This is a genomic window from Methylobacterium sp. WCS2018Hpa-22 (assembly GCF_031843785.1).
Lineage (GTDB): Bacteria > Pseudomonadota > Alphaproteobacteria > Rhizobiales > Beijerinckiaceae > Methylobacterium.
Map to the genome: position 1 here is coordinate 281573 of NZ_JAVTJA010000002.1, position 56524 is coordinate 338096.

At 66.3% G+C, this 56524-nt stretch carries 51 protein-coding genes and 1 tRNA gene (1 of these 52 only partly in view); 21 read left to right on the top strand and 31 right to left on the bottom strand.

Features of this window, described 5'->3' with window-relative positions:
- Positions 1-15: 15 nt before the first annotated feature.
- Positions 16-291 (bottom strand): hypothetical protein, encoded by a 276-nt coding sequence (locus RQI43_RS03800; RefSeq protein ID WP_056431754.1) that lies wholly within the window; start codon positions 289-291, stop codon positions 16-18.
- Between the two features lie 196 nt (positions 292-487).
- Positions 488-751 (bottom strand): hypothetical protein, encoded by a 264-nt coding sequence (locus RQI43_RS03805; protein WP_311274259.1) that lies wholly within the window; start codon positions 749-751, stop codon positions 488-490.
- Between the two features lie 223 nt (positions 752-974).
- Between RQI43_RS03805 and argB the strand changes: the two genes are divergently transcribed.
- Positions 975-1886 (top strand): acetylglutamate kinase, encoded by a 912-nt coding sequence (argB, locus tag RQI43_RS03810; RefSeq protein ID WP_056431748.1) that lies wholly within the window; start codon positions 975-977, stop codon positions 1884-1886.
- A 75-nt stretch (positions 1887-1961) separates the two neighbouring features.
- Here argB and RQI43_RS03815 read toward each other — a convergent pair whose 3' ends face one another.
- The 4 genes from RQI43_RS03815 to RQI43_RS03830 all read right to left on the bottom strand — a co-directional run bounded on the left by RQI43_RS03815 (position 1962) and on the right by RQI43_RS03830 (position 4474).
- Complete coding sequence (locus RQI43_RS03815; protein ID WP_311274260.1) at positions 1962-2558, bottom strand: hypothetical protein; 597 nt, start codon at positions 2556-2558, stop codon at positions 1962-1964.
- Positions 2559-2985: 427 nt separating this feature from the next.
- Positions 2986-3060, bottom strand: a tRNA-Thr gene (locus RQI43_RS03820).
- Positions 3061-3120: 60 nt separating this feature from the next.
- The gene (locus RQI43_RS03825; protein ID WP_056423671.1) at positions 3121-3609 is read right to left on the bottom strand and encodes an NUDIX hydrolase; all 489 of its coding nucleotides are present in this window, start codon (positions 3607-3609) and stop codon (positions 3121-3123) included.
- A gap of 397 nt (positions 3610-4006) precedes the next feature.
- Positions 4007-4474, bottom strand: a complete 468-nt coding sequence (locus RQI43_RS03830; protein ID WP_056423669.1) for a MarR family winged helix-turn-helix transcriptional regulator — start codon at positions 4472-4474, stop codon at positions 4007-4009.
- A gap of 351 nt (positions 4475-4825) precedes the next feature.
- On the opposite strand from RQI43_RS03830, the gene RQI43_RS03835 reads away from it, so the two are divergent.
- Positions 4826-5971 carry a type II asparaginase gene (locus RQI43_RS03835; RefSeq protein WP_311274261.1) on the top strand — a complete coding sequence of 382 codons (1146 nt, stop codon included), beginning with the start codon at positions 4826-4828 and terminating at the stop codon, positions 5969-5971.
- Between the two features lie 23 nt (positions 5972-5994).
- On the opposite strand, the gene RQI43_RS03840 is transcribed toward RQI43_RS03835, so the two are convergent.
- On the bottom strand, positions 5995-6915 hold the full coding sequence (locus RQI43_RS03840) for a bestrophin family protein (RefSeq protein ID WP_311274262.1): 921 nt from the start codon (positions 6913-6915) through the stop codon (positions 5995-5997).
- A gap of 512 nt (positions 6916-7427) precedes the next feature.
- Between RQI43_RS03840 and RQI43_RS03845 the strand changes: the two genes are divergently transcribed.
- Both RQI43_RS03845 and RQI43_RS03850 read left to right on the top strand, forming a co-directional pair.
- Entirely contained in the window at positions 7428-9404 is a 1977-nt protein-coding gene (locus RQI43_RS03845) for an acyl CoA:acetate/3-ketoacid CoA transferase (protein ID WP_056161468.1), read from the top strand.
- A 200-nt stretch (positions 9405-9604) separates the two neighbouring features.
- Positions 9605-10591, top strand: a complete 987-nt coding sequence (locus tag RQI43_RS03850) for a M10 family metallopeptidase C-terminal domain-containing protein (protein WP_311274263.1) — start codon at positions 9605-9607, stop codon at positions 10589-10591.
- A 13-nt stretch (positions 10592-10604) separates the two neighbouring features.
- Here the strand turns inward: RQI43_RS03850 and RQI43_RS03855 are convergent, their stop codons facing one another.
- Complete coding sequence (locus tag RQI43_RS03855; protein WP_207410063.1) at positions 10605-11921, bottom strand: UDP-glucose/GDP-mannose dehydrogenase family protein; 1317 nt, start codon at positions 11919-11921, stop codon at positions 10605-10607.
- Between the two features lie 307 nt (positions 11922-12228).
- Here RQI43_RS03855 and RQI43_RS03860 point away from each other — a divergent pair, with 307 nt between their 5' ends.
- The 4 genes from RQI43_RS03860 (at position 12229) to RQI43_RS03875 (ending at position 15522) form a co-directional block, all read left to right on the top strand.
- Positions 12229-13326 (top strand): iron ABC transporter substrate-binding protein, encoded by a 1098-nt coding sequence (locus RQI43_RS03860; RefSeq protein WP_405030546.1) that lies wholly within the window; start codon positions 12229-12231, stop codon positions 13324-13326.
- On the top strand, positions 13323-14363 hold the full coding sequence (locus RQI43_RS03865) for an iron ABC transporter permease (protein WP_311274264.1): 1041 nt from the start codon (positions 13323-13325) through the stop codon (positions 14361-14363). Before RQI43_RS03860 ends, RQI43_RS03865 begins: the two co-directional genes overlap by 4 nt.
- The gene (locus tag RQI43_RS03870; protein WP_056423658.1) at positions 14360-15133 is read left to right on the top strand and encodes an ABC transporter ATP-binding protein; all 774 of its coding nucleotides are present in this window, start codon (positions 14360-14362) and stop codon (positions 15131-15133) included. The genes RQI43_RS03865 and RQI43_RS03870 overlap by 4 nt, the downstream gene beginning before the upstream one ends.
- A gap of 68 nt (positions 15134-15201) precedes the next feature.
- On the top strand, positions 15202-15522 hold the full coding sequence (locus tag RQI43_RS03875; protein ID WP_056423656.1) for a hypothetical protein: 321 nt from the start codon (positions 15202-15204) through the stop codon (positions 15520-15522).
- Between the two features lie 99 nt (positions 15523-15621).
- On the opposite strand, the gene RQI43_RS03880 is transcribed toward RQI43_RS03875, so the two are convergent.
- From RQI43_RS03880 to RQI43_RS03895, 4 genes are all read right to left on the bottom strand, one after another.
- Positions 15622-16797, bottom strand: a complete 1176-nt coding sequence (locus RQI43_RS03880; protein WP_056423654.1) for an MFS transporter — start codon at positions 16795-16797, stop codon at positions 15622-15624.
- Positions 16798-16900: 103 nt separating this feature from the next.
- Entirely contained in the window at positions 16901-17146 is a 246-nt protein-coding gene (locus tag RQI43_RS03885; protein WP_056423652.1) for an ADP-ribosylglycohydrolase family protein, read from the bottom strand.
- Between the two features lie 36 nt (positions 17147-17182).
- On the bottom strand, positions 17183-19150 hold the full coding sequence (locus RQI43_RS03890) for an ABC transporter ATP-binding protein/permease (RefSeq protein ID WP_056423650.1): 1968 nt from the start codon (positions 19148-19150) through the stop codon (positions 17183-17185).
- 129 nt (positions 19151-19279) lie between these two features.
- Positions 19280-20974, bottom strand: coding sequence for a LysM peptidoglycan-binding domain-containing protein (locus tag RQI43_RS03895; RefSeq protein WP_056423649.1), 1695 nt, complete (start codon positions 20972-20974; stop codon positions 19280-19282).
- Positions 20975-21188: 214 nt separating this feature from the next.
- Between RQI43_RS03895 and RQI43_RS03900 the strand changes: the two genes are divergently transcribed.
- Positions 21189-21785 carry a TIGR00730 family Rossman fold protein gene (locus tag RQI43_RS03900; RefSeq protein ID WP_056423647.1) on the top strand — a complete coding sequence of 199 codons (597 nt, stop codon included), beginning with the start codon at positions 21189-21191 and terminating at the stop codon, positions 21783-21785.
- A gap of 57 nt (positions 21786-21842) precedes the next feature.
- Here RQI43_RS03900 and RQI43_RS03905 read toward each other — a convergent pair whose 3' ends face one another.
- The 5 genes from RQI43_RS03905 to dctP all read right to left on the bottom strand — a co-directional run bounded on the left by RQI43_RS03905 (position 21843) and on the right by dctP (position 25578).
- On the bottom strand, positions 21843-22160 hold the full coding sequence (locus tag RQI43_RS03905) for a BrnA antitoxin family protein (RefSeq protein ID WP_311274265.1): 318 nt from the start codon (positions 22158-22160) through the stop codon (positions 21843-21845).
- A complete protein-coding gene (locus tag RQI43_RS03910; RefSeq protein WP_311274266.1) occupies positions 22132-22434 on the bottom strand; it encodes a BrnT family toxin in 303 nt (100 codons plus the stop codon). The genes RQI43_RS03905 and RQI43_RS03910 overlap by 29 nt, the downstream gene beginning before the upstream one ends.
- A 134-nt stretch (positions 22435-22568) precedes the next feature.
- Positions 22569-23921, bottom strand: coding sequence for a TRAP transporter large permease (locus tag RQI43_RS03915; RefSeq protein ID WP_311274267.1), 1353 nt, complete (start codon positions 23919-23921; stop codon positions 22569-22571).
- Positions 23918-24562, bottom strand: coding sequence for a TRAP transporter small permease (locus tag RQI43_RS03920; RefSeq protein WP_311274268.1), 645 nt, complete (start codon positions 24560-24562; stop codon positions 23918-23920). The genes RQI43_RS03915 and RQI43_RS03920 overlap by 4 nt, the downstream gene beginning before the upstream one ends.
- On the bottom strand, positions 24559-25578 hold the full coding sequence (gene dctP, locus RQI43_RS03925; RefSeq protein ID WP_311274269.1) for a TRAP transporter substrate-binding protein DctP: 1020 nt from the start codon (positions 25576-25578) through the stop codon (positions 24559-24561). Before dctP ends, RQI43_RS03920 begins: the two co-directional genes overlap by 4 nt.
- A gap of 166 nt (positions 25579-25744) precedes the next feature.
- Here dctP and RQI43_RS03930 point away from each other — a divergent pair, with 166 nt between their 5' ends.
- Entirely contained in the window at positions 25745-26401 is a 657-nt protein-coding gene (locus RQI43_RS03930) for a GntR family transcriptional regulator (RefSeq protein ID WP_056423636.1), read from the top strand.
- Between the two features lie 128 nt (positions 26402-26529).
- Positions 26530-28206 carry a methyl-accepting chemotaxis protein gene (locus tag RQI43_RS03935; RefSeq protein ID WP_311274270.1) on the top strand — a complete coding sequence of 559 codons (1677 nt, stop codon included), beginning with the start codon at positions 26530-26532 and terminating at the stop codon, positions 28204-28206.
- Positions 28207-28310: 104 nt separating this feature from the next.
- Here the strand turns inward: RQI43_RS03935 and RQI43_RS03940 are convergent, their stop codons facing one another.
- The 3 genes from RQI43_RS03940 to RQI43_RS03950 form a co-directional block, all read right to left on the bottom strand.
- Positions 28311-28985: a GntR family transcriptional regulator gene (locus RQI43_RS03940; RefSeq protein ID WP_056423634.1), complete on the bottom strand. Its 675-nt coding sequence runs from the start codon at positions 28983-28985 to the stop codon at positions 28311-28313.
- A 143-nt stretch (positions 28986-29128) separates the two neighbouring features.
- A complete protein-coding gene (gene zwf / locus RQI43_RS03945; RefSeq protein ID WP_311274271.1) occupies positions 29129-30607 on the bottom strand; it encodes a glucose-6-phosphate dehydrogenase in 1479 nt (492 codons plus the stop codon).
- Between the two features lie 168 nt (positions 30608-30775).
- Positions 30776-31606: an SDR family NAD(P)-dependent oxidoreductase gene (locus RQI43_RS03950; RefSeq protein ID WP_207410033.1), complete on the bottom strand. Its 831-nt coding sequence runs from the start codon at positions 31604-31606 to the stop codon at positions 30776-30778.
- Positions 31607-31750: 144 nt separating this feature from the next.
- Here RQI43_RS03950 and RQI43_RS03955 point away from each other — a divergent pair, with 144 nt between their 5' ends.
- The gene (locus tag RQI43_RS03955; protein ID WP_311274272.1) at positions 31751-33277 is read left to right on the top strand and encodes a L,D-transpeptidase family protein; all 1527 of its coding nucleotides are present in this window, start codon (positions 31751-31753) and stop codon (positions 33275-33277) included.
- Positions 33278-33282: 5 nt separating this feature from the next.
- On the opposite strand, the gene RQI43_RS03960 is transcribed toward RQI43_RS03955, so the two are convergent.
- The 3 genes from RQI43_RS03960 to RQI43_RS03970 all read right to left on the bottom strand — a co-directional run bounded on the left by RQI43_RS03960 (position 33283) and on the right by RQI43_RS03970 (position 35451).
- Complete coding sequence (locus RQI43_RS03960) at positions 33283-33657, bottom strand: VOC family protein (protein WP_311274273.1); 375 nt, start codon at positions 33655-33657, stop codon at positions 33283-33285.
- 206 nt (positions 33658-33863) lie between these two features.
- The gene (locus RQI43_RS03965; protein ID WP_018045358.1) at positions 33864-34226 is read right to left on the bottom strand and encodes a hypothetical protein; all 363 of its coding nucleotides are present in this window, start codon (positions 34224-34226) and stop codon (positions 33864-33866) included.
- Positions 34227-34398: 172 nt separating this feature from the next.
- Complete coding sequence (locus RQI43_RS03970; protein WP_311274274.1) at positions 34399-35451, bottom strand: alpha/beta hydrolase; 1053 nt, start codon at positions 35449-35451, stop codon at positions 34399-34401.
- Positions 35452-35668: 217 nt separating this feature from the next.
- On the opposite strand from RQI43_RS03970, the gene meaB reads away from it, so the two are divergent.
- The 3 genes from meaB to RQI43_RS03985 all read left to right on the top strand — a co-directional run bounded on the left by meaB (position 35669) and on the right by RQI43_RS03985 (position 37762).
- Positions 35669-36661, top strand: coding sequence for a methylmalonyl Co-A mutase-associated GTPase MeaB (gene meaB / locus RQI43_RS03975; protein WP_311274275.1), 993 nt, complete (start codon positions 35669-35671; stop codon positions 36659-36661).
- Entirely contained in the window at positions 36658-37290 is a 633-nt protein-coding gene (locus RQI43_RS03980; protein WP_311274276.1) for a peptidase C15, read from the top strand. Before meaB ends, RQI43_RS03980 begins: the two co-directional genes overlap by 4 nt.
- 127 nt (positions 37291-37417) lie before the next feature.
- On the top strand, positions 37418-37762 hold the full coding sequence (locus tag RQI43_RS03985; RefSeq protein ID WP_056423612.1) for a CsbD family protein: 345 nt from the start codon (positions 37418-37420) through the stop codon (positions 37760-37762).
- Between the two features lie 64 nt (positions 37763-37826).
- Here RQI43_RS03985 and RQI43_RS03990 read toward each other — a convergent pair whose 3' ends face one another.
- From RQI43_RS03990 to RQI43_RS04000, 3 genes are read right to left on the bottom strand one after another with little or no spacing between them, the layout of a single operon-like run.
- On the bottom strand, positions 37827-38612 hold the full coding sequence (locus tag RQI43_RS03990) for a 3-hydroxybutyrate dehydrogenase (protein WP_311274277.1): 786 nt from the start codon (positions 38610-38612) through the stop codon (positions 37827-37829).
- Positions 38613-38638: 26 nt separating this feature from the next.
- Positions 38639-39382 (bottom strand): acetoacetate decarboxylase, encoded by a 744-nt coding sequence (locus RQI43_RS03995; protein ID WP_056423609.1) that lies wholly within the window; start codon positions 39380-39382, stop codon positions 38639-38641.
- Between the two features lie 38 nt (positions 39383-39420).
- Complete coding sequence (locus RQI43_RS04000; protein ID WP_405030547.1) at positions 39421-40557, bottom strand: patatin-like phospholipase family protein; 1137 nt, start codon at positions 40555-40557, stop codon at positions 39421-39423.
- 261 nt (positions 40558-40818) lie between these two features.
- Between RQI43_RS04000 and RQI43_RS04005 the strand changes: the two genes are divergently transcribed.
- On the top strand, positions 40819-41781 hold the full coding sequence (locus RQI43_RS04005) for an acetyl-CoA carboxylase carboxyltransferase subunit alpha (protein ID WP_311274279.1): 963 nt from the start codon (positions 40819-40821) through the stop codon (positions 41779-41781).
- 357 nt (positions 41782-42138) lie between these two features.
- Positions 42139-43719 carry a L,D-transpeptidase family protein gene (locus tag RQI43_RS04010; protein WP_405030548.1) on the top strand — a complete coding sequence of 527 codons (1581 nt, stop codon included), beginning with the start codon at positions 42139-42141 and terminating at the stop codon, positions 43717-43719.
- 78 nt (positions 43720-43797) lie between these two features.
- On the opposite strand, the gene RQI43_RS04015 is transcribed toward RQI43_RS04010, so the two are convergent.
- The 3 genes from RQI43_RS04015 to RQI43_RS04025 form a co-directional block, all read right to left on the bottom strand.
- Entirely contained in the window at positions 43798-44043 is a 246-nt protein-coding gene (locus RQI43_RS04015) for a hypothetical protein (RefSeq protein ID WP_056423601.1), read from the bottom strand.
- A 148-nt stretch (positions 44044-44191) separates the two neighbouring features.
- On the bottom strand, positions 44192-44908 hold the full coding sequence (locus RQI43_RS04020; RefSeq protein ID WP_056423599.1) for a PhoH family protein: 717 nt from the start codon (positions 44906-44908) through the stop codon (positions 44192-44194).
- Between the two features lie 444 nt (positions 44909-45352).
- Entirely contained in the window at positions 45353-47758 is a 2406-nt protein-coding gene (locus tag RQI43_RS04025) for an ATP-dependent helicase (RefSeq protein ID WP_056423597.1), read from the bottom strand.
- A 143-nt stretch (positions 47759-47901) separates the two neighbouring features.
- Between RQI43_RS04025 and RQI43_RS04030 the strand changes: the two genes are divergently transcribed.
- Both RQI43_RS04030 and RQI43_RS04035 read left to right on the top strand, forming a co-directional pair.
- Entirely contained in the window at positions 47902-48144 is a 243-nt protein-coding gene (locus RQI43_RS04030) for a hypothetical protein (RefSeq protein ID WP_056423595.1), read from the top strand.
- 187 nt (positions 48145-48331) lie between these two features.
- On the top strand, positions 48332-51904 hold the full coding sequence (locus RQI43_RS04035; RefSeq protein ID WP_311274280.1) for an AsmA family protein: 3573 nt from the start codon (positions 48332-48334) through the stop codon (positions 51902-51904).
- Positions 51905-51932: 28 nt separating this feature from the next.
- Here RQI43_RS04035 and RQI43_RS04040 read toward each other — a convergent pair whose 3' ends face one another.
- Both RQI43_RS04040 and RQI43_RS04045 read right to left on the bottom strand, forming a co-directional pair.
- A complete protein-coding gene (locus RQI43_RS04040; RefSeq protein ID WP_311274281.1) occupies positions 51933-52718 on the bottom strand; it encodes a hypothetical protein in 786 nt (261 codons plus the stop codon).
- Entirely contained in the window at positions 52715-54883 is a 2169-nt protein-coding gene (locus RQI43_RS04045) for a S9 family peptidase (protein WP_311274282.1), read from the bottom strand. The genes RQI43_RS04040 and RQI43_RS04045 overlap by 4 nt, the downstream gene beginning before the upstream one ends.
- A 503-nt stretch (positions 54884-55386) precedes the next feature.
- Here RQI43_RS04045 and RQI43_RS04050 point away from each other — a divergent pair.
- Positions 55387-55821: a MucR family transcriptional regulator gene (locus tag RQI43_RS04050; protein WP_056423588.1), complete on the top strand. Its 435-nt coding sequence runs from the start codon at positions 55387-55389 to the stop codon at positions 55819-55821.
- A gap of 177 nt (positions 55822-55998) precedes the next feature.
- Positions 55999-56524 carry the 5' portion of a DUF6456 domain-containing protein gene (locus RQI43_RS04055; protein WP_311274283.1) on the top strand. The gene runs 329 nt beyond the window's last position, so the window shows 526 of its 855 coding nt (coding positions 1-526); it begins with the start codon at positions 55999-56001; its stop codon lies beyond the right edge, outside the window.

Sequence of the window (56524 nt, forward strand, 5' to 3'; positions counted from 1 at the left end):
CGCCGCTGGGCAAGGTCAGATCGGGTGGCGCGGGACGAGCACGATGGCTGCGGCGTAGCCCGCCCGGCGCAGGCCGCGAAGATCGGCATGGCGCCGCTCGCAGGTCACCCTGACGTAGCGCTTCTCACCCTCCTCACTCCAGGTGGAAGCAGCCATGGTCTGGCCGTGGATCATGCATTCCATCGGCGTGTGCGCAGGTGACACGATGATGTCGAGGGCGGTGGTGCGGGAGCAATCCTGCGCCGCGATCATGCTGGAGCAAACGAGGGCGACGGCTAACAATTCTGACATGACGGACCCCTTTTTCGGTTCGGCGAATAAGGTCCGCGGTGTTGCTCAGGCGTCGAGCGGCCGCGTGATTGTTGCCTGAGCGTTCCTCGTCGTTTTTCATTGGACTTGGTCTAGCATGACAGATGCCAAACCTGTCGCAAGGTGGCCTCGGCCCCGGCCGAACATGGCTCTCATGCACGGCGCGAAGACTTCGGCTTCATGCGCGAAGCGATACATTGTCGGCCCGCGATCGGCGGGTGACGAGGCGGTCCTCGTTACGAGGCACGAGCCAGGTCGGCTCGGGCTCGGCGCGGGGCAGGATGCTGGCGACGGCATCGAGATCGACGACGTAGCTGTCGGTCAGTCTGCGCCAGACTTCTGCGGGAGAGGCGGTGTCCTTCCCGATCTGGGCGAGGGCGGCAGTCAGATTCCGAAGGCCGGTGAGGGTCGGACGGGCGTCGGTGGTATCCGCGGCAAGCATCGGAGGGAGCGTCCTGTGCAATCTTCCAAAGGATCACAGGACAGGGTTAACGCAGGGTTATGCCTCCCTGGTGCTGGCCGTTCTCACCACCGATCCACCTTTCACGACGGGACCATTTTTCCGAGCTTTGGCGGCTATGGCGCTTCGCAGTGCGACATCGCTGCGCTAGAAGCGCGTCGTCGCGCATCCCGATCCGGCGCCGTAGCGAGGACAGTGCCTCACGATGAAAGAATCTCTGGCAAAAGACGCCCTCCCGAACGTGCATGTGCGCGCGGAAGTTCTGGTCCAGGCCCTGCCCCACATGCAGCGCTACGATCAGGAGATCGTCGTCATCAAGTATGGCGGCCACGCCATGGGCGACCGCGCCGCGGCGGAAGATTTCGCCGAGGATATCGTGCTCCTCGAGCAATCCGGCCTGAAGCCCATCGTGGTTCATGGCGGCGGCCCGCAGATCGGGCGCATGCTCGGCCGGCTCGGCATCGAGTCGGAGTTCCGCGGAGGCCTGCGCGTCACCGACGAGGCGACCGTCGAGGTGGTCGAGATGGTGCTCGCCGGCTCGATCAACAAACAGATCGTCGGCTGGATCTCGGCCGAGGGCGGTCGCGCCATCGGCCTCTGCGGCAAAGACGGCAACATGGTCCGCGCCCGCAAGGCGACGCGCACCGTGATCGACCCGGAGAGCCAGACCGAGAAGGAGATCGATCTCGGCCTCGTGGGCGAGCCGGAGCATGTGGAACGCGGCGTCCTCGACGCGGTGTTGAAGGCGGAACTAATCCCGGTCCTCGCCCCGGTCGCCTTCGGCGCCGACGGCCAGACCTACAACGTCAATGCCGATACGTTCGCCGGGGCCATCGCCGGAGCCCTGCGGGCCAAGCGCCTGCTGCTCCTCACCGACGTGCCGGGAGTGCTCGACAAGGACAAGAAGCTCCTCACCGACCTCACCCTGGAGGATTGCCGCCGCCTCATCGCCGACGGCACCATCACGGGCGGGATGATCCCGAAGATCGAGACCTGTATCTACGCGCTGGAACAGGGCGTCGAGGCGGTCGTGATCCTCGACGGCAAGGTGAGCCATGCCGTGCTGCTCGAACTCTTCACCGACCACGGCGCCGGTACGCTGATCCGCCGGGCCTGAGCACAAAGCCCCGGGACGTAACCCCTACGTCCCGGGGCGCGGCATCCTCGCGGCCGCCGGGTCCTCAGAACGTCATCATTCCTCGGCCTTGCCGGGATCCGGCACACCGGCCCTGGCCCAGAACGCGGCCGTCGCCTTACGATAAGCCTTGGTGAGGGCAGGCCCTTCTACGCCCGCCGGACCAATCTCGTCCCAGATCTGCTGGCACAAGGTGGCCTGGACCGTGAAGCGGCTGGGATCCTCGGTCTTCGAGGCAGCGATCAACGCGCCGACGATCTTGCGCATGCGTTCGGCATTCTGAGCGAAGACTTCCTCGCCTTCAGCCACGCGGCGGCTCGCTGTTTCGGCCTTCGCAGCGCGACGTTCGGCGGAAACCGTATCCTTCGTCACATCCGCCTCGTTGGGCCGGTACGCAGCCTCAACCTCCTTGAGAGCGGCGCGGCCACGCAGGATCATAGGCTTGGCATCGGCCCGACCCCGGCAAGAGGCGCGCAGTTCGACCAGGAGACGCTTGGCCATGCCCACCATCTTGCGCGACGGTGGGGACGCGGAGGCTGCAACGGCTGCCCTTTCCAAGGCGGCGATGATCGAATCCGCGTCGGCCGGGGGCCGCTCGCTGGCAACGTCGGCGCCGGAAATCGCCAGTGCCTTATGGTCCGGCTCAAAGCTCACAATGAAACCCTCGCGATCGATCTAGGGCGCCGTGCGTGCAACCGTTCGCACCGCCGCTTCCATGTCCGAAGCCGCCCTGTCGAGAAACCCGCGGCACCGCCGCGCACCACATTCAGCCTTCACTCAAGCAGCCTGGCTGCCGCAACGGGGCGTAGCCCTATCCCCTGGGCCGCGACAGCGTCAAGGCAGCGCCAAGAGTGGTCGGACCGGCCTGCCTTTTTCAAACATGCCCCTCGCTGAGGCGTGACCAAAGGCGAAGATGCGAATGCTGCCGTCTCCGGCACCGCGCTATGCACGGTCACGTGAAGGCTGTTGGAAGACGTGAATCGGTAGGTAGAAATGAAGCTGTCGCGCCCGAAAGTCGTTCAACCAGCAACGAAGCCTAGTCGCGGGAGACGCAGCACGAACGCTGGGTTTTTCGGGAAAATGGTGCTGCTGGACAGGATTGAACTGTCGACCTCCTCATTACCAATGAGGTGCTCTACCACTGAGCTACAGCAGCCGATCGTCGCGACGCGTCGGCGACGAGCGGGGAGTTAGCGGATCGAAGGCGGCTTGGCAATCACTTCTCGCCGCCTTTGATCGTTGCTGGTGAAACAAGCAACCCTGTGTCCCTTTTGCACGCCGCGCGAATGATGCCGGCGAGGCCGGATTCGGCGACAGCCTCGGCCGCGTCGGAGGGTGTGAACCAGCGATCCTCGCGCTCACCCCGTTCCGGCCAGTGCTTCAGCTGCTTGCGGACCTCCAAAGGGAAGACCTTCACTTGGCAGAGTACGAAATCACGGCTCTTGAGCCGCTTCTCATAGAGGTAGAAACCGAGCGGCCTCTTGCCGATCTCGCCTAGAAGCCCGGCCTCCTCATAGGCCTCGCGCGCAGCGGCCTCGTAGGGCTTGCGCCCCTTCATCGGCCAGCCCTTCGGGATCACCCAGCGGCGGCTCTCACGTGAGGTGATCAGGAGAATCTTGAACCCACCATCCGACAGGCGCCGGAACGGCAAGGCGCCGACCTGACGCCGGGGCTCCGTCTCACTCTCCACCAGGGCTGAACTCATGGAAGGGGAACGCCGCGATGCCGCGTGGGTTCGATGGATCCGCGCGTGATCGGTTCGAGTTCAGCGGCCCGCCGCTTCCCTGCCTCGACGATAAAATTCGGAACTTTCGACAACCAGGTCATCGAGCACCCCTGCCCTGTGGCGTGAGGACCGGCACGCGGGAACGGGCAGGCGGAGAGAAAGGGAAGACCCGATGCGCTGCATGGCACGATGCCGGACGTGGCCGGCCTTTAACGGCAAATGAACGCTTACCTCAAGGTAAAACTTATCCGGCAAACCATATCGATAGCATAGGATAATAAGATGATATCGGAACGGAGCGTACAGCGCGATTGTGACAGTGCGACCACGACGGGCGGTCGACCGAACGGCGTCTCGGCCATGCCGGAGACGGCCTTCAGCCGGCGACGCTGAGGTTCTCGATCAGGGCATTCAGGTCGGCCCGCATAGCCTGCACCTCCGGCTCTGACATGTTGAGCTGGCACATCACCGATTCCCGCACGAGCCGTGCCTCGGCCCGCAGGTCGCGCCCCTGCTGGGTCAGTTGGATCTCGACTTCGCGCTCATCGCTCTGTCGCCGGTGACGGATCAGGAAACCTGCGGTTTCGAGCCGCTTGAGAACGGGCGTCAAGGTTCCGGAATCGAGACGCAGCCGGCGACCGATATCCGACACCGTGACGCCGTCGGTCTCCCAGAGGACGAGGAGGACCAGATATTGCGGGTAGGTCAGCCCCATCCGCTCCAGCATCGGGCGGTAGGACCGGGTGATCCGGTGAGCGGCAGCGTAGAGGGCGTAACAGAGCTGATTATCGAGCAGCAAAGGGTCCGTCGTGGAGCCTGTATGCTCCTCCGGAGCGTCGACCATATACACCACGCGATCTATCCCCGGATCAGGCCGGCGCGATGCCCAAGCGGCGTCATCGGTTCCTCGCGCTTGGGTCTCGTACGTCGTACCGGGCCGTGACAGCCCACAACACGAAAGTCTCGCCATTTCATTCCGATTGCAAGCATTTACCCGATCGGTGAAGCGGACCCATGCTTCGATCGCGGCAGGCGGATGCGCCGGATCGGCCGAGCCGGGCAGCAGGATCGCCCCTCCAGTTACGATGTCGAAGGAATGACGCCGGAACAGCCTGTGACCGCCGCCTTTTTGGCCTGGGCGTGAGCGGGGGGAGCGGCCACAATGCCGTCTTCCAGCCTGTGACAGGATACCACGATGCAGCTTGTTCCTCCCGCTTACCGGCCCACCGGTCGTCCGATCGCCTTCGCCCTGGCTCTGAGCGTCGGATTGTCCCTCGCGCCGCTCCCAGCCATCGCTCTCGAAGGCCCGGCACCGGCCAAACCCGGTGAAGCGGCGGCCCCGGCCACGACGACAAAGCCCCGCGTGGTCATCGTCGCCACGGGCGGCACGATCGCGGGCGCGGGTGCGGATGCCGCCAACAGCGCCACCTATCAGGCGGCGAAGGTTCCGGTGGATAAGCTCATCGCCGCCGTGCCGGCCATCGCACAGGTGGCTGAGGTACGCGGCGAGCAGGCGTTCCAGATCGCCTCGGAGAGCTTCACCAACGCACAGTTGATTCAACTCGCCAAGCAGGTCTCCGCCTTGGTCAAGCGCGACGACGTGGATGGAGTGGTCATCACCCACGGTACCGACACCGTGGAGGAGACGGCCTATTTCCTCAACCTCGTGGTGAAGACCGACAAGCCCATCGTCATGGTCGCCTCCATGCGGCCCTCCACGGCGATCTCGGCCGATGGCGCCCTCAACCTTCTCGATGCCGTAGTGGTGGCTGGCGCGAAGGATGCCCGCGCCAAGGGCGTGCTCCTCACGATGAACGACGAGATCCAGGCCGGACGCGACACCACCAAGCGCGTCAACATCAAGCCCTCGGCTTTCTTCAGCCAGTGGGGACCCCTCGGCATGGTGGTGGAGGGCAAGACCTATTGGTTCCGCGCGCCGGTGAAGCGCCACGGCACCACTTCCGAGTTCGACATCGATTCCATCGATACCCTGCCGGACGTCGCCATCGTCTACGGCTCGGGCAACATGCACCCCGAGCCCTACACCTCCGCCGTCACAACGGGCGCGAAGGCCATCATCCATGCGGGCACCGGCAACGGCTCGGTGGCTGGCTACCTCGTCGATACCCTGAAGGACATCCGCTCCAAGGGCGTGCAAATCATCCGTTCGTCCCGCGTCGGCGACGGCTTCGTCCTGCGCAATGCCGAACAGCCGGACGACAAGTACGATTGGGTCGTCGCCCACGACCTCAACCCGCAGAAGGCCAAGATCCTCGCCGCCGTGGCCCTGACGAAGACGCAGGACACCAAGGAGCTTCAGCGGATCTTCTGGGAGTACTGAGCCCCCACCGCTCGCGCCACGCCTCAGCGCAGGAGGAAGCCCTCCGGCGCGAGAGGCGGCGGCGCGGGCTCCCCCGATGCGTCGAGGACGATCCCCTCCACGACGCGGACCAGTGCGTCGAGGGGGAGATCGTTGGGCTCGGTGCCGAACGGGTCCTCCAACTCGTCTCCGAGGGCATCGAGGCCGAAGAACGTATAGGCGACGAGTGCCGTCACGAGCGGCGTCACCCAGCCCAGCGTGCCCGCCAGACCGAAGGGCAGGAGCAGGCAGTAGATCCAGGCCGTCCGGTAGAGAAGCAGGGTATAGGCGAAGGGCAGCGGGGTGCCCTGGATGCGCTCGCACACGATCTGGACCTGGCCGAGGGCCGCGATCTTCTGCTCGAGGAAGCCGAACTGGATGTCGGTCAGAGCACCGGCCCGCTGTGTTCGTCCGAGATCGGCCGTGAGGTGCACGAGCACGGCGTCGGCGATGCTCGGGCGGTCGCGAAGGGGCGCGGCCTCCGCCTCGGACAGCCAGGGGGTTGCGGCCGCCACCTCGTCCTCGCGCCGCATTTGCGCGTGGAGGGCCTTGGCAAAGCCCATCACGCGTTTCAGTGCGCGGCTTCGCAACGCGTCGTGCCGCTCCTCGGGCAGGAGCGCCGTCAGGAGCCGGGCGAACGCCCTCGCTTCGAGGATCAGCGTTCCCCAGGCTTTGCGCGCCTCCCACCAGCGGTCGTAGCAGGCGCCGTTGCGGAAGCTCAGGAAGATCGAGAGAGCCAGCCCGACCAGGGTGAAAGGCCCGATCCCCGCGCTCATCGGGAAAGGATGGGGCCAAGCCCGCTCGACAGCCACGACGACGATGGCCGCCACGGTGATGAAACTCACCTTCAGCGCGACCCGCGGCAGGATCGAGCCCTGGAGCGTGAAAAGCACCGCCATGAGATTGGGACGCGAACGGACGATCATCGACGACTTATGGTTTCGTTGGGGGGATCACCGGTCGAGGCCAAGGACCGGCATCCCCGAGCCTGCGTCACCTAGCGGCTCCCGGCAAGGCAAGCTCTCGTGACGAACGCGGACCAGCGACCAACCGCCCCAACGTCGTGCGTTCGAATGAGAGACACGAGGTTGGGACCGACAACGGTGGAACGAATCGCCACCAAAATTCGAAATGTTGAATACTTTCGACCTTCTCGCACCGCACAAGTGTTCAGCCAATGATGGCGAGCCCTAAGGATTAGACGCAATCCTCGCTGATCACTGGAAATGCCGGCAGTCCGGACATGAAAACTCGGGCTAACGCTGCACTGCAACAAGACGCGAACGCCGCGACTGGCGCTAGACCGGACCCTTGCGAAAACTGGACCGTATCTTTACGCTGCCTGCGCCAAACAAGACTTCCTCATCCACGGCATTATGCAAAATATCACTTGCGTTAGGGCCGGGATGCGGGAGGCGCTCTGAGGATAGACCGGTCGATGAAGAAAAATAAGGTGATCACGGCCGAGGAGGCGATCGCCCTCATCCGGCATGACGACGTCGTCACCACGACGGGGTTCGTCCAGAGCTGCATCCCGGAGGCGCTCCATGCCGCTCTGGAGAAGCGCTTCGTCGACACGGGCGCCCCGCGCGGCCTGACCCTGATCATGACCGCCGGCGCCGGCGACAGCAAAGGCCTCGGCACCGGCCGCCTCCACCACGAGGGCCTGCTGAAGCGTGTCATCGCCGCAAATTTCGGCCGCATGCCGAAAGTGGCCAAGGCCGCCCAGGACAACAAGATCGTCGGCTACAACCTGCCCCAGGGCGTGATCTCGCAGCTCTACCGCGCCTGCGCCGCCGGCCAGCCCGGCCTCTTCTCCAAGGTCGGCCTGCATACCTATGTCGATCCGCGCCATGGCGGCGCCCGCGTGAACGAGGTGACGACGGACGAGATCGTCAAGCTCGTGGAGGTCGATGGCGAGGAATGGCTGTTCTACACCGCCACCAAGATCGACGTCGCCTTCATCCGCGGCACCTCGGCGGACCCGGCCGGCAACATCTCCTTCGAGAAGGAGGCTCTCACCCTCGACTGCCTGGCCCAGGCCATGGCCGCGCGAAACAATGGCGGCATCGTCATCGCGCAGGTGGAGCGCATCGTCGATGACGGCTTCCTGTTGCCCAAGGACGTGCGGGTGCCGGGCATCCTCGTCGATTGCGTGGTGCTGGCCGAGCCCGAGATGCACCGCATGAATTACGGCGTGCAGCACGACGCGGCGCTGGCCGGCCAGATCCGCGTGCCGGTGAGCGGCATGAAGAAGATGAAGCTCGACGCCCGCAAGATCATCGCCCGCCGCGCGGCTTTCGAATTGCCGCCGAACGGCGTGGTCAATCTCGGCGTCGGCGCTCCCGAGGGGATCTCGGCGGTGGCCAACGAGGAGAAGGTGACGCCCTACATCACCCTCACCACAGAGGCCGGGGCCGTGGGCGGCGTGCTCGCTTCCGGGTCGAGCTTCGGCGCGGCGACGAATGCCGATTGCGTCATCGACCAGAACCAGATGTTCGACTTCTACGATGGCGGCGGCCTCGACATGACCTGCCTCGGCATGGCCGAGTGCGACCAGCACGGCAACGTCAACACCAGTGCGTTCGGCGGCAAGCTCAACGGCTGCGGCGGCTTCATCAACATCAGCCAGAACGCGCGGAGCGTCGTCTTCGCCGGCACCTTCACCGTGGGCGGCCTGGAGACCACGATCGAAGACGGCAAGCTCAAGATCGTCACCGAGGGACGCTCGCAGAAATTCCTGCCGCAGGTGGAGCAGATCACCTTCAGCGGTCCCTATGCGCAGAAGCGTTCGCAGCCGGTGATCTACGTCACCGAGCGTTGTGTCTTCCAGCTCACCGACGAAGGGCTCGAACTCATCGAGGTGGCACCGGGCATCGATATCGAGCGCGATATCCTGCCCCATATGGGCTTCACGCCGATCATCAAGCACCCGGCGCAGATGGATGCGCGACTGTTCCGGGACGAGCCGATGGAACTGCTCTCGGATCTCCTCAACCTCAACCTGCCGGAACGGGTCAGCTACGACGCCGAGCGCAACATCCTCTTCCTCAACCTCGAAGGCTGGCACGCCCGCATCAAGAGCGACATCGACGACCTGCGCAAGGTCCTGGTCGATGCCTGCAAGAAGGCCGGCCAACGGGTCAACTCGGTGGTCAACCATGACGGGTTTCGCATCAACGAGAACCTGTACGACGATTACGCAAGCATGATCCAATACCTGTCGGCGAACTACTATCTCACCACCACGCGCTACGCGACGAGCGCCTTCCTGCGTCTCAAGATGGAAGAAGCGCTCAACAATCGCGGCCTCGCCCCGCATGTCTTCGAGCGTAAGGAAGACGCCCACGCCTTCCTCGACGGCATGGACCGCAAGGTGCGGCGCGCCTCTACGGCCATCGACGCGGCGGCGTGAGAAATGCCGCCTCCGGGTAAGGCTCGGAGGCGGCGTGCCGCTCGGGATGAAGTGCAGCGTCATGCTGCGGCGACCGACCGCTCCGCCCACAGGGCGGATGCTCGGCCTTAAGCCTTTCTCAGGTTTCGGTTGCAATCACATCATCGACACCGCCCGCTCCCCTCGGGGAACGGGCGGGCGAGGTGATGGAGAACGCGTCCGTGGTTACGATCAAATCCTCGCTGCCCTTGGATGCGCATACGATCGACATTTATTCGTATGACGAGCAGGTCAGCTATTCCCATCAGGTCGAGACGGGTTTTCGCGCCTCGCTGAGCGAGGACATCTTCTTCGACATCGTCGGCTCCGGGTTCTCCTACGAGGCCGGCCCCTACCCCGTCACGGGCGTGACTAATGGCGTCACCCTGTTCTACGGCGCCAGTACCCTCCTGGAGATCCAGGGGCTCGCCATCACGGCTGATCAGGCTCTCATCTATCGCGAGCAGGATGCCGGGACCGTTCGAGCCGCGATTCTGTCGGGCGACGACACCCTCACCGGATCGAAATACGCCGATCTCCTCGATGGCTATGCCGGGGCGGATTCGATGACCGGTGGCGGTGGCGACGACGTCTACATCGTCGACAATATCGGCGACCGGGTGTTCGAGCGTCCGATGGCGGGCACCGACCGCGTCGAGGCCTCCATTTCGTTCTCCCTCGGTAAGCAGTTCATCGAGAACCTGACCCTGACGGGGAACGCGGCCATCAACGGCACCGGCAACACGCTCGACAACGTGCTTCTCGGCAACGATGCGGCGAACAAGCTGAAGGGCGGGGGCGGCAGCGACATCCTCGTGGGCGGCGTGGGGAAGGATACGCTCACGGGCGGCGTCGGCAACGACACCTTCGCCTTCCGGGCCATCTCGGACAGCCTTGCCGGCAAAACTTACGACACGATCACGGATTTTGCTTTGGGCCAGGACCGGATCGACCTCTCGGCGATCCAGGCGGTGACCGGTGCCGAGGGCGACCAGGGCTTCACCTTCATCGGCGATGCCGCCCTCGCCCAAGCCGGCGACCTGCATATGCGGGTGTCCGGAAGCTCCACGTTCCTCGAAGGCGATGTCGACGGGAATGGACGGGCCGATTTCCAGATCCTGTTGAAGGCCATCGTCGGCGGCCTTCAGGCGAGCGACTTCATCCTCTGATCCCGCGGGCGGTTCACGCCTCCGGCGTCGGCACGCCGATGCCGACATAGTGGAAGCCGTGGCGGGCCACGTCCTCGCCCCGGTAGACGTTGCGCAGGTCCACTACCACCCGGGCGGCCATGCTGTCGGCGAGCAGCGCCCAATCGAGGGCGCGGAAGGCGTTCCACTCGGTGACGATGACGAGGGCGTCCGCCCCTTCGGCACAGGAGTAGGGGTCGTCCGCATAGGCGATGTCGGGCATCAGGTGCTTCGCGCCCTCCATCCCCTCCGGGTCGTGCGCGCGGATGCGGGCGCCGGCATCCTGCAGGCCGGCGACGATGGACAGGGACGGCGCGTCGCGCATGTCGTCGGTATTCGGTTTGAAGGTGAGGCCGAGGAGCGCGATGGTCTTGCCCCTCACCGAGCCGCCGCAGGCGGTGACGATCTTGCGCGCCATCGCCCGCTTGCGCTGGTCGTTGACGGCGACCACCGCTTCGACGAGCCGGATCGGCGTGCCGCAATCCTGCGCCGTCTTCACCAGCGCCAGGGTATCCTTGGGGAAGCACGAGCCGCCATAGCCCGGCCCCGCATGCAGGAATTTCGAGCCGATGCGATTGTCGAGGCCGATGCCGCGCGCGACCTCCTGGACGTTGGCGCCGACCTGCTCGCAGAGATCGGCGATCTCGTTGATGAACGTGATCTTGGTGGCGAGGAACGCGTTGGCGGCGTATTTCGTCAGTTCCGCCGTGCGGCGGCCCGTGACGAGGATCGGCGCCTGGTTGAGATAGAGCGGGCGGTAGACCTCGTTCATGACGCTGGCCGCGCGGGCATCGTCCGCCCCGATGACGATGCGGTCCGGCCGTTTGAAATCGCCGATCGCCGCGCCTTCGCGCAGGAATTCGGGGTTCGACACCACGGCGAAATCGGCATCGGGCCGCGCCTCGCGGATGATGCGCTCGACCTCGTCTCCGGTGCCGACGGGAACCGTGGATTTGGTCACCACCACGGTATAGCCGGTGAGCGCGGCGGCGATGTCACGGGCCGCCGCATAGACGTAGGAGAGATCGGCGAAGCCGTCGCCCCGCCGGGACGGCGTGCCCACCGCGATGAACACCGTGTCGGCGGCGGCGACCGCGCTCGTCAGGTCGGTGGCGAAGGTCAGCCGGTTCTGGCGGACATTGTCGGCCACCAGCGTATTGAGGCCCGGTTCGAAGATCGGGATACGCCCCTGCTCGAGCGCCTCGATCTTGGCCGGATCGTTGTCGACGCAACAGACCGTGTGGCCGAAATCGGCGAAGCACGCACCGGAGACCAGGCCGACATACCCCGCGCCGATCATCGCGATCTTCATCAGGCTCTCTCCTCGGCCGCCTCGATCGGGCGTCTCGACCAACCGTCTCTCGCCGCCGGCGGTGACAGATCCATGACGGATCGGGCGCTTGCCACCCTCGGCCCCACCGGACCGGGAGGATAGCGGACCATCACGTCGGCAGGTCTCGCTGCCTTCACCTCCGCCGGGCGGATCGATGGACCGGGGCTGTATAGCAGCCCCTCGCGGATGACAAACGAGAGGCCGGTTCGGTCACTCCGGGTCTCGGGGCGATCCCGGCGCGTGCGTCGCGGAGCGCAGCGTCCGCCGCCATGATACGATATCGGCCATGATCCTTCGCTTCATCCCGCCGGCCGCCGGCCGCAGACAGGTTTCGTCCCGCGCGACGCAGGTGCTCGCAGCCGCCGCGATGGCTCTGATGGGCCTCGTCTTCACCGTAGAGGCAGGCGCTGCCCGCCCCTTCGTCGATGCGGCCGGGCGCAAAGTGGAGGTGCCAGAGCGCGCGCGCCGCATCCTCGCCGCCGGTCCGCCGGCCTCGGTCCTGCTCTACACACTGGCGCCCGAGACCATGATCGGCTGGGTCCGCGCCCCCTCCCCCGACGAGGCCGCCTTCCTGTCACCTGACACGCGTGGCCTGCCCGCTTATGGCCGGCTCACCGGCCGGGGCAATACCGCCAATGTCGAGGCCGTGCTCACTCTGAAGCCGGACCTCATCATCGACGTGGGCAGCACGGCATCGACCTATGCGTCCCTCGCCGACCGGGTGCAGGCGCAGACGGGCATCCCCTACATTCTCCTCGACGGCGGCATCGACCGGACGGGCGAGACCTATGCCAAGCTCGGCGATCTGGTGGGAGTGCAAGAGCGGGCCAGGGATCTCGCCGCCCATGCGGAGGCGATGATCGCCGAGGTGAAGGACCGGATCACCTCGATCCCTGCCGACAGGCGACCGCGCGTCTACTACGCTCGTGGGCCACGCGGATTGGAGACGGGGGTTTCGGGCTCGATCAATACCGAGCTCCTCGACCTGGCCGGCGCTTGCAATGTCGCGGAGGGCGGGGGCGCCACGGGGCTCACCACGATCTCGCCGGAACAGGTCCTGGCCTGGGACCCCGACGCCATCGTCACCCTCGACCCGGCTTTCCACCGGACCATATCCACCGATCCGCTCTGGAGCACGCTACGGGCCGTTCGCGCCGGCCGGGTCTACCAGACGCCGCGCCTGCCCTTCGGCTGGTTCGACTCGCCGCCGGGAATCAACCGCCTGATCGGCCTGCGCTGGCTCGCGGGACGGCTGTATCCCGACCTCTTCCCCGAGCCGATGGAGAGCATCACGCGCGATTTCTACACGCGCTTCTACCACGTGGACCTCGACGCGGCGCAGCTGGAAACCCTACTGAAGGATGCAGGGGCGGCCCGCCCGTGACAGCCTCCTCCCTGGCAGCCCGGCCCGCCTTGCGCTTCGCGGTGGCGGGCGTACTCCCGCTCATCGCGCTGGTGATGCTGGTCCTGGTGTCGCTGGCGACGGGCAAGTACTCCGTGCCCGTCGCCGATGTAGCGCGCATCCTCTGGGCGAAACTGCTCGGGCTGACCTCTTCCATCGATCCGACCGCGCAGATCGTCGTGCTGCAGGTGCGCCTGCCGCGCGTGGCGGCGAGCCTCGTCGTCGGCGCTGCCCTCGCTGCGGCGGGCTCGACCTACCAGGGCCTGTTTCGCAATCCCCTGGTCTCGCCCGATATCCTCGGCGTCTCGGCGGGGGCGAGCCTCGGTGCCGTACTCGGTATCTTCCTCTCGCTCCCCGTGGGTGCGATCCAGCTCCTCGCCTTCGCCGGGGGATTGCTCGCCGTGGGCGCGGTCTATGCGGTGGGCCTCGCGGTGCGGCGGCACGATCCGGTGCTCACCCTGGTGCTGGCCGGCGTCGCCATCGGAGCGGTGCTGGGCTCCGCGATCTCGCTGCTCAAGGTGCTGGCCGACCCCTATAACCAGCTGCCCGCCATCACCTACTGGCTGCTCGGCAGCCTCGCCTCCGTCAGCCTCGGCGATGTCGGAGCGATCCTGCCGGCCATGGTGCTCGGCCTGCTGCCGCTCGTCCTGTTCGCCTGGCGGATGAACCTGATGAGTCTCGGCGAGGAGGAGGCCCGTGCGCTGGGCGTGGAGACACGTTTGCTGCGGCCGTTGTTCATCGCCGCCGCGACGCTGGTGACCGCCGCCGCCGTCTCGGTCACCGGCGTGATCGGCTGGATCGGCCTCATCATCCCGCATGTGGCGCGGCTGATCGTCGGCCCGGATTTCCGCCGCCTGCTGCTGGCCTCCCTTCTGATGGGGGCGGGCTATCTCCTCGCGGTGGATCTCGTCGCCCGCACCGTCGCGCCCATCGAGGTGCCGCTGGGCATCCTCACCGCGCTCATCGGCGCACCGTTCTTCCTCTGGCTCCTGGCCACCGCGAAGGGGGGCTGGGCTTGAGCCTGGAGGTCCAGAACCTCGCTTTCGGCTACGGCGCCAAGCCCCTCGGCGAGGGCATCGACTTCACCTTAAAGGCGGGCGAGGTGCTTGGCCTTCTGGGCCCGAATGGCGGCGGCAAGACTACCCTCTTCAAGACCCTCCTCGGCCTGCTTCCGGCCCAGGCGGGGCGAATCCTCCTCGACGGCGAAGATGTGGCGACGTGGTCGCGGGCGCGGTTCGCGCGGAGCGTCGCCTACGTTCCGCAGGCTCATGCCGCCTTCTTCCCCTTCAGGGTTCAGGACGTGGTGCTGATGGGGCGGGCGAGCCGCCTCGGTGCCTTCGCGGCGCCCGGCAAAGCGGACGCGGCGATCGCCCTCGAGGCCCTGGCAACCCTCGGTATCCGGCATCTGTCCGAGCGGCGTTACACGGAGATCAGCGGTGGCGAGCGCCAACTCGTCCTCATTGCCAGGGCTCTCGCCGGGGAGCCGCGCTTCCTCGTCATGGACGAGCCAACCGCGAGCCTGGATTTCGGCAACCAGGCCCGCGTCCTCGACCAAGTGCGGCGCCTCAAGGAACGCGGCATGGGCGTCGTTCTCTCGACGCACGACCCCGACCACGCCTTCCTCTGCGATCGGGTGGCGCTCCTGCACGAGGGCCGGCTCCTGGCGCTCGGCAGACCGGAGGAAGCCGTCACGCCGGAGACCCTGCGCCTCCTCTACGGAGTCGACGTCGCCATCGTGCCCCTGCCGGGCGGCGGGCGCTTCATCTGCACGGCGATCCTGCCCCGCTGACGCGGCACACCTGTGGCCACCCGCGCGTTGCCCTGCCGACCTGCCGCGATGATGGGACGGGATGCCCGATGCCAGTGCTGGAGACCCCCGACGGCCGCTACATCGTCGTCAAGGGACGGCTCTGGCGGCGTACCAATCCGAACTTGAGCGAAGAGAAGCGGGAGCATCTCGTCAAGGCACTGATGGATGCGCGGCGGGCGGTGAAGGAGGCCAAGCGCTCGGGCGACGAGGCCGCTATGAAGCGCGCCCGCGCGGCGGTCGACGCCGCCAAGCACGGCCTCGGCGAGCGCGGCCCCGTCTGGTGGACGGACGGCACGCCCGACCAGAACCGCCGCATGGTCACGAACACGACCTATGCCGAGTGGTATGCGGGGCTGGAGGCGGCATAGCGGAACCATCGCGTCATCCCACGATCGCTTCCGTCTGCATCGCCGATGGGAACACGAGATCCCGATTTGCGCGAGCCGGCGATGTCGGGAAGCGGAGCTTCAGCGCGCGAGAAGCTTTGCGCTGAAGCTGCCGACACTCAGGATCACGAGGGCGCAGAGCGCGAGGGCGGTGAACTGGCCGAGGCCCTGAAGCGCCGAGCCGAGGATCGCGACTCCCAAAGCCTGGCCACAGAAGAACGAGAAGGCGTGGAGCGAAACCGCCGAGGCGCGGGCCGTCGGTGCCACCTCGGTGACCTGCACCTGAAAGGTGTTGTGGAGCATGTAGAAGCCGAGGCCCAACGCCACCAGGGCCGCGCAATCCACCTGCCAGCTTGCCGCGCTGCCGATGACCAGAAGGGCGCCGGCGCAGATTACGCCTCCGCCGATCAGCATCCGCCGCATCCCGAGGAGGCGCAGGAGCACGGCGACGAAGGCCGAGTAGAGCAAACCACCGGCGGCGAAGCCCGCCAGTGCCAGCCCGGCCTCGCGGGGGCCGCCCTCCCCGCGCGCCTCGATCAACGGCGCGAGATGGGGAAAGATGCCGAAGACTGCGATGGCCTCCACGAAGACGGCGATGAACAGGACCCGCGCACGGGGGATCGCGACGATGGTGCGGTAGCGGGCCACCGCTTCGCCCAGCGCGAAGCGTTTGGGTGCCGCGCCGGCCGCCCATTCGAAGCCGAGGATCGCAGCCGCACAGCCGAGGGCCGCCACCGCCGCCGTGATGGCGAAGACGCCCTTCCAACCGACATCGGCCTCGATGAGACCGGCGAAGGTCGAGCCGGACAATTGGCCGAGGATGACAGCGACGAGGAACCGGCCAATGGCGACCTGTCGGCGCTCCAGCGGGATACGGTCGCCCATGAGGGCGAGCGCCAGGGGAATGACGCCGCCCGCCGCCGCGCCCGCCAGGATGCGGAGCCCGAACAGCACGGTGAGATCGGCCGAGACCGCGCATCCGGCAAGCGCCAGGGTGAGGATGCCGAGACAGACCGCGATGACCCGTTCCTTGCCCAACGAATCCCCGACCGGCCCGAGGATCGGCTGGATCAGCGCATAGGGCAGCGCGAAGGCCGTCGAGAGAAGTGCCACCGTATGCGGATCGCTCTGCAGATCGCGGGCGAGCACGCCGACGAGGGGCTCGATGGCCCGTCCGGCAAAGGTGCTGGCGAAGCCGGCGAAAGCCAGGATCACGATCAGGCGCGTGGTCGAGAAGGCCGTTGGCGCTACGGTCATACACACCCTCGAAACGGGGACGATCCGGCCGACCCTCGCACGAGCGTCCGCACGGGTGTTTTCCATACGCGGATCATGACGGCAACGCGCGATGCGCCCGGTATCAGGCTTTCGCCGCCAAGGCATCGGCGAGATCGACGATCCGCTCGCGCCAGGCGAGGGGCCGGAGCCAGCGTTCGGGGATCGCCGAGGCGCCGTAGAGGGCGCCTGCGAGCTGGCCGGTGACGGCACCGACCGTATCGGCGTCCTCGCCAAGATTGACGGTCAGGATCAGCACGTCCTCGAAGGTCTCGGTGCTGCCGACCGACCGGAGCGCCGCCTCCAGCGTGTGGAACACGTAGCCGGACACGACGACAGATGATTACGTACCGCCCGTTGCGATACGTTATTCGGCGGGCATCGGCTCGGGTACGACGGGCCTTTTCGGTTGAGGGGCCACACGCTCCACCGAGGGCAGGACCTCGTCATCGACCCGCTCCTCCTCGGCGCGCTTGAGGATCTCTCGGGCCTCGTCGGCTTCGCGCTGGCGGCTCCAGAGGGAAGCGTAGACCCCGCCGAGATCGAGCAGGGTCGGGTGGTCGCCGCGCTCGACGATGACGCCCCGGTCGAGAACGATGATTTCGTCGGCATTCACCACCGTCGACAGGCGGTGGGCGATGACCAGGGTGGTCCGACCGCGGCTGACCTTGTCGAGGGCGTCTTGGATCTCGCGCTCGGTGAAGGAATCGAGGGCCGAGGTCGCCTCGTCGAGGACGAGGATCGGCGGGCCCTTCAGGATCGTACGGGCGATGGCGACGCGCTGTTTCTCGCCGCCCGAGAGCTTCAGGCCGCGCTCGCCCACCGGCGTGTCGTAGCCTTCCGGCAAAGCGGAGACGAACCGGTCGATCTGGGCGAGGCGGGCGGCCTCGCGCACCGCCTCGTCGCTCGCATCCCACTGGCCGTAGCGGATGTTGTAGCCGATCGTGTCGTTGAACAGCACGGTGTCCTGCGGGACCATGCCGATGGCGGCCCGCAGGCTGCCCTGCTCGACGGAGGCAATGTCCTGGCCGTCGATGAGGATGCGGCCGGATTGCGGCTCGTAGAACCGGAACAGTAGGCGCGACAGGGTCGATTTACCCGCCCCCGACGGGCCGACGATGGCAATCGTACGCCCGGCCGGCACCTCGAAGCTGACGCCGCGCAGGATCGGCCGTGCCGGATCGTAGGCGAAGCGCACGTCCTCGAACCGGACCACACCGGCCGAGACCGCAAGAGGTTTGGCGCCGGGCCTGTCGGCGATTTCCGGGTTGCGATGCAGGATCCGGAACATGTCGTCGATGTCGATCAACGCCTGTTTGATCTCGCGGTAGATCATGCCCATGAAGTTGAGCGGCATGGAGAGCTGGATCAGCATGGTATTCACGAGGACGAAGCCGCCGAGCGTGGTTCGCCCGGCCATGATGTCCCGCGCGGCGAGCCACATCACCACCGTCATGCCGATGGTGAAGATCAAAGCCTGACCGGCATTGAGCACGGCGAGCGAAACGTAGGTCTGGGTCGACGCTGTCTCGTATTTGGCCATGGAGCTATCGTAGCGTTCAGCCTCGCGGCGTTCGGCACCGAAATACTTCACGGTCTCGAAATTGAGCAGCGAATCGACCGCCTTGGTGTTCGCGTCGGTATCCGAGTTGTTCATCCGCCGGCGGATCTCGATCCGCCATTGCGTCGCCTTCCAGGTGAAGGCGAGATAGGCGGCCACCATGACGAAGACGACGAACGAGTAGAGCCAGTCGAACTCGTAGGCGAGGACGCCGATCACCAGCACGAACTCGACGATGGTGGGAACCAGCGTCAGCACCATCAGGCGCGAAAGCTCTTCGATGCCGCCGCGGCCGCGTTCGAGCACGCGGGTGAGGCCCCCGGTCTTACGCTCCAGATGGAAGCGCAGGGAGAGCCGGTGCATATGCTCGAAAGTCTGGAGCGCGAGGCGACGCACCGCATGCATCGCCACCTTGGCGAAGAGCCCGTCGCGCACCTGGGTGAGCAAGGCCATGATCACGCGTGACAGGCCGTAGAGCCCGATCATCAGCATCGGCGCCGCGAACAGGCCCGTGGGGAGCGTGGCGCCGAGGCCGTCCTTGTCCCCCACCGCCGCCACGAGGGCGTCGGTCGCCCATTTGAAGGTGAAGGGCGTCAGCATCGTCACGAATTTCGCGACGAGGAGGAGGCCAAAGGCGAGGAAGACACGCCGCTGCAGGTCCGGCCGGGTATGGGGCCAGAGGTAAGGCCACAGGCGCCGATACGTGGCGAACAGGCCGGGACGCTCGGGCGGCGGCGTGCCGCCGTTCGCCACGGCAGTGGGATCGGTGGTCATTCAGACAGACTCGGGAGGATGAACCGGGAGTGGACGAACTCAGCCCCCGATATAGTCTCTCGAACCGTTCCAGACAGGCACCCGGCGGCGCAGGGCCGGGCTGCAGACTGCGCGGTACCGCGCCTCGTCTCAGCTACGACGCTTGTCCTCAGGCAGAGTCGACGCGCTCTCGGACGGCACGACGAAGATCTGGCCGGGATAGATCAGATCGGGATTACGGATCTGCGGCTGGTTGGCGTCGAAGATCACCGTGTATCGGGTCCCTCTTCCATAGACGCGCCGACTGATCTGCCAGAGGCTGTCGCCGCGCGTGATCCGAGCCGTGTTGATCTCCGGCACGAACACATTCTGCGGCGCGGCCGAGGGCTGGCTCGCCGGGGCCTGAGCAGATGTCGCGCCAGCCTCGCCGGTGGTGGGTCCCGGCTGCGACCGGCCGATCGTCATCGGAGACGCAGGCGCGCTCGGCGTGGCATCCTGCGGCGCCCCCTGAGCCAGACGCTCGGACGGGGATGGAAGGGTCCCGTATCCCTGGGCTCCGGCGAACTTGGCATGCGTCCTCGCCGCCAGCGCCGCGCTTGGCAAGGGCTTGTTCGGAAGAGCGGGTGGCGTCAGGGCCGCCACGCCGTTGGCCGGCGCCTCCTGCCCGATGCCGAGAGCGGGCTTTGCCGCGTTCGGCATGGCGAAGCCGACCTCGGACCGGTTCTTCACCTTGCCGGAGACCGGATCGACCTGATCGATGCGGATCCGGTAATCCCCGGGGGCGACGCCGCGCCCGATCGTGAACGAGACACGTCCGTCGGCGCCGACACTGCCGGGGGCGATCAGCGTGTCGTTGATGTAGAGGCGCACGGTGGCACCGGCCGGCGCTTGTCCGGTCACGAAAAGGCGGCCGCCCTCCTCCGCATCGACGCTGACGACCTTGACCGGCACGGCATCCGGCTTGGCCGTTTCAGGCCTGGCATCTTCAGGCTTGCCAGCGTCAGGCTTGCCACTATCAGACTTGTCACTCCCAGACTTGGCGCTGTCGGTTCGGCCCGCGAGAGCCTTGCCGACGCTCCCCTTTGCGGCATCGGCGGAAGCCCGGCCCGCAGCGCCGGCCGGGGCCGGATCGGTGTCCTTCCGTACATTCCGCGCCACCTTGGCCGAAGCCGCATCCGTCGGACGATCCGGCTGCGACAGGACGACGGTAGGTTTGTCGGGCGAAGTCAGAGCGATGAGCGGTTTGGTGGTGCGGTCGGCGGACACCACAACCATGACGGTTTCCCGCGCCTGACGACCTTGTCCGTCGGCCCCGATGGAACTCAGTGTGATCTCGCTGCTACCGGCGGGGAGCGCAGGCGGGACGATGGCAAACTGGCCGGACGGGTCGATGAGCGCACGGGCAATCGGATGGTTGTCGCGTAGCATCTCGACCGTAGTGTTGGGCGTTCCGCGACCGGCGATCACGGTCTCGCCTGTCGGCTCGACGCGAATGATATCGAAGGTCGGGGCCTGCGCCTGGTCCTGCGCGGCGGATGGATTGCCCGTCTGTCCGGTGGCGCCCCGCCCCCCCGACGGCGACTTTCCCGGCGTCGTCGAAGCCCCCTCCTCGCGGCGCACGGGCGGCGTCACCGGCGAGCCGGCGGCCGCGGGCGATTCGGCCGCTCGCGATTCCGGCGTGCTGGTCTCATTCGACCGGGGCAGCGCCGCCGCAGCCACGGGCTGCTTGTCGCCCTGAACGCGCTTGACCATCTCGCCCGCGCCGAACAGCACGACGACCAGGGCGAATCCGGCCAGCAGGCCGCCGCCCGCGAGAATCAGGCCTCGCCGCCATTCCGCCGTCATGGCACCGCTCTCCTCAAATCCATCGACTTTGCGGCAGATAACATCGCCGGGTTTCGACTCTGGCTGTCGACAAAGCGTCGATTGATGGCGACATACTAGCCGACATGATCTCAACACCAAATCGCGCTTCCCCCCGAAAGGCGGGATCATTCACGAAATCAGCAGTTTGGCCCCTGGGCGGTGCCTGTCTGCCCCTCACCGTGGGAGGCTCGGCATGGCCGCGGTGAAGAATGTCTGCGTCTATTGCGGCTCGGGCTTCGGCGGCGATCCGGCCTTCGCCGAGGCCGCGGCGACGCTTGGCCGCGCCCTGGCGGATGCCGGGCTCGGCCTCGTCTATGGCGGCGGCAATGTCGGGCTGATGGGCACAGTCGCGCAGGCAGTGCTCGATGCCGGCGGCCATGTCACCGGCATCATCCCCGACTTCCTGAAATCGCGCGAGCGGATGCTCGACGACATCCAGGAGACGATCGTCGTCGGCGACATGCATACCCGCAAGCGCCTGATGTTCGAGCGGTCGGACGCCTTCGTGGCGCTGCCGGGCGGCATCGGAACCCTCGAGGAACTCGTGGAACAGCTGACCTGGGCGCAGCTCGGCCGGCACAAGAAGCCGATCCTGCTGCTCTCGATCGCCGATTTCTGGACACCCCTGCTGACGCTCCTCGACCATATGCGCGACCAGGGCTTCATCCGCGAGGGGCTGGAGCTGAACTACCTCGTGGCTAAAGACGCCGCCGAGGTCATCGGCCTGCTGCGCACCGAATCGACGGAGACCTCGCCGGAGGCGGAGGCTTTCGTGACCGAGCGGTTCTGACGGCTGAGCCACGCAGGTCGGGGGCCTTGATCCAAATCGGCATTTCGGCTCGAGGTTCTAATCCTTGGCGGCTTCGCGCAGCATCGCCTGTCGCAGGATCGCATTGAGCTTGGTCTGATAGCCGCGGCCGCCGGCTTTCAGCCAAGCCAGGACGTCGGCGTCGACCCGTGTGGTGAGCTGCATTTTGACCGGTCGGTAGAACGGGTTGCGGACGGCACCCGCGAAGAAGGTCTCCGTGAGCGGTGGGATATCAGACCGGTCGATATCGTCATCCGGCAAGGCGGCCAGCGCTTCGATTTCGGCTCTCTCCGCAGCGGTGAGAGCCGGCGGATGATGAGGATCGAATTCATATCCAACGTGATCGTTCTTGCTCATAGAACCTCCGTTCCCGTCGATCCGCCACCCGGGCCGAGATGATCCGGATTGTCTCCGAACCGTCCTCCTCGTCCGTGACGGTGTGTGCGACCGCCAGAACCAGCAATCCGTCGACGAGACCGACCGTCAACCAGCGGCGCTCGCCGCCTTCGATCCGATCCTGCTCCATGAGCGCGTATGGATCGGCGAAGACGCGCGTGGCGATCGCGAAGGTGACGCGGTGCTTTCTGAGATTGCTCGCGGCTTTGACCGGGTCCCAGATGAAACGCAGCATCACCGCCTCGGTGTAACGACACTATTGTAATTACATCGAGGCGTCAGGTCGAGATGAACCAGCCTGTTCCGGACGCCGAAAGGCGGTCCGGACTGTTAGGGTCCGAACCGCCCGTCGCCGACCGCTCTGAATTCCTACCGCGTCGTCGGCAACAGCCAGTTCGGGAGCCACATGGCGATGCCGGGGACGAGGCAGAGAATCAGGATCGCCACGCCCATCAGGATCACGAAGGGCAGCGTGCCCCAGATGATGTCCTTCAGCGGGATGTCGGGGGCAATGTTCTTGATGACGAAGATGTTGAGGCCCACCGGCGGGTGGATCAGCCCCATCTCCATGGTGATGGTCATCACCACGCCGAACCAGACGAGGTCGAACCCGGCGGCCTTCAGCGGCGGCAGGATGATCGGCGCGGTCATCAGGATGATCGAGACCGGCGGCAGGAAGAAGCCGAGCAGGATCACGAGGCCGAGGATCGTCACCAACAGCACCCATTTGGACAGCTGCATCGCCACGATGGCGGCCGCCGCCGATTGGGAGATGTGCAGGTAGCTCATCACGTAGGCGTAGAGGAGCGACATGCCGATGATGAGCATCAGCATGGTCGATTCCCGCAGGGTCGCGGCGAGGATCGGATTCACGTCTTTCGGGCGCCAGACGCCGTAGATGATGGCGATGAGCCCAAGGGCCAGCAGGCCACCGAGGCCCGCCGTCTCGGAGGGCGTGGCATAGCCGCCATAGAGCGCCACCATCACGCCGGTGAGCAGGATCACGAAGGGCAGCACGCGCGGCAGCGTCGAGAAGCGCTGGCGCATGCTGTAGGTGTCCTCGGCCAGGATGGCCGAGGCGGTGCCGTGACGCTCATAGGCGTCTTTCGCAGCGGCGTATTCCGAGCGGAAGCGATAGACCGACCAGGCTGCGAACAGCCCGACCAGGAGCATGCCCGGCCCGATGCCGGCGAGGAACAGGCGTCCGAGCGACTGCTCGGCGGCTACAGCGTAGAGGATCATGGTGATGGAGGGCGGCAGCAGGATGCCGAGGGTACCGCCCGCCGCGATGATCCCGGCGGCGAAGCCCGGCGAGTAGCCGCGCTTCCTCATCTCCGGGATGCCCGCCGAGCCGATGGCCGAGCAGGTGGCGGGCGAGGATCCCGCCATGGCGGCGAAGAGCGCGCAGGCGAAGACGTTGGCGATGCCGAGGCCGCCCGGAATCTTGTGCATCCAGGCATGCATGGCCGAGTAGAGGTCCTGACCCGCCCGGCTACGGCCGATGGCTGCGCCTTTCAGGATGAAGAGCGGGATCGACAGGAGGGTGATGGAGGCCATCTCCTCGTAGACGTTCTGCGCCACCGTATCGAGGGAGGCCCCGGGCATGAAGAAGAACATGAACGCCAGCGCCACGAAGCCGAGCGCGAAGGCGATGGGAATGCCGGCGAGCATCGCGCTGAGCGTGGCGCCCGCATAGAGGAAGCCGATGGCCGCGACGCTCATGGGTGGGTACCCGTCTTGAGGGAAGGTGCATTGAGATCGGCGCCGAGGCCGACCTTCGGATTGGCCCAGCCGGCCGCGCGCGGGCCGTAGGTCAGCGCCTCGATGATCTGCAATAGGAATTGCAGGCCGAGGAAAGTCATCCCCACCGCCATCAGCGCGTAGGGGATCCACAGGGGCGGGCCCCAGGAGGATTGCGAAACCTGGCCGTCCACCCAGGCCTCGTGCAGCAGGGTCCAGCTCTTCCAGGCGAAGAACGTGACGAACACGATGCTGATGATGTCGGCCATCAACAGGCGGGCGCGGTTCACACGGGGCGAGAGCAGGCCGCTCAGGGCCTCGATTGCAACGTGGCCGCGCTTGGCCTGCACGGCGGCGGCGGAGAAGAAGGTGGCCCCCACGATGAGGAACACCGCCATCTCGTCCTGCCAGTCGGTGGGCTCGTGCAGGGCGTAGCGCACGACCACGCTGTAGCTGAGCACGAGGCAGGCACAGACCAGGGCAATGCCGCCGAGCAGCATGATCACCCGGTTGATCGCCTTCATGCCCCGGTCGAGATGCCCGAGCACACCGGGAATCCGGGGTTCGGGCGCGGCGATAGCGGTCTCTGAAGCGGCCGAGGCCGCGTCGAAAGCGTGGCTCACGAGACCTGCTCCGCCAGCTTGAGGAGCTCGGCGCAGCTCGCGGACTTGCCCGCGAAGTCCTTCCAGGCGGTCTCGCGGGCGATGTCGCGCCATTGGCCCAGCGTCTTCTCGTCGAGGTTCTGAACCTTGGCCCCGGCCTTGGTAAAAATCTCCTCGACCTTGGTGTCGTCCGCCTTGGCGCCGGCCTGCCCGAAGGGTTCGAGTTCGGCTCCGATCGCCATGATGAGGTCCTGCTGGTCCTTGGGCAGGCGGTCGAACGCGATCTTCGACATCATGATCGGCTCGAGCATGAACCAGTAGGAGCGCTCGCGACCCGAGGTGAGAGACTTCGACAGTTCCTCCAGGCGGAACGAGATCAGGCTGGTGGAGGAGGTGATGACCGCATCGCAGGCGCCGGTCTGCATGGCGGCGTAGGATTCGCTCGACGGGATCGACAGGGTGGCCGCACCGGCCTGTTTCATCATCAGGTCCATCTCACGCGAGCCGCCGCGCACCTTGAGGCCCTTGGCATCCGCGGGCGCGTAGAGGGGACGCTCGCGGCTGGCGACGCCGCCCGATTGCCAGACCCACGACACGAGGAGGATGCCCTTCGAATCGAGGATCTCGGTGATCTTCCGGCCGACCGGCGCCTTCTTCCAGGCGATGGCCTGCTCGTAGGAACTCACCAGCGCCGGCATCAGGCCGATATTCATCTCGGCCACCTCGCCGCCCGCGTAAGGTGACGGGTAGAGCGACAGGTCGAGCGCGCCTTTGCGCATGGCACCGAACTGGGCGTTCGTCTTCATCAGGGACGAGCCCGGATAGACCTGCACCTCCAGCGCGCCCTTCGACCGCTCGGCCAGCATGGCGGCGAACTTCCGGCACATGCGATCGCGGAAATCGCCCTCATCGATCGTGCCGCCAGGGAACTGGTGGGAGAGCTTCAGTGTGGTGGCCGCCTGTGCCTTCAACCCCAGCGATAGGATGGTGGGGGCGGCGAGGCCGGATGCGACGAGGGCGCGGCGTGTCAACGTCATGGCGTCTCTCCCATGCGAACCTTTGCGGTCTCGCTGTATTGCGGCGCAACATTTATACTGCAACGCCCATTCGATATACCAGCGAACTATGTCTTGTATATTTTGTCAACGCCCATGAATAATAGAGAATGCGAATTTCGATTGGAAACACAAGGGTGGAATCGCTATGAGCCGATCGCTCAGCCTCCGGCAGACGATCGAGACGGAGATCGTGGATGGCCGGTTGGCCCTCGGCTCCCGCCTCGATGAGACCGAGCTTGCCGAGCGCTTCGGAGTCTCGCGCACGCCGATCCGTGAGGCTCTGCTGCAACTCGCGATGACCGGCCTCGTGGAGATCAAGCCGCGCCGGGGTGCCATCGTGAGCGCCCCCGATCCTGAGTTGCTCATCGCCATGTTCGAGACGATGGCAGAAATCGAGGCCTCATGCGGCCGGCTCGCCGCGCGCCGGCTGATTCCGGCCGACGAGAAGGCCCTGAAACAGGCTCTCGCAGCCTGTGCCGTAGCGGCGGCGGATGGCGATCCCGAGACCTACTACCAAGAGAACTACGTCTTCCATACGGTGATTTATCGGGCCTGCCGCAACGACTTCCTGTGCGAGCAGGCGCGGCTCCTGCACCGGCGCCTGACCCCGTTCCGCCGGATGCAGTTGCGAGCGCGCCACAGGCTCGGGCAATCCCTCGCCGAGCACGAAGCTATCGTCGCCGCCATCGTCGCCGGCGACGAGATCGCAGCGGCGGACCGACTGCGTGCCCACGTCATCGTACAGGGGGACCGCTTTTCCGATCTGGTGGTCAATCTGCGCTCGATCAACAACGCAGCGTGAGATCGGCCTGATGACAACAGTCGATGTCTCTGATGAGGCTTTCGGGCGGGGGCAAAATAATCATTAGGGATTGCCCCCCATGGTTACGGCGCTCTTGCACAGACTCGCTCGTTACCCTGGACCGTTTCATGCGCCCCTCCATCAAGACAACGCTCATCGGCCTCTTCACCGCGCTCGCCATCATTACGACGGTGCAGGGTGTGGTTGCCTTGCGGAAGCTCGACGCCATCGGTGGCCGTATCGAATTGCTGGCCTCGAACGCGCTCCCCTCCGTCGATGCGGCCCATAGCCTGAGCGCGCTGGTCATGCGGACCCGCCTTTGGCAGTTCCGGTATCTGATGGCGGATGACGAGGCCGAGCGTGCCCTGAGCATCAAGAACGTCGGCGACATGATTCAAAACGCCGAGAAGGGCAGAGCAGCCTATCTTCCCCTCATCAGCTCGCCCTCGGAACAGGCGTTGTTCGAGGACTTCTCCGCCAAATGGCAGGTCCTGCAGAAGGGTTGGAACGCCCTGCTCGAGATCGATACCAGCCAGCGCGCGTCGCTGACCGAGCGCTTTCGCGGCCCGATGAATGCCGAGTACCTCGCCGCGACCGCCGCCGCGCGCAAGCTCGTAGAGCTCAATGGGCAGGCCGGGACCACCGCGAGCGTGGCGGCGCGCGAAGAACAGGCCGAGGCGGTCCTCACCACACGGACGATGCTCGCCATTTCCGTCGCCATGGCGCTGGCCGCCATGGCGTTCGCTCTCCTCGGCGTGTCACGTCCCATCGAGCGGATCACGGCGGCGATGCGCCGGCTGGCCTCCGGCGAGACCGATGTGGCGATCCCCGGTATCGGGCGGACCGACGAGATCGGCGCGATGGCCGGTACCCTCGACACGTTCCGGGACAATCTGGTGCGGACCCGTATCCTGGAAGCCGAAACCGCGCAGGCCCGTGCCGATTCAGAGACCCAGCGCAAGATCGCCGCCCTCGCATTGGCCGATGGTTTCGAGAATGCGGTCGGCGATATCCTGACCCGCGTCTCGGCGGCGGCGACCCAGTTGCGCGCGACCTCACAGAGCATGTCGGGCACGGCGACGCAGACCGCGCAGCAATCGGTCTCCGTGGCGGCAGCGGCGGAGCAGGCGGGCACCAACGTCACCATGGTGGCGGCGGCGGCCGAGGAGCTCGGCTCGTCCGTCATGGAGATCGGCCGTCAGGTCGATGGCTCCACTAGCTTGGCTCACCGTGCGGTGGAGGATGCGACGCGGACAGGTGCGCAGATGAAGGATCTGAGCGATGCGGCCGCAAAGATCGGCGACGTCGTCGCTATGATCGCCACCATCGCGGGCCAGACCAACCTCCTCGCGTTGAACGCCACCATCGAGGCCGCGCGGGCCGGTGAGGCGGGCCGGGGCTTCGCCGTCGTGGCGGCGGAGGTCAAGGAACTCGCCAACCAGACCGCGCGGGCGACAGACGAGATCGGCAGCCAGATCAGCCGGATCCAGGGCTCCACCGGTCAAGCCGTCACGGCCATCGAGACCATCACGGCCCGCATCCGCGAGATCAGCACCGTTGCGACGTCGATCGCCGCGGCAGTCGAGGAGCAGGGTGCGGCGACGCAGGAAATCGTACGCAACATCAACCAGGCCGCGGAGGGGACCGGCGAGGTGACGACCACCATCGCGAGCGTGGCGGGCGCCGCCGAGGAGACGGGCGCCGCGGCCTCTCAGGTCCTGGCTTCGGCCTCCGAGCTCTCACGCGAATCGGAGCATCTCAACGCGGAAGTGGCTCAGTTCCTCGCAACGATCCGCGCCGCCTGATCAGCACCGCCCAACGTCGTCACGCCACGGCGTCCCGGGGTCCGGATAGCGGAGCTTCGGGATTGCCGATCACGGAATGCCGGGGTGATACCAAGTCCCGGTCTTCACTCACCGGCGCCGAAATTCTCGGCGATGACCGGGGTCTTCGAGCGGATATGGTCGCGCATGACCGTGGCCAGCGCCTCGCCATCACGGGCGTGGAGCAGCGCGATCATCCGCTCATGCTCGGAGACGGCCCGGCTCCACTGCTCGGCGGTCTGGTGGACAGCGTAGCGCGATCGCTGAATGCGGCCGGACAGGCTCGCATAGATGGTGCCCAGCACCGAGTTGCGGCTGGCCGCCATGATCGCCTCGTGGATCGCGCGGTTGAGCCGGAAATACGTGGCTTCCTCGCCGTCCTTCCAGGCCTTGACCATGTCGTGATGGTCCTGCTCGATGGCGGCGATCTCGTCGTCGCCGATCGTGCGGCAGGCGAGATCGGCAGCCGTCGCCTCGAGTCCGGCGATGACCTCGATCATCTCCTCGATCTCGGCCTGAGACAGGCTGGCCACCCGGGCACCCCGGTTCGGCAGCAATTCGAGCAGCCCCTCGGTGGCGAGGATCTTGATCGCTTCGCGAAGCGGTGTGCGCGAGATGCCGAACCGCTCGGTAAGCTCGCTTTCATTCACCCGCGCGCGCGGTTCGAGCTCTCCCGACTGAATCAGATCCCGCATCCGGTCCACGACTTCGTCATGGAGGTAGCGACGATTGATCCCGATCGCCGAGTCGAGCTTTTCCATGGGGGCGTAGGTCTTGATGTTGGAGGGGCGATACTCTCCAGACGTGTAGGCGTCGGGCAACGGCCTGTCGAGGGAGTGCCCGATTAGTTGTTTTTATTAGCCTCACACAAATAACTTCTCTCCTGTGTGCAGCACCCCTCCGGTCAGTGCACCTCCTCGTGCCAGGTCCGTCCATCCCGCTCGATCAGCGCGATGGCAGCGGTTGGCCCCCAGCTGCCGGCCGGATAGGCGCGGGGCGGCTCGGGCCGGTCCGCCCAGGCCTTCAGCAGCGAATCGGCCCAGGCCCAGGCCACCTCCACCTCGTCGCGGCGCATGAACAGGGTGGCGTTGCCGCGCACCACGTCCATCAAGAGGCGCTCGTAGGCATCGGGATAGCGCTGCTTGAAGGTCTCTTCGAACGAGATGTCGAGATTGGTGGGGCGCAGCCGCATGCCGCCCGGACCGGGGTCCTTCGTCATCACTTCCAGCTTGATCCCCTCCTCCGGCTGAAGCCGGATGACGAGACGGTTGGGCTCGCGCCCGAAGGATTCGGCCGGGAAGATCGAGAAGGGAGAGGCGCGGAACTGCACCACGATTTCGGAGAGCTTCTGGGGTAGGCGCTTGCCCGTGCGGATGTAGAACGGCACGCCGGCCCAGCGCCAGGACTGCACCTCCAGCTTCAGAGCGACGAAGGTCTCCGTGCGGCTCTCCGTCTCGCCGCCGAGATCGGCGCGGTAACCCTGGACCGGCTTGCCGTCAACGGCGCCGGCCGCGTACTGGCCGCGCACGGTGACGGACTGGACATCGTGGGGCGTGATCGGCTTCAGCGCACGCAGCACTTTCAGCTTCTCGTCCCGTACCGAATTGGCATCGAGTGTGAGCGGGCTCTCCATCGCCATCAGGCAGAGGAGCTGCAGCAGGTGGTTCTGCACCATGTCGCGCAACGCGCCCGACGTGTCGTAATAGCCGGCCCGGCCCTCGACACCCACCGTCTCGCCCACCGTGATCTGCACGTGATCGATGACGTCCGCCGTCCAGAGACGCTCGAAAATCGTGTTGGCGAAGCGCAGGGCGAGCAGGTTCTGCACCGTCTCCTTGCCGAGGTAATGATCGATGCGGAAGATCTGCTCTTCGGGGAAGACCTCGCCGACCGCGTCGTTGATCGCGCGGGCGGACTTCAGATCCTTGCCGATCGGCTTTTCCAGCACGACCCGCGATTTCTCGCCGATGAGCCCGTGGACCGACAGGTTACGGCAGATGGAGCCGTAGAGGTCGGGCGAAGTGGCGAGATAATAGGGCCGGACCTGGTCCGGCCGCTCCGCGAGCTTGGCGGAGAGATCCTCCCAGCCGTCGTCGCCGGCCCCGTCCACGGCCACGTAATCGAGGTGATCGAGGAAGGCGCCGAGCTTGTCCTCGACGAGATCTCGGGCCGGGACGAAGCGCTTGAGCGCATCGCGTGCGCGCTCGCGAAAGGCATCGGCGCTCATCTCCGAGCGCGATGCGCCGATGATGCGGCTTGTGCCGGGGATCTGGCCGTCCTTGTAGCGGTAGTACAGGGCCGGCAACAGCTTGCGCGTGGTCAGATCGCCGGTGGCGCCGAACACGACGCAATCGAAGGAAGCGACTGGGATGATGGTGGCCAAAGGGCGGCTCCCGTTCTGATATCCCCGATGACGGGGCTGTTGCCGTGGATCGCGTTCGTGAGGACCGACATCCGTCCCGTACCATGCAAGGCACCCGCCATAGCCGGGACCAAGCGCACGCCCAAGCTTCAACAGGCCAATCGGCCGATAAAAGGGCCGAGCCCTCGCTCAGCCCATATGGCGCTTGAAGGCATCCGCGTAATCGGGGTGCCAGCGCGAGAGCGCGGGCCGGTTCTCGATCACGTCGCCCGCCGTCCAGGCGATGCGGCGTTCATCCTGGGCGCGGGTGGTCTCGTTGTCGGGGCAGAGGATGTAGAAGTCCCCCTGCCCCATCGCTTCGACCATGAACTCCACCGTCTGCTCCGGTGTCCAGGCGGCGTCGGGCTTCTCGGCCACGCCCCGCGCCCTGGTGAGGCCGGTATAGACGAAGCCCGGAATGAGGAGATGCACGCTGACCTTGGACCCGTCGCGCCCGCGCAGGTCGTGAGCCAGGGCCTCGGTGACCACTTTCACGCCCGCCTTCGAGACATTGTAGGGCGTGTTGCCCGGCGGCGTGGTGATCCCCTGTTTCGAGCCGGTGACGATGATCGCGCCGGGTGCGCTCGCCTCGGCCATGGCGGGCGCGAAGGCCTGGATACCGTTGACGACGCCCCAGAGGTTGGTGTCGAGGATGCGCCGCCACGTCGCCTCGTCCGAGAAGAGGCGGCCGCCCGCTTCGATGCCGGCATTGAGCATGACGATGGCGGGTGGCCCGCCCGCCGCCTCGCGCAAGGCCTCCACGTCCTCGCGCCGGCCGACATCGGTGGGGCACGCCAGAACTTGCGCGCCCGTCGCCGCAATCTCCGCACGCGCCGTCTCCAGCGTCTCGCCGGGCAGGTCGGCGAGGACGATCCTCATGCCCGAGGCGGCGAACCGCTTGGCGGCGGCGAGGCCGATGCCGCTCGCGGCCCCCGTCACGACGGCTGTGCCGCCACTCCGGATCGCGGGATGATGAATCATGGCCTGACCTCCTCGACGTTTCGGATTGGCCTGGAGGTAGGGCGAGGCGTCCCGATTTGTCAGGGCCTGCGGATCGGAATGGGTGGGAACTTGGTAACCATCCGGCCCGCATGATCCCGACCTCTCTGCTCACGAGGGTTGCCTGTGTCGTCGCGTTGCGTCGTGTTCCCGTCGATCCTGCGTGCCGGCCTGTCGCCGCTCGCGCTGATGCTGTGCCTCACAGGAGTTCGAGCCGAACCGGCTCCATCCCTTCCGGAGGCCACGCCCGCCACCGCTAAGCCTGCTCCCAGGGCCGAGCCCAGCCCGAAAACCGACGCGGCCCCGAAATCCGCACAAACATCGGGGAACGCAGCCCCCCAATCCGCCCCGCTGGCTCAGGGAGCGGAGCCGGCTCCGGCGGCGCCGAAGAAATCCCGGGAACTCCCTCCCCTCGTGGTGGCGCGGGTCTCTGACGATCCGGTGCCGACGCTTGCCCCCTCGACCTTCCTCGATACGTTCCGCATGGCGGAGCGCTACCAGGCCATCGTCGATGCCGGCGGCTGGGGTACGCTGCCCGCCGACCTGACGATCAAGCCGGGTGCCCGCGACCCGAACATCCCTGCACTCCGACAGCACCTCGTCCTCACCGGGGACCTGCCGGCCGGCGTGCCGAGTTCGGACCTACTCGACCCCGTCCTCGTTTCGGCGGTGAAGGCGTTCCAGGCCCGCCATGGTCTGCCCGAGACCGGCATGATCGGCCGCCAGACGGTGACCGCCCTCAACGTGCCGGCGGCGACCCGCCAGCGCCAGCTCTCGGCCTCGGCCGCGCGGCAAATCGGCTCCAACTTTCCCTATGGCGACCGTTACGTGGTGGTGAACATTCCCTCCGCCGCCGTGGAGGCGGTGGAGAACGGCGTCGTCGTGCGCCGCTACGTGGCCGTGGTCGGCAAGCCCGACAAGGCGACGCCGAGGATCGAGGCGCGCATCACCGACGTGAACCTCAACCCGACCTGGACCCTGCCGATTTCCATCATCAAGAAGGAGATCATCCCCAAGATGCGGAAGGATCCGGGCTATCTCGCCCGCGAGCGGATCCGCATCCTCGGCCCTGGCGGCGTTGAGGTCGATCCGACGACGATCGACTGGGCGGGCGAGAAGGCGGCGAATTACACGCTTCGCCAGGATTCGGGCCTCGATAATTCCCTCGGTCAGGTCCGCATCGACATGCCGAACAAGCAGGCGGTCTACATGCACGACACGCCGTCGAAATCGCTGTTCGCACGAGAGGTGCGGTTCCACTCGCATGGCTGCGTGCGGGTGGCTCAGGTGAAGGAACTGGCGGGCTGGCTGCTGGAGGGTACGCCCGGCCCCAACGGCCCCGGCTCGACATGGGGCCCGATGGAGATCGAGGCCAACATCGCCACCAACGAGCGGGTCGACATCAAGCTGCCGAAACAGATCCCGGTGACCTTCGTGTATCTCACCGGCTACGCCACGCCGGATGGTCGCGCCCATTTCCGCGACGACATCTACGGCATCGATTCGCCGGCGGTACCGATGCGGGATGCGGTCATCACGGGCTCCATCACGCCGAAGAAGACGGCGCCGGTGGCACCCGCCAAGGCCATGGGCGACGCGCCGGTCCCGCCCGGCAGGATACCCACCCAGGCGGCGCGACCGGCCGCGAACTGACCGGATCAGCCGCGCTGCAGCAGCTCGATCCGAACCCCGTCCGGCCCATCGAGGAAAGCGGTGCGAAGCCCGGGGCGGACATCGGTGATGTCGATGACGAAGGCGACGCCGCGCCGCTTCAGATCGGCGACCGTGCCGTCGAGGTCGTCGACCGCCAAGCCGATATGCTCGATGCCCCGGTTAGGCGGCGTGGCAGAAGGGCCGGCTTCGGGTGCATGCTCGATGAAGAGGGTGAGCCCACCGAGGTCGAGGACGACGCGGGTCACGGTGGTGGCGCCGTCACGGGTGAGCTCGCGGGCGCCGAAGGTCTCCACGTAGAAACCGGCGGCCGACACCGCGTCCTGACTGCGAAGATGGAGGTGTTCGAAGCGGAAAGTCATGCGGTCCTCGCTCTGTGCCGAGACTCGTGGCAGGCATCGCGCCCACACCGTGTTCGAGACCTTGCCCGATCCCAGCCGATGCCCCAGCGGCTCAGGGATAGCTCGCAGAAGCCACCGTCAACGGCTGGCAGGGGAGATCGCGATACAAGGCCCCGCCCGTGTCCGGGCGAGGCGGTCGGCGTGAGATGATCCTGCGGGATCAGGCCTTAGGAATCGAGGCCGGCATCCTCGTCGATATCCACGAGGAACACGATATCGGCGTCGTCTTCGCCGTCCTCGTCTTCGTCCTCATCGGGCTCTTCGGCGCTCTTGGCATGACGCATGTCGGGCTCGAACGGAGCGTCTTCCTCCGAATCGTCCTCGGCCAGAGCATCCTCGAAGATTTCGATCTCGTCCTCGGTGGCGGGACGGATCTTGAGCTCGGAGGTGCCGTTCCACAGCACCTTGCCGTCGCTCTTCATCGCCTGGATGTCTTCCTTGAAGCCGTCGCAGGTGAACAGGTCGCGAGCGGTTTCCTCGGTCCCGTTGATGACCGCGATGGCCACGCCATCGATATCGAGAGTGAACATCGCACAATCCTCGTTCTGGGCGCGCCGGAAGGCGGCCGCGTCGGTGTGGGAATCGTCAGCCCGACAGCCGCTCGTGTAGGGGCGAACGGGGCCGAGGCCAAGACCTCAAGCCAAGACCTCACACCAAGACCTCACACCAAGACCTCTCGCGTTGTCCGGGGCGGTGCTGCGCTCAGGCTCCACCGGCCGCCCGGCCGATCGCGCGCTTGACCACGCCCTGCACCTCGGGATTCGACAGGAACAAGTCGTGGTTGATGAGGCTGCCGCCGTAATCGGACGCATCCGCCACCCTCACGCCCAGGGCCTCCAGCCGCTCGCGGTCGGCCGCGCCCGCACGGACGACGCCGCCCGCGATGGCACCGGAGAGTTCCAGTGCGCGGTCGTTGGTCGAAGAGATCACCGTGATCTTCGAGACGTCCGGCCCCATTCGCTCCACCGCGCCGGTGAACAGGTCGATGTCGATATCGGGCGCCGCGAGGACGATGGCACCGATCCGCGCCATCGCCGCCTCGCCGGCCTCGGCACGCAGCATACGGATGGTCTCCAGGGTCAGGAGAGTTCCCATGGAATGGGCAACGATGTTGATGCGCCCGCCGCTCGGCGAACTCGCCAGCGACTTCAGCAGGTCCTCGAACGCGTCGCGTGACCACAGCGCGCTCTCGCGGTCGTAGCCGTAATCGAAGGTGGCGGCCGCCGACGGCCAGGTGAACAGGCCCGATGCGCCCCTGAAATGTATGCCGTCGGAGAGCCGGGCTGCGCTGACCGCCGCCGAGGCGAAGCTCTCTCGGTAGCCGTGGACATAAATCAGCACGTCGCGCCCGAAGGCCGCCTGGGTGAAAGCCGCCGCCGCGCCCGCCCCAGTCTCCACCTGCGGCACGGCGGTCACCGCCCAATCGCCAGACACCACGGAGGAGACCTTGCCGATGAGCGACCGGTCCGGCGCTGAAAGGCGCACCTCAGCAAAGCTCAGGCCGCGGCCGCGCTCGGAACTGAAATACGGGCTCTTGGGCGGGTTGCCCACGGGCTTGCGTGTCGTCGCCACCAGCAGGATCGGGCTGACGTCGAGATTCGACTGGCGCTCGGGTCCGGTCCCACCGGTGACGAGCCCGTCGGCGACGCAGCCGGCGAGGCCCGGCGTCAGGCTGGCAGCGCCCATGAGCGCGGCGGCGCGGAACAGCGAGCGGCGGGTCGGCAGGGATGCCCCAACAAGGTGGTTTCGGATCATGGCGTACTGACGGCCTCGTGACGGCCCGGCGCTTCAAGTCCCGGCCCCTCCTCCTATCGTGTCGGTGACGATCGTGACCATGGCAGGGCATGAGCGTGGCGGGGGCCGATGTGAATAGCGGGCAGAGGCCGGCCTGTGGCCGGTCGGGTACAGGCCGGCCAGCTCAGGGGGCACGTGCCCCCTCGACGAAACCGAGCCGGCCCGGCATGAAGGGCTCATGGCGCTTCCTCCCCCTCTCGACATCGACTCCCTGCGCGAACGGCTGCTCGCGGGCGACCGCGCGGCCCTGGCACGCGCGATCACGCTGGCGGAATCGAAACGGGCCGATCATCGCGCCGCAGCGCGCAGCCTCATCGATTCGGTGCTTCCCCAGACCGGCACGGCGATCCGGGTCGGCATCACCGGGGTGCCCGGGGTCGGCAAGTCCACCACGATCGACAATCTCGGCGCCAATCTCACCGCCGCCGGCCATAAGGTAGCGGTGCTGGCGGTCGACCCCTCTTCCAGCCGCACCGGTGGGTCGATCCTCGGCGACAAGACACGAATGGCGCAGCTGGCGCTCGACCCGAACGCCTTCATCCGCCCCTCCCCCTCATCGGGCACCCTCGGCGGCGTCGCGGCCAAGACCCGCGAGACCATGCTTCTTTGCGAAGCCGCGGGATTCGACGTGATCCTAGTGGAGACGGTGGGCGTCGGCCAGTCGGAGACGGCGGTGGCCGACCTCACCGACTTCTTCCTCGTGCTGATGCTGCCCGGCGCCGGCGACGAGTTGCAGGGGATCAAGAAGGGCATTCTCGAACTTGCCGACATGATCGCGGTCAACAAGGCCGACGATGGCGAGGGCGAGCGCAGGGCCAACGCGGCAGCCGGCGAATACCGGGCGGCGCTCCATATCCTCAGCGCTCCGAGTTCGACCTGGACCCCGCCGGTGGTGACCATTTCCGGCCTCAACAACAAGCGTCTCGACGCCATGTGGGACAAGGTGGTCGACCACCGCAACAAGCTGACCGCCACAGGCGAAATCGCCAAGAAGCGCCGCGCTCAGGACGTGAAGTGGATGTGGGCCCTCGTCCACGAACGCCTGCACCAGCGGCTCGTCGGTTCGCCGGAAGTGCGCAAGCAGACGGCCGAGGCGGAAGCCGGCGTGGCGCGAGGCGAATCCTCCCCGGCCGCCGGCGCGGAGGCCATCGCGACGCTGATCGGGCTGTGACGGGGGGGCATCTCCTCGTAACCGGGTTCGGCCCTTTCCCCGGCATGCCGCGCAACCCGAGCGAGACGCTCGCTCGGCAGGTCGGACATCTCGGCCGGCATGGCATCGCCGGGTTCCCGGTGCGCACGCTCATCCTGCGCACCGCCTATGCGGCTCTTTCCGAGTCGTTGAAGCCGGCCCTCGCCCAGAGCCCGGCCGCCGTGCTGATGATCGGCGTCGCTGGCCGCGCCAAACGGGTTCGCGTCGAGGCTCGCGCCCTCAACCGGGCAAGCCGGCTGTTTCCCGATGCATCGGGGCGGATTCCGACCACCCTGCGGCTCGACCGTAAGGGACCGGCGCAGCGCGAAGCCCCCATCGCAGCCCGCGCCCTCGTCTGCCTGAAACGGCAGGGGATTTCGGCGATCCCATCCCGGAATGCTGGCCGCTACCTGTGCAACGCCGGTTATTTCCAGGCGCTGGCCGAGCCCTGCCCGGTTCTGTTCCTCCACATCCCACCCGTCCGGGCGGCATGGCGGCGATCCGCGTCGCCCGCGCGAAAACGGCGCGATCCCCTAGCGGTCCTTCCCAGGGCGGTATCCGAGGTGGGGCGTCTGCTGCTCATCGAAGCACGGGAGCGACACACCCCGTAAACGGCTCGCTCAAGAAAGTTGTCTTGCGATGGTGCGCTTGGCCGGTTCGCACGTTCTGTGACCATCGGATGCGGGCGCCGCCTTGGGAGCGCCGCTCACGCATCTGCGATTCTGAAGGAGTTGACCCATGGTTGATACGGATCGAGTCGTCGGGACGGCCAAGGACCTCGGCGGCCGCGTGCAGAGCGCCGTCGGCGATGCCGTCGGATCGTCGCGGACCTCGGCGGAAGGCCGCTACCGCGAGGCGGAGGGCCGCGCCCAGGAGGTCTACGGTCAGGCCAAGGACACCCTTCGCGATGTGGCCGGCAACGTCTCCGACTATGCCGGCGATGCCTATGACCGCGGCGGCAGCTACGTTCGCGATGGCGCCCGCGCCGTGGAGAGCCGTGTCGAAGAGAACCCGCTCATCGCCCTCGTGATCGCCGGAGCCGTCGGCTACGGCCTCGCCCTGCTCCTGCACGGCCGCCGCTGAACACCAGATCCGCTTGAAACGAGCCCGTCCCGTCATGCCGACGGGGCGGGCTTTTCGCTGCGCGCTACTGCGCGGTCCAACCGCCATCCATGGGGATATTGGCGCCGGTGATCTGACTCGCACCGTCGCTGCACAGGAACACGGCGAGGGCCGCCACCTGCTCCACCGTGACGAACTGCTTGGTCGGCTGGGCCGCCAGCAGTACGTCGTTCATGACCTGCTCCTTGGTCATGCCCCGTGCCTTCATCGTGTCGGGGATCTGCGCCTCCACCAACGGCGTCCAGACATAGCCTGGCGAGATACAGTTCACGGTGATGCCATGGGTGGCGAGTTCGAGGGCGGCGGTCTTAGTCAGGCCGGCGATGCCGTGCTTGGCCGAAACGTAGGCCGACTTGAACGGTGAGGCCACGAGGGAATGGGCCGAAGCGGTGTTGATGATGCGGCCCCATCCCCGCGCCTTCATTCCGGGGATGGCGTATCGCATGGTGTAAAAGGCCGAGGAGAGGTTGAGCGCGATGATCTGCTCCCATTTCTCGGGCGGGAAATCCTCGATCGGCGAAACGAACTGGACGCCGGCATTGTTCACGAGCACGTCGACCGAGCCGAATGTCTCCTCGCCAAGGCGGATCAATCCCTCGATCTCGCCGGGCTTCGTCAGGTCGGCCGGGGAATAGGCGGCCTTCACACCGAAATCCGCCTCGATCCCGGCGCGCTCCTTCTCGATATCCTCTGGCTTGCCGAAGCCGTTGATGACGACGTTGGCGCCCTCCTTGGCGAAGGCGCGGGCATAGGCGAGGCCTATGCCGCTGGTGGACCCCGTGACGATGGCGGTCTTGGATGTCAGGATCATGGAAGCCTCTCGGGTCATCTGGGCGATCAGGCGAGATAGTCGTGCAGCACCTGCCCGTAGGGCAAGGTGAAGTCGACGATCATGTGCCGGCCGCCGACGATGCGCTTCACCGGCAGGTCGGCGACCCGACAATTCACGTGCGGGATCAGGTCGAGGCGCGCCTCGCCGTCCCAGGCGCCGTGAACGGTGATGTTCTCCAAGCGATAGCCGACGAGCTGGGCCACCTTCGGCGCGCCGGTCACGTCGGGAAGGAGCTTGAGGTTGACGTTGAGGCGGCCGAGGCCGGCCTTCACCGTGTCGAGCTCGTTCTCCAGGCTCTTGTGCTTGTAGGTCATGGTGCCCATCGCAACGCGCTCCTCGTCGTAATGGAGCGTGCCGGTGAGCGTGTCCTTCATCACCTTGAGGCGAGGCACGCCCCATTTCTTCGGGAAGCCCCAGATCTCGCGGCCAGCGGTGATCGGCGGCTCGTCGTCGAGATACATCTGGATCGAGAAGTTGCAGGCCTCGCCGTTATAGGTGGCGACGGCGCCCGATCCGCTCTCCTCGTAATCGCCGAACCCGGAGGAATCCGGCATCTTCATCCACTCGTAATAGACGAGGTTCTCGGGGTGGGGCTCCAGCGGCTCGGGCAGCGCCCGGCGCAGGGCCTCGGCATCGGTCTCGTAGGTGATGATGAGGTATTCGCGCCTGAGGAACCGATACGGCCCGCGCGGATAGCTCGGACTGAAGGCGGGCATCGAGGGAACTTGCAGGATCTCGTCACGGGTCATGGCGTATGGGCCTCCGGGATGAAGCGGTCGGGATGACGTCAGTCGCGGGCGTCCCGCGTCAGGTCGAACACGGCTACGCCGGTTTCGTCGTGCACTCGGTCGCACCAGGCTGGAGAGCGCAGAGAGCGGCGCATGTCACCGGCACCCGCCGCCCAATGCTCCAGCATGGTGGCGCGAGAGAACTCGTAATCCTTCGAGTTTCCCTCATAGGCTTTCCGCCGGTAGATCAGCTGCATCACGGTCGTGAAATTGGCGTGGGAGACCTGGCGCAGGTAGGCGACGTCCTCGTCGCTCATCAGCTCGGGCGGCAGCTTCTCGGCCAGCCGTCGGAACGCGGCTTTCGCGCGGCGGGCTTCGAGGTTCTTGTCGGTGTTGAGCCGCGTGCGGCTCGAGAAGCGGATGTCTTTCTCGCGCTCGGCCGATTCGACCAGGGTGCGGGGCATCGGCCCGCGCGCGGCGAAGAGATCGACCTGATAGACCACGAGGTCACGGCTGCGCTCCTCGTCGAGGATGTATTGCAGCGGCGTGTTCGAGACGATGCCGCCGTCCCAATATTGCTCGCCGTCGATGGTCACCGGCGGGAAACCCGGCGGCAATGCCCCCGACGCCATGATGTGCTCGGGCGTGATGCGGTCGCAGCGATTGTCGAAATAAACGAAATTGCCGGTGCGCACGTTGACGGCTCCGATGCTGAGCCGGGTGCGCCCCTCGTTGATGAGGTCGAAATCAACCAGCCGCTCCAGCGTCGCCCTGAGCGGAGCGGTGTCGTAATAGCTCAGCGCCTCCGGGGCGCCGGGCGGATAGAACGTCGCCGGGGGAACGCGTGGCGTGAAGAAACCGGGGACGCCGAAAGTGGCGATCCAGTTGGCGCTGGCCTCGTTGAAGGCCGCACGCGCCTTCTCGCCGGGAAACCAGGGTGAGCCCATCACGCCGGACGAGACCTGCTCCCAGAACGCCCTCAGCCGCTCGACGCGGCGCTCGGGCGGATTACCGACGATCAGGGCCGCGTTGATCGCGCCGATGGAGATACCCGCCACCCAGTCGGGCAGGATGTTCTCGGCCGCCAGCGTCTCGTAGATGCCGGCCTGGTAGGAGCCGAGTGCGCCACCGCCCTGGAGTACGAGGACGTGGGATTCGCCGCTGGGAAACGCTATCACGGGCGCGGACCTCTCCATAGCGTCCCAGACGCCATACACAGAGGCTGGAGAGTGGACGCCGAACGATGACGGCACCATGACCCAAGGCCAAGCTTAAGGCTATCGTCGTGTAGGGCGAAGGCCGGCTCTGAGAGCCAGGATGGTTGACAGGCGGTGTTCCTTCGCCAACACCCCCGGCCAATCGCGGCTTTTCCCGCCCGCCCCGGACGCCTTCCGTCGCCGTTGTCTCCGACACGGCATCCCGGCGCACCAATGGCGACGAACAAGGATCTCTGACCGATGTCGGTGACGCGCTCCTATCTCGATTTCGAGAAGCCGGTGGCCGAGCTCGAATCCAAGCTGGAGGAGCTGAGGACCATGGCCGCCCGCGACGGTGCGGTCTCCATCAGCGAAGAGGTCGGCCGGCTCGAGGGCAAGGCCGCCGCCGCCCTGTCGGACATCTACGCCACGCTGACGCCCTGGCAGAAAACGCAGGTGGCACGCCACCCGCAGCGGCCGCACTTCATCGACTACTGCGCCGGGCTGATCACCGAGTTTACTCCCCTGGCAGGCGACCGCACCTTCGGCGAAGACCAGGCCATCGTCGCCGGTTTCGGCCGTTTCGAGGGCCGAGCCGTCTGCGTGCTGGGCCAGGAGAAGGGCTCCTCCACCGAGAGCCGCCTGCGCCACAATTTCGGGATGGCCAAGCCCGAGGGTTACCGCAAGGCGGTGCGGCTGATGGAATTGGCCGATCGGTTCGGCCTTCCCGTCCTCGCCTTCGTCGACACGGCCGGCGCGTTCCCTGGCATCGAGGCGGAGGAGCGTGGGCAGGCCGAGGCCATCGCCAGTTCCACCGAGGCCTGTCTCGCCCTCGGCGTGCCCAATGTCGCCGTCGTCATCGGCGAAGGCGGCTCGGGCGGTGCCATCGCGCTTGCCACCGCCAACCGCGTACTCATGCTCGAACATGCGATCTACGGTGTGATTTCGCCGGAGGGTGCGGCCTCTATTCTCTGGCGCGATCAGGGCCGTGCGGCGGATGCGGCCACCGCCATGAAGATCACTGCGCAGGATCTGCTGCGCCTTGGCATCATCGATGGCATCATCCCGGAGGCGACCGGCGGCGCCCACCGCGGCCGCGAGGCAGCCATCGCCAATACGGGCAAGGCCGTGGCCAAGGCCCTGGCCGAATTCGATGGTCTGAGCCCCGACGAGATTCGAGACCGCCGGGCCGCGAAGTTCCTCGATATCGGCCGCAAACTCTGATGCGTCGTTTTAGCGCACCCCTCATGCGGAACCGTTGAAGAGTTTGTTAAATCCCGCCTCGGGACTGGTCGTGAAGCCCCGCTATGACGACGGGCCTACGGCGCATCGCACAGAGAAATACCAGCGGAATCAAGTCGATTGCTCTCCGACTGGCATGCCTGAAAGTCGAGGCTCGACGACACTTTGCGGCAAGGTGTTGCCCACAATGAGGAAGCCACCGAAATCCACATCCTCACGAGCCGGCCATTTGCGTCTTCTTGCGGTAACAACCGGGTAAGTTTAACGACGCTATTGGGTTGGGGAGTGGCGTTCGACGGGCGAGATCCCGCGAGCGCATGAATGAGGACGGGGTTCCCCATGGCTTTGCGCCCGCTGGCTCTACGCCTGGCTACGGCTGCCGGTATCGTTGCGCTCGCTCTCTCCCTCACCGCTTGCCAGGACGGCTCGATGGGCGGCGGCGTCCCGTTGCGGGCCCTGACTCCCGTCCCCGCGAAAACCTTGGCGCTCATGGCGCAGAAGGGCATGGCGACGAACGACCCCATCCTGATCCGCGCTTTCAAGAAGGAAGCGGAGATGGAGGTATGGAAGCGTGGCGCGAACGGCCAATACGCGCTGCTCAAGACCTTCCCGATCTGCCGCTGGTCGGGCCAGCTCGGCCCCAAGACCAAGCAGGGAGACCGGCAGGCCCCTGAGGGTTTCTACACGGTGACACCGGGGCAAATGAACCCGAACTCGTCCTATTATCTCTCTTTCGATACCGGCTACCCGAACACGTACGACCGGGCCAACGGGCGGACGGGCAATTACATCATGGTGCACGGCACCTGCTCGTCCTCGGGCTGTTTCGCCATGACCGACGAATCGATGGGCGAGATCTACGCCCTGGCCCGCGATTCCTTCGCCGGCGGGCAGCGCGCGTTCCAGTTCCAATCCTACCCGTTCCGGATGACGGCGACGAATTTCGCTAAGTACCGCAACGACCCGAACGCGCCGTTCTGGAAGAACCTGAAGGAAGGCTCGGATTATTTCGAGGCCCTTCGCGAAGAGCCGCGCGTGAACGTCTGCGGCACACGCTACGTCTTCGGCGGACAGGATGTGGCGGCCGGCTCGTGCTCGCCGAAGGTGGATACGCTCGTTGCCGAGAAACGGGCGCGGGACAACCACGACATTGCCGAGCTCGTCGCCAAAGGCACGCCCGCGACGCGTGTCGTCTATGACGATGGTGGCCAGAATCCGGTCTTCCGGCCGCAGCCGCCCGCCTCGACGATGGCCTTCGCGAATTTGACGAAGAAGGAAGAGCCGGAGGCCCCCTACGACCCCAAGGAATATGCGCGCCATCATCTCGGTGAGGTGAGCCGGCCCGAGAGCCTGGCGGCCGGCGAGCGCGAGGTCGAGGTGGATGCCAAGGGACGGCCGGTGATGCTTGCCGCCGCCGAAGCTCCGATCCCGACCAAGGCCGCTGCGGCCGCCCTCAAGCCGGGGGCCGACAAGACCAAGTCCGGCAGCATCGTCGCGAAGACGGATGCGGCGTCCGAACCGCAGAAGCCGGCAGCGACGGCGCGCATCATGGTGGCCGATGCCGACGCGGATTCACCTGCCTACACAAAGGTTCTCGGCAGCCTCTTCACCGCGAAGGCTTCACCGACGCCCGCGACCCCATCGGCCAATGCCGCCACGATCCCGGCTGTCGCATCCGCGCCGGAAACGATCCAGACGGCACCGAAGGCTGGCAAAGCGCCCCATACTGGTCATGCGATCACGGTGCCGACAGTGACCGGCGCCGTGGGACAGAAGGCCAAGATCGCCGCCGACCCCGTGAAAACCGGCAAGGCCACGACGAGCGGTGCGCCGTCACCTGTTGCCAAGACGCCTCCGGCCAAGGATGCCGCGCTCAAGGAAACATCGGTGAAAGCCACGGCGGCCACACCGAAGCTCTGAACGGCAGCACTCTCTAATGGTCGTCGCACAAAAAAGGGCCCCGATCGGGGCCCTTTCACATTCACATCGCTGCTGCGATCACATCCGGTGCATGCGGCGGTGATGCATCATCCGGTGACGCATGTGGTGGCGGTGCATGCGCATGTGGTGACGGCGGTGCATCCGACGATGCATGCGGCGCTCAGCATGGTGCATACGCACGGGAGTGACGGTCTCGGAGGAGGTCACACCCATCGGGGCGCCGGGGGCGGCCGAAGCGCTCGTGGCGAGGCCGGCTGCGCCGAGGCTTCCGACCATGGCGAGCGCGAAGATCAATTTTCTCATCGGGCGTTTCCGTTCTCTTTGACCCGAGCTCCGCGCTCGGATTGATCTCCCCCACTGGCGCCGGGGAGATGATTGCCGCACGCCGAGACGTGGGGGGGGGGGGGGGGGGGGCCGGGTCCGGTTCGACCCGCCGCTGATAACACTCAAGTCAGAGTTTCGTTTCCTCGAAGGCCCGTACCCATTCCGCGCAAATGCCTGAACGGACGATATCGTCGAGGGTGAATTCGACGATCGGGATCGGCATCATGCGGCTTTTGACGAGATGGATCACGGTCCTGAGGCCCGACGTCTCGCGCAGGTCGGTCTGGGACACGTCGCCATTAATAATGACCTGGCAATCGTCGCCGATCCGGGTGAGGAACATCTTGATTTCGGCGGTGGTGGTGTTCTGCGCCTCGTCGAGGATCACGAGGCAGTTCTTGAAGGTGCGTCCGCGCATCACTTCGAAGGGGACCACCTCGATGTCGCCGGTCTTCATGGCGATCTCGTAGGCGGCGTCGCCCATTCGCTCCTTCATGGTCTCGGTGAGCGGGGTCACCCAAGGCGCGATTTTTTCCTCTAAGCTGCCTGGGAAGAACCCGAGCGAGCGGCCAGCGGGGACGTTGGGGCGGGTGATGATGACCTTGGAGATGCGGCGCTGGCGAAGCTGATCCGCGGCGCGGGTTCCAGCAATGTAGGTCTTACCAGTACCGGCCGGGCCGAGAACGATGACCTGCTTGTTGACGGCGAGAGCGTCCAAATACTCGGCCTGTCGCTCCGTGAGCGGTTGGATCGGGGCCAGGTTACGCTCGTCGTCGAACCGGGTGCGGTGCAGCCGCACCGGGCGGTCTTCTACCAGCTCAAGTCGCGTGCGCCGTCTTTTCATCGATCAACACTCCAACTGGACTTGCCAACTAGGGTTTAACTGATCTTCGACCTGCTGACGTCTTTTAACCTCGATAACTTTTCCTGCACGGCTACTTTTATCAACACTACGCCAATTCGAGAGCAGGTCTTTCAGTTCCGGATGTCGCCACGACGCCTGTGGACGACTGGCCTCGAAGATGATGCGGGCCCCGCATGCGCGACCCACGAATCACCTACGCACGCACCATGCCGCTCCCGTCGCGACAGGGGCGTGACAGCGCGAATTCTTGAGTGTGTGGCTGAATATCTCTCGGAAGACTCGGCGGCGACAGTTGAAGCGGGTCATGCGGCTGGAGAGGGCGGGATGTCGGCGCATCCATCTCGACCATGACACTCCTGCCCTGCTGAAGGGCTGAACCGGCCGGACCACATCGCTTATCGAGCGTGGAGCCGGCAGGGTGCTTCAGCCGGGCTGGATGAAGCTGTCGAGAACCATCTTGCGGCCGGCCTTATCGAAGTCAACGGTCAGCTTGTTACCATCGACGGCTGCCACGTTGCCGGGGCCGAACTTGGTGTGGAAGACTCGCATACCATCCGAAAACGCGGACGGCGCACCTGTCGACTTTGCCACGAGCTCGCCTTCGATCTGGCGAGGGCCACCATTGCCTCGTCCGGGCGGCGAGGACCGTCCGAAAGCTTGCCGATTCCCGCCTCCGAACTCCTGGTTGCCGGCAGTGTTGGCTTGCGCCCGCTGCCAGCCCGGCGTCGCGTAGGAGGAACCGAACGGCGCCGGGTTGCGGTCGAAGCGCGAGGCGCCGGCGGAGAAATGCGCCGGGGCGTCGACCACGTCGACGGCGTCGGCGGGCAACTCGTCGATGAACCGGCTCGGCACCGTCGAGGACCACAGCCCATGGATGCGCCGGTTCACCGCAAAGGACAGCTTGGCGCGTTTGCGGGCGCGGGTCAGGCCCACATGGGCGAGACGGCGCTCCTCCTCCAGCCCGGCGCGGCCGCTCTCGTCGAGCGCCCGCTGGTTCGGGAACAATCCGTCCTCCCAGCCGGGCAGGAACACGGTGTCGAATTCGAGCCCCTTGGCCGCATGCAGGGTCATCAAGGAGACCCGATCCGCCCCTTCCTGCTCGCTCGCCTCCATCACGAGGGAGACATGTTCGAGGAAGGCAGCCATGTCGGGGAATTCCTCCATGGAGCGCACGAACTCCTTGAGGTTTTCGAGACGCCCGGCGGCATCGGCGGATTTGTCCTTCTGCCACATCTCGGTGTAGCCGGATTCCTCCAGAATGGTTTGAGCCACTTCCGAATGCGGCTGGGTACCGACCATCCGCGCCCACCGCGAAAAGCTCTCGACCAAAGCGCGGACGCCCGAGCGGGCGCGCGGCTTCAACTCGTCGGTCTCGATCAGGCTTCGAGCGGCCTGGAGCAGCGGCACGCGCTGCAAACGCGAATAGCCATGCAGGATTTGTAGGGTAGCGTCGCCCAGGCCCCTCTTGGGGGTGTTGAAGATGCGCTCGAAAGCGAGGTCGTCCGCCGGGTTCATAGTGACACGCAGATAGGCCAGCGCATCGCGAATTTCGGCACGTTCGTAGAATCGTGGTCCACCGATGACGCGGTAGGGCAGACCGAGCTGAACGAAGCGGTCCTCGATCTCGCGCATCTGGGCCGAGATGCGCACGAGCACAGCGATCTCCGAAAGCGGATGCTGCTTGGCCTGCAGGCTCTCGATCGATTCGCCGAGTTGGCGCGCCTCTTCCTCCGAATCCCAGGCGCCCGACACAGTCACCTTCTCGCCGGCCACGTCTTCGGTGCGCAGGGTCTTGCCGAGGCGGCCTTCGTTCTTGGCGATGAGCCCGGATGCGGCGGAGAGAATATGACCGGTGGAGCGGTAGTTGCGCTCGAGCCGCACCACGGCCGCACCGGGGAAATCGTGTTCGAAGCGCAGGATGTTGTCGACCTCCGCCCCGCGCCAGCCATAGATCGACTGGTCGTCGTCGCCCACGCAGGCGACGTTGCGGTGCCCCTGCGCCAGAAGGCGCAGCCAGAGATACTGGGCGACGTTGGTGTCCTGGTACTCGTCGACCAGGATGTAGCGGAAGCGCTGCTGGTAATTCGCCAGCACGTCCGGGTTCTCGCGCCACAGCTTGAGGCAGAGCAGCAGCAAATCGCCGAAATCAGCGGCGTTCAAGGTCAGGAGCCGGGCCTGATAGGCGGTGTAGAGCGCGCCGCCCTTGCCGAAGGCGAAGGCCCCCGCCTCGCCGGGGGGGACCTGCTCCGGCAGGAGGCCGCGGTTCTTCCACCCGTCGATGGCCGAGGACAGGGCGCGGGCGGGCCAGCGCTTCTCGTCGATGTTCTGGTCGACGATGACCTGCTTCATCAGGCGCAGCTGGTCGTCCATCCCCAGGATGGTGAAATCCGATTTCAGTCCCACCATCTCGGCGTGCCGGCGCAGGATCTTGGTACCGATGGAATGGAAGGTGCCGAGCCAGGGCATCCCCTCGCCGGCCGGGCCGATGAGGGCACCGATCCGGTGCTTCATCTCGCGGGCGGCCTTGTTGGTGAAGGTCACCGACAGGATGTCGTAAGGCCGCGCCTTGCCGGTCGAAACCAGATGGGCGATTCGCGTGGTGAGCACCCGCGTCTTGCCGGTGCCTGCACCAGCGAGGACGAGGACCGGTCCTTCCGTCGTCTCGACGGCGCGGCGCTGCTCGGGATTCAGCCCTTCGAGATAAGGCGAACCCTGTGGCCTGAGGGAGGCCATGGCGCGCGCGGCGATAGAGGTCTGCGCGGCCTCGGCCGCCACGCCGGAGGCCGGCGCCGGCACAGGGGCCGTCGTCGCGTCGGGATGCTGTTTCATGTTGCTTCCCTGGACCAAAACGCGAACGACGTCGAGGGTTGGGACAAAAGGTAGGCCCCAGATGGGTGGCCGGGAGGGGAACCACGGTTTCCTCTCGGGCGTCGTCTCACCATACCGTGAACATCATCACCAGAGGACGTTCCATGCGTACCGCCCTATCCGCCATCTCGATGCTGACCGTTGTCGCCGGCCTATCCCCCGCCCTGGCCCAGTCGCCCGGCACGCGATCACTCAACGAAACCAACGACCGGCTCGCGACCCAAAGCGAGATTCGCGGCGTCCGGCATCAGCAGCAATTCGAGAACAATCAGATCCGCATGCAGATGCAGCGCAACGAAGTCACCCGTCCGGCCCCGATCGGCTCGGGACTGACGCCACGTCGCTGACTGGATCGGCTCCGGAAGGCATGCCCGGCAGCTGTTGACCGCGAGAAACGCCTCTGGCGCGGAACCGGTCACCTTGTGCTATGCCGCATAGGGTGGGGGCACGACCGGGCATGACGTCCGGTGAGACAACGTGCCCGCCCCAAGGCAGTCCCGGAGACCGGGCCGGAGCGAGGCGGAAACCAAGACGGTGCGAGACATCCTGACCGCGCTGGCGGGCGCCGTCATCCTGATCCTCGTCGCGGCCCTGGCGGTCCCGCCCCTCGTGGCTTGGGAGAGCTACCGCACATTGGTGGACCGGACGATCGGCAGGTCGCTCGGTCTCGACGCGCGGACCGAAGGACGGATCGCCGTCAGGCTTCTCCCCTCGCCGCAACTGAGCGTCGATCGGCTGCGCATCGGCGGACAGGCCGACAAGCCGGCGTTGGATCTTTCGCTCGTCAAGGCCGAGATCGGTCTCACGCCGCTGCTGACGGGTGAGGTCCGCTTCACCGAGACGCGGATCGGGCGTGCGGAGATCAAGCTCCCGATCAGCGACGACGACGCGGTCCGCCTTCCCGCCGATCTCTATCAGACGCTCGCCGACCAGGATCTCGCCATCGAGGACCTGTCCATCGGACAGGTCATCCTCACGACCGTCGTCCCGCAGAGCGGCCGCACCGATCAGGTGCGGGCCGAGACCGTGCATCTCTCGGCGCCCCGGCTCCTGGGCCCCTGGCGGATCGAGGGGACGAGCGGCGCGGTCGCCTTCCGGATCGCCACCGGCGAACCCGCCGAGGACGGCAGCGTCGCCGTGAAGTTCTCCGGCGGCGGCGATACCCGTCCGCGCTTCGAGGCCGACACTCGTATCCGACTCGAACCTGTGCCCGGCGAGGCTCCCGCACAGGGTAGCCAGCTGCGTGCGATGATTCCGAAGGCGGAGGGATCGGCGCGGGTCGTGGTCGGGCCGCCGGTTCAGGTGGCGGGCGCCTACCTGCCGTTCTCCCTGGGCGGCACGTTCAAGGCGCGGGGACCGGTGGTGCGGTTCTCCGACGTGAAGGCCGAAATCGATCCCGGCGGTCAGGCCATGCGACTGGCCGGAACCGGACGAATCGATCTGCGCTCCTGGCGGGCAGCACTGACCCTGGAGGCGCGCCGCCTCGACCTCGATGCCTTCCTGATTTCAACGGCAGGCCAGGCCATGCTGGCGCGCGGGATGCCCCGCGCCGGATCCGAACTTCCGATGATGGTCGATCTTGACCTCGCCCTCGAAAGCATCGGCCTCGGCCTCGACGAATGGACGAATCTCCAGCTGTCCGGCACGTTCGACCGGACGGGAGGCCTCGCGCTTCGGCGCTTCTCGGTGACGGCGCCGGGCAACACCGCCCTCACCGCATCCGGAGAGGTCGATACGCAACCGGCCCTGCGCTTCACGGGCAACGTCTCCCTGGATGCCGCCGCCTCCGACGGGTTCGGGCGGTACCTGCGCAAGTTCGGCCTCGGCGGCCCGGCTGTCGCGGTGATGGACGGGCGCCCGATTCAGGCATCCGCGGACGTCTCGACGGCGAGCCCGTCCTCGTCACTGCGAAACCTCCGGCTCTCCCTCGGCGAGGCGCGGATCACCGGCAATGCCCGCTATACCCAAGCCGAATCGGGCGGGCGCGGGCGCTTCGATGCTCAGCTTTCGGCGCAAGGAATCGATGTCGCAGCTCTGCCTTCCTTCGGCAGCGCCTTGTCCGGCCTTCACGACCACGACCTCGGCCTGACGATCCAGGCGCGGGACGTGCGCTACGGGCCGGCCGGGGCCCATTCGGGCAACGGAACCATCGCCGCCAGCATCCAGTCGGACGGAGCGAGCCTGAACGTCGGCAGCCTCGACGTCACCGACCTCGCCGGCGCCAACGCCAAGCTGTCGGGCCGGATCGCGCCGGACGGGTCAGGCCGTATCGCGGGCCGGATGTGGGCGCCGGTGGCCGCCCCCCTCATCGCCCTTCTCGACCGGACGTGGATCGCCGAGGCTCGGATGATCCCCGGCTTCCTGCGGGCGGGCAGCCTCGACCTCGCCGTGACCCTTGAGCGCGAGGCGGCTGCCGCCGACACCCTGCGCACCAGCGCCAACGGAACAGCCGCAGGCGGCAGCCTCGGACTCGACCTGCTCTCGCGGGGCGGGCGTATCGACAGCCTGTCCCTCGATCTGACGACGCCGCTCGCCGGACGTTGGTTCGAGCGCGAGGACATGGCCGCCCTGCGCAAGCCGGCCGCCCTGCACATCAGCGGAGCACGCGGTCAGCCCGCGCCCGACGGCTCGGTTCCGGCCCTCGGCCTCGATATCTCCGGCACCATCGCCGACCTCACGCTCGCAACGGTGAAGCCGGTCGTGCCCGGTCCGGGCCAGACCCCGCCGGAAGCCGGCGAGATCCTTTTGAAGACGCCGGATCTCGCGCCCTTCCTCATTCTCGCCGGGAGCACGGATGCCCTACCCTCGCCGATGCCGGCGGAACTGCTCGTCGGTCTGTCGCGGGCCGGACGCGATGCCCATGCCGACGTCACCGGGCGGATCGCGGGGGCCACGGTTCTCGCCAATGTCAACCGATCGCCCGCCGGCGACATCTTCGGCAGCGTCGCGCTCGGCCGGCTCTCGCTGCCGTGGCTCGCCGCTTCCCTGATCGTCCCGCCCGACGCGAAGAAACCGGAAGCCGGAGACGGCGCACGGTTCGGCGCAGCGCCGGCCGTCAGACCGCCCATCGACCTCGACGTCAGGGTGGATAAGCTCGATCTCGGCCGGCGCTTCACCGCCGAAGGGGCGGCTTTCGGTGCCCGGCTCGACAACGGCGTCCTCACGATTCGCGACGTCAACGGACGTCTCGCCAGGGGACGCCTCGTCGGCAACATCACGTTGTCCCGGCAGGGTGGCGCGGCAGCGATCTCCGGGGAAGGCAGCCTGAGCGACGCCTCCATCGCGGACCTCGTCGGTCCGGGACCGATCTCCGGCCGGGCCAGCGCGACCCTTCGCTTCGGCGCTTCGGGCCAGAGCCTCGCGAACATGGCGAACAATCTGGGCGGAAGCGGCGATCTCAGCCTTACCGATCTGGTGCTTCCCGGCGGCGATCCGGGCGGGATCGAGCGCGCTTTGGCCAAGGCGCTCGCGGAAGACGATCCGCTCCGGGAGGGACGGCTCCAGTCCCTGGTGGCCGAGGAGCTCGCCGCCGCGCCCATGGCAGTGAAGGGAACGGTGAAGGCACCCGCGACCCTCTCGGGCGGCTCACTGCGTGCCGCGCCCCTCACCTTCGATCTCGGCGGACCGCGCTGGGCCGGCACCCTCTCCGTCGACCTGACGACGGGGCGGTTCGATGCACGCGGGACATTGACGGGTGGCGGCGCTCCGAAGGGCTGGACCGGAGGGATTCCCTCGATACAGCTCTCCTATTCCGGCCCGCTCACGAAGCCCGACCGCAGTGTCGATACCGGGCCCCTGACCACCGGCCTCGCCGCTGTAGTCCTGCAGCGCGAACTCGATAAGATCGAAGTGTTCGAGGCCGATCAAATCGAGCGCCAGCGGCGTCGCGCCAGGATCGAGATGGACAAGGCCCGAGCCGCTGCCATCAAGGCGGCGGCCGACAAAGCCGCGGCGGAGAAGGCGGCCGCCGAGGAAGCTGCCCGTCAGGCGCGCATTCGCGCACTCGCACCGAGCCAAGACGATGCCGCTCGCCGCGCCGCCGATGGCGTACCGGCCCCGGATGTCCTTCCAGGCCGAGCTGTCGAACCGCCCGCACCGCAGCCCTGATCGCGGCCGGTTTCAGGAACGAAGACGATCAGGGAACAGGCAGCGCGGCCCGGGCCGCCACGATTGCGTCGGTCAGCACGGCATTGGCGCCCTCGGCTTTGAGGGTAGCGAGGGGAATGACCTCCACGTCGGCGCAGGCCTGGACGACATGGGCGAGGTCGAACTGGACTGCGAGGCCGCCCGCCTTCGCATCGAGCCAGACAGTCATCGCAGGCGGCCCATCGCCATCTTGCGTCGATACCGCCTCCCGGCACTCGTCGTCGTCGGCATCCGCCTTCGCCTGACCGGTCCTGGGGCGATAAGCCTTGAGGTAGAGGTCGAAGAGCCGCTTCGAGGACAGGGACACCATCCTGCTTCCATCCATCTCGGTCTGGAGCGCGACCTTGCCGGTGAGAGCGGGCGGAAGCAGCGCGGTCCAATCGACGGGAGCACCGGAAACGAGGTCGTAGACGATTGCCGAGGTGCCGGTATTGGGATGTGCGCCGCCGCAGAAGGCGCTGTCCGTCATCGTGTAGCTAAGGAAGCGGGGGCCCCGCATCGTCACGTCGATATGCCGGCCGTAATCGGCATGTTTGCCTCCCTGCGCCAGACACTCGGCCGCGGCTTTACGCGCCGCTCCGTCTAGGCGCTGAACGGCGGCGTTGATCCGCCGCTCGGCGTCGTCGACGGGGTTGTCGATCCGCGGCATCGCCGACAGATCTTTGACGAGATCGGGGGGAACCTCGAGGGCCACCGTCCTGTCCGCTGCCGCGGCCGGCACCAGCGTCGCCAGGAGGCACCCGGCGGCGGCAGCGGTTCGGATGAAGGCCGTCACGGCTGCAGGCTCTCGCTACCACCAGCCAGCCCCACCGCCCGAAGGGCGAAGGCATAGATCAGGGCCACTTCTTCCAGCCGGTCGAAGCGTCCCGCCGCCCCGCCATGGCCGGCTTCCATGTTGATCCGCATCAGGACGGGGCCGCCGCCGGTCATGGTGGCGCGCAGGCGCGCCACCCATTTCGCCGGCTCCCAATAGGTCACGCGCGGGTCGGTGAGGCCGCCGAGCGCCAGGATCGCCGGGTAGTTCTGCGCCGAGACGTTGTCGTAGGGCGAGTAGGACAGGATGCTCTCGAAATCCTCGACGCTCGCGCCCGGATTGCCCCATTCCGGCCATTCCGGCGGGGTCAGCGGCAGGTCGCCGTCGAGCATGGTGTTGAGCACGTCGACGAAGGGCACGTCTGCGACGATCCCGGCGAAGAGGTCCGGCGCGAGGTTGGCCACAGCCCCCATCAGCATCCCCCCAGCCGATCCGCCATGGGCGACGATGCGCCCCGACGTCGTGTATCCGGCGTCCGCCAGGGCGCGACCGCAGGCGACGAAGTCCGAGAAGGTGTTGGGCTTCTTGGCCCGCTTGCCGTCCATGTACCAGTGCCAGCCCTTCTCCGTTCCGCCGCGCACATGGGCGATGGCGTAGACGAAGCCGCGATCCACCAGCGACAGCAGGTTGGTGCGGAACGCGGCCGGCATCAGGGTGCCATAGGAGCCATAGCCATAGAGTAGCAGCGGAGACGAGCCGTCGAGGACGAGGTCACGACGGTGGAGGAGCGAGATCGGCACGCTCTCTCCGTCCGGTGCCGTGGCGAAAATCCGGCGTGTCACATAGGCGGCGGGATCGTGCCCGCTGGGGATGGTCTGGCGCTTGCGCAACTGACGGGCGCGGGTCGAACAATCGTAGTCGTAGGTCTCGGCCGGCGTCGTCATCGACGAATAGGTGAACCGGATCACCGCCGTCTCGAATTCATGGCCCGGCTGGAGGCCGAGGGAATAGGCTTCCTCGGCGAAGGCCACGATGTGCTCGTTGCCCTGCGTATCGCGGACGACGATGCGGGGCCGGGCATTCTCAATCTCGAGACGCACGAGATGCTGGGCGATGACATGCTGGTGGCGGATCATCACACCGCGCCGGTGTGGAATCAGATCGGTCCAATTGGCGCGGCCCGACGCACCGATGCGGGTGGTGACGATCTTGAAGTCCTCAGCCCCATCCGCATTGGTTAGAATGAAGAGGTGGTTCCCCCAATTCTCCACGGAGTAGATGAGCAGCGGCTCCCGCGGTTGAACGCATAGCAGTGTTGCATCCGGCGACCGGCGATCGAGGAGATGCACTTCCGAGGTTTCGTGGTCACTTGCCGTGATGGCCAGGTAATCGCGCGATTGGGTCGTCTCGATATGGACGAAGAAGCCAGAATCGCGCTCCTCATAGAGCATGCTGTCGGCGGACTGGTCCGTCCCGACGACGTGATGCATGACGCGGGCGGGACGATGGTTCTCGTCCACGGCCACGTAATGGAACGACAGGCCATTCGCTGCCCAGACCACCTCGCCGGTGGTCGATTCGACGCGGTCCGGAAGATCCTGTCCCGTGCCGAGATCGCGGACGCGGATCGTGTGAAGCTCGGACCCCTTGGAATCCGCGCTCCAGGCAAGGCGAGCATGGTCGTCCGAATGCACCGCCGCCGCGAGCTCGAAGAAGGCGAGTCCCCTGCCCTCCTCGTCACCATCGAGCAGGACGACTTCGCCCTCCTCAGCCCCACCCGTACCGGCCGTCTCCGCCCCATGACCGGGGATCACCACCACTGTGCGCGGCCGGCGGCAGACGAGGGGATGCTGCCCACCCTCGCGATGCCGGGTGTAATAGGCGAATGCACCATCCGGCTCGGGTACGCCGCTATCGTCCTCGCGGATGCGCCCGCGCATCTCCGCTACCAGCGTCTTCCGCAAGGGCTCGAGATCGCCGAGCGCGGCTTCCGTATAAGCATTCTCAGCATTGAGATGTTCGCGGATATCCGATGGAAGGGCAGTAGGATCCTTCAGGACGTCGCGCCAGTTCTCGGCTTTTAGCCAAGCATAATTGTCGGAAATTGATCGGCCATGCACCGTGAATGTGTGCGGGCGCACGTCAGGGACAGGCGACTTGCTTTCCAGGTGGAAAAGATCGTCCATGGATACACCTGCAAGGTTGCCAAACATCGTCGGCTGAATAGCGTAGCGGCGATCAATTCGGCTCGTGATCGCCTTCGATGTCTGCATGTGTCCCAGCTGAACGCTGTGGGCAAGGTGGAGCGGAAAGTCTTTTCCTGCCGTCTTCGGCCGAACTGTGCCAGACCGGTCAACCGATCGGGAATGCGCGGAATCAGAATGCGTCCGATCATGCATGCATAAGTGACGTCAAACTTGCGCCAATGCATGATCACGCTGAATTGAACTATTGTTCAAAAATCTTGATTCGGCATATCCAGAGGTTTGACTTATGTCTTGCAGGGCCAACTTGAATATCATAAAATGACTGACATGGCGATTACCATCGCCCATCATCATGGAACACCGCTGCGTGACGCCACGATGCCGAAAGTCAATGCCGTGGTTTGCCAAAACGCCTCTTGGCTCCTCGCCCGCATACTTAACAGACTGTTACCGGCATCGTGCTTAAGGGAACCGTTTAGACAATGAGCGACATTGAGAATTCGGCCGACTTCGTTGAACTGACGGTCGACATCGTCTCGGCCTATGTGAGTAACAATCCTGTGCCTGTCGGTGAGCTCGCACAGCTCATTACCAAGATCCACGCCTCGCTGACCCAGGTCGCGAGTGGGGAAACCGAGGCCAAAGTCGCAGCCGCCCCGCAGCAGCCTGCCGTTCCCGTCAAGAAGTCGGTGACTGCCGACCACATCATCTGCCTCGAGGACGGCCGCGTATTCAAATCGCTCAAGCGCCACCTTCGCGCGAAGTACGATATGAGCCCGGAACAGTACCGTGCGAAGTGGGGCTTGCCGTCGGACTACCCGATGGTCGCCCCGAACTACGCCAAGGCTCGTTCGGACCTCGCCAAGGCGATCGGGCTCGGCCAGACCCGCAACGGGACCTACGACGAAGCAGCGTAAATCGACCGGCCGGGCATTCGCGAAATCTCGCAGCCCGGCCTTTTCCCGTTCCGCAGGAGCGGGGATCGTTCGTACCCGTGAGCGACGCTGAACAAAAGCCGCTTGCGCTAGGATATTTTTCCTTTATTATTCCCTGAGCCAACGCGGCACCTGCTGTCACGCGCTAGGGAACATATCATGAACATATCCCGGATCGGCCAAACTCGCAGCACCAGCCGTCGACCAGTGTCGGTCAGTGTTCCGACGGAACTCGGCCGCGACGCGGCCCGCCTTCTCACGGCCCTCGACGCGGAGGGGGCCTACGCGTTGGCGGACCCTTTGACCGAGGGAGACATCATCGTCCGCAACGGTGGCGACGGGATCTCGGTAAGTCGCGGGCGCTACCTCGCGCAGGCCGGTCAGACCCTCCTGTCCTGCGATCTCGCCGAACAGGCGGACGGGCGTCGTGCCAGGCTGACCATCAGCGCCGCGGGCCGGGCCAGGCTACGGCGGGAACGGGCCGGCCGGGACACCCCCTATCTCGCACAGCATCTCGATCTCGAAGGCCGCGGGGAACCGAGCCGACCGGTTCGCGACACATCGGAAAGTCCACTTGCCTGGATGGCCCGGCGGCGGGATCGGGACGGGACGCCCCTGATCGACGCCGCCTGTTTCGAGGCGGGCGAGCGGCTGCGACGCGACATGACCATGGGGGCATTGATGC

Excerpts from the sequence above, each read along its gene's own strand:
- RQI43_RS03800 (WP_056431754.1), bottom strand. The coding sequence starts at position 291 with ATGTCAGAATTGTTAGCCGTCGCCCTCGTTTGCTCCAGCATGATCGCG.
- RQI43_RS03805 (WP_311274259.1), bottom strand. The coding sequence starts at position 751 with ATGCTTGCCGCGGATACCACCGACGCCCGTCCGACCCTCACCGGCCTT.
- argB (WP_056431748.1), top strand. The coding sequence starts at position 975 with ATGAAAGAATCTCTGGCAAAAGACGCCCTCCCGAACGTGCATGTGCGC.
- RQI43_RS03825 (WP_056423671.1), bottom strand. The coding sequence starts at position 3,609 with ATGAGTTCAGCCCTGGTGGAGAGTGAGACGGAGCCCCGGCGTCAGGTC.
- RQI43_RS03830 (WP_056423669.1), bottom strand. The coding sequence starts at position 4,474 with ATGGTCGACGCTCCGGAGGAGCATACAGGCTCCACGACGGACCCTTTG.
- RQI43_RS03835 (WP_311274261.1), top strand. The coding sequence starts at position 4,826 with ATGCAGCTTGTTCCTCCCGCTTACCGGCCCACCGGTCGTCCGATCGCC.
- RQI43_RS03840 (WP_311274262.1), bottom strand. The coding sequence starts at position 6,915 with ATGATCGTCCGTTCGCGTCCCAATCTCATGGCGGTGCTTTTCACGCTC.
- RQI43_RS03845 (WP_056161468.1), top strand. The coding sequence starts at position 7,428 with ATGAAGAAAAATAAGGTGATCACGGCCGAGGAGGCGATCGCCCTCATC.
- RQI43_RS03855 (WP_207410063.1), bottom strand. The coding sequence starts at position 11,921 with ATGAAGATCGCGATGATCGGCGCGGGGTATGTCGGCCTGGTCTCCGGT.
- RQI43_RS03860 (WP_405030546.1), top strand. The coding sequence starts at position 12,229 with ATGATCCTTCGCTTCATCCCGCCGGCCGCCGGCCGCAGACAGGTTTCG.
- RQI43_RS03875 (WP_056423656.1), top strand. The coding sequence starts at position 15,202 with ATGCCAGTGCTGGAGACCCCCGACGGCCGCTACATCGTCGTCAAGGGA.
- RQI43_RS03880 (WP_056423654.1), bottom strand. The coding sequence starts at position 16,797 with ATGACCGTAGCGCCAACGGCCTTCTCGACCACGCGCCTGATCGTGATC.
- RQI43_RS03890 (WP_056423650.1), bottom strand. The coding sequence starts at position 19,150 with ATGACCACCGATCCCACTGCCGTGGCGAACGGCGGCACGCCGCCGCCC.
- RQI43_RS03895 (WP_056423649.1), bottom strand. The coding sequence starts at position 20,974 with ATGACGGCGGAATGGCGGCGAGGCCTGATTCTCGCGGGCGGCGGCCTG.
- RQI43_RS03900 (WP_056423647.1), top strand. The coding sequence starts at position 21,189 with ATGGCCGCGGTGAAGAATGTCTGCGTCTATTGCGGCTCGGGCTTCGGC.
- RQI43_RS03905 (WP_311274265.1), bottom strand. The coding sequence starts at position 22,160 with ATGAGCAAGAACGATCACGTTGGATATGAATTCGATCCTCATCATCCG.
- RQI43_RS03910 (WP_311274266.1), bottom strand. The coding sequence starts at position 22,434 with ATGCTGCGTTTCATCTGGGACCCGGTCAAAGCCGCGAGCAATCTCAGA.
- RQI43_RS03915 (WP_311274267.1), bottom strand. The coding sequence starts at position 23,921 with ATGAGCGTCGCGGCCATCGGCTTCCTCTATGCGGGCGCCACGCTCAGC.
- dctP (WP_311274269.1), bottom strand. The coding sequence starts at position 25,578 with ATGACGTTGACACGCCGCGCCCTCGTCGCATCCGGCCTCGCCGCCCCC.
- RQI43_RS03930 (WP_056423636.1), top strand. The coding sequence starts at position 25,745 with ATGAGCCGATCGCTCAGCCTCCGGCAGACGATCGAGACGGAGATCGTG.
- RQI43_RS03935 (WP_311274270.1), top strand. The coding sequence starts at position 26,530 with ATGCGCCCCTCCATCAAGACAACGCTCATCGGCCTCTTCACCGCGCTC.
- RQI43_RS03940 (WP_056423634.1), bottom strand. The coding sequence starts at position 28,985 with ATGGAAAAGCTCGACTCGGCGATCGGGATCAATCGTCGCTACCTCCAT.
- RQI43_RS03950 (WP_207410033.1), bottom strand. The coding sequence starts at position 31,606 with ATGATTCATCATCCCGCGATCCGGAGTGGCGGCACAGCCGTCGTGACG.
- RQI43_RS03960 (WP_311274273.1), bottom strand. The coding sequence starts at position 33,657 with ATGACTTTCCGCTTCGAACACCTCCATCTTCGCAGTCAGGACGCGGTG.
- RQI43_RS03965 (WP_018045358.1), bottom strand. The coding sequence starts at position 34,226 with ATGTTCACTCTCGATATCGATGGCGTGGCCATCGCGGTCATCAACGGG.
- RQI43_RS03970 (WP_311274274.1), bottom strand. The coding sequence starts at position 35,451 with ATGATCCGAAACCACCTTGTTGGGGCATCCCTGCCGACCCGCCGCTCG.
- meaB (WP_311274275.1), top strand. The coding sequence starts at position 35,669 with ATGGCGCTTCCTCCCCCTCTCGACATCGACTCCCTGCGCGAACGGCTG.
- RQI43_RS03985 (WP_056423612.1), top strand. The coding sequence starts at position 37,418 with ATGGTTGATACGGATCGAGTCGTCGGGACGGCCAAGGACCTCGGCGGC.
- RQI43_RS03990 (WP_311274277.1), bottom strand. The coding sequence starts at position 38,612 with ATGATCCTGACATCCAAGACCGCCATCGTCACGGGGTCCACCAGCGGC.
- RQI43_RS03995 (WP_056423609.1), bottom strand. The coding sequence starts at position 39,382 with ATGACCCGTGACGAGATCCTGCAAGTTCCCTCGATGCCCGCCTTCAGT.
- RQI43_RS04000 (WP_405030547.1), bottom strand. The coding sequence starts at position 40,557 with ATGGAGAGGTCCGCGCCCGTGATAGCGTTTCCCAGCGGCGAATCCCAC.
- RQI43_RS04005 (WP_311274279.1), top strand. The coding sequence starts at position 40,819 with ATGTCGGTGACGCGCTCCTATCTCGATTTCGAGAAGCCGGTGGCCGAG.
- RQI43_RS04010 (WP_405030548.1), top strand. The coding sequence starts at position 42,139 with ATGGCTTTGCGCCCGCTGGCTCTACGCCTGGCTACGGCTGCCGGTATC.
- RQI43_RS04015 (WP_056423601.1), bottom strand. The coding sequence starts at position 44,043 with ATGAGAAAATTGATCTTCGCGCTCGCCATGGTCGGAAGCCTCGGCGCA.
- RQI43_RS04020 (WP_056423599.1), bottom strand. The coding sequence starts at position 44,908 with ATGAAAAGACGGCGCACGCGACTTGAGCTGGTAGAAGACCGCCCGGTG.
- RQI43_RS04025 (WP_056423597.1), bottom strand. The coding sequence starts at position 47,758 with ATGAAACAGCATCCCGACGCGACGACGGCCCCTGTGCCGGCGCCGGCC.
- RQI43_RS04030 (WP_056423595.1), top strand. The coding sequence starts at position 47,902 with ATGCGTACCGCCCTATCCGCCATCTCGATGCTGACCGTTGTCGCCGGC.
- RQI43_RS04045 (WP_311274282.1), bottom strand. The coding sequence starts at position 54,883 with ATGGACGATCTTTTCCACCTGGAAAGCAAGTCGCCTGTCCCTGACGTG.
- RQI43_RS04050 (WP_056423588.1), top strand. The coding sequence starts at position 55,387 with ATGAGCGACATTGAGAATTCGGCCGACTTCGTTGAACTGACGGTCGAC.